53 protein-coding genes (1 of these 53 cut by a window edge) are annotated in these 55,788 nt (G+C 74.8%); 30 read left to right on the top strand and 23 right to left on the bottom strand.

Annotated features, from left to right (window positions below):
- The first annotated feature begins 106 nt into the window (after positions 1-106).
- On the top strand, positions 107-1,126 hold the full coding sequence (gene fbaA, locus AFE02nite_RS10590; protein ID WP_034249092.1) for a class II fructose-bisphosphate aldolase: 1,020 nt from the start codon (positions 107-109) through the stop codon (positions 1,124-1,126).
- Between the two features lie 104 nt (positions 1,127-1,230).
- On the opposite strand, the gene AFE02nite_RS10585 is transcribed toward fbaA, so the two are convergent.
- Entirely contained in the window at positions 1,231-1,779 is a 549-nt protein-coding gene (locus AFE02nite_RS10585; protein WP_307726045.1) for an STAS domain-containing protein, read from the bottom strand.
- A gap of 107 nt (positions 1,780-1,886) precedes the next feature.
- Here AFE02nite_RS10585 and AFE02nite_RS10580 point away from each other — a divergent pair, with 107 nt between their 5' ends.
- Complete coding sequence (locus AFE02nite_RS10580; protein WP_261765576.1) at positions 1,887-4,103, top strand: SpoIIE family protein phosphatase; 2,217 nt, start codon at positions 1,887-1,889, stop codon at positions 4,101-4,103.
- On the opposite strand, the gene AFE02nite_RS10575 is transcribed toward AFE02nite_RS10580, so the two are convergent.
- The gene (locus AFE02nite_RS10575; protein ID WP_034247640.1) at positions 4,100-4,441 is read right to left on the bottom strand and encodes an STAS domain-containing protein; all 342 of its coding nucleotides are present in this window, start codon (positions 4,439-4,441) and stop codon (positions 4,100-4,102) included. The two genes, AFE02nite_RS10580 and AFE02nite_RS10575, sit on opposite strands and share 4 nt — an antisense overlap.
- 173 nt (positions 4,442-4,614) lie before the next feature.
- On the opposite strand from AFE02nite_RS10575, the gene AFE02nite_RS10570 reads away from it, so the two are divergent.
- The 5 genes from AFE02nite_RS10570 (at position 4,615) to AFE02nite_RS10550 (ending at position 10,110) form a co-directional block, all read left to right on the top strand.
- A complete protein-coding gene (locus AFE02nite_RS10570) occupies positions 4,615-5,901 on the top strand; it encodes an adenylosuccinate synthase (RefSeq protein WP_034247638.1) in 1,287 nt (428 codons plus the stop codon).
- A gap of 28 nt (positions 5,902-5,929) precedes the next feature.
- Positions 5,930-7,225, top strand: a complete 1,296-nt coding sequence (gene purD / locus AFE02nite_RS10565) for a phosphoribosylamine--glycine ligase (RefSeq protein WP_034247637.1) — start codon at positions 5,930-5,932, stop codon at positions 7,223-7,225.
- A gap of 71 nt (positions 7,226-7,296) precedes the next feature.
- Positions 7,297-8,091 carry a L,D-transpeptidase gene (locus AFE02nite_RS10560; RefSeq protein ID WP_034247636.1) on the top strand — a complete coding sequence of 265 codons (795 nt, stop codon included), beginning with the start codon at positions 7,297-7,299 and terminating at the stop codon, positions 8,089-8,091.
- On the top strand, positions 8,088-9,032 hold the full coding sequence (locus tag AFE02nite_RS10555) for a phosphoribosylaminoimidazolesuccinocarboxamide synthase (protein ID WP_261765575.1): 945 nt from the start codon (positions 8,088-8,090) through the stop codon (positions 9,030-9,032). The genes AFE02nite_RS10560 and AFE02nite_RS10555 overlap by 4 nt, the downstream gene beginning before the upstream one ends.
- 40 nt (positions 9,033-9,072) lie before the next feature.
- Entirely contained in the window at positions 9,073-10,110 is a 1,038-nt protein-coding gene (locus AFE02nite_RS10550) for a zinc-dependent alcohol dehydrogenase family protein (RefSeq protein WP_034247635.1), read from the top strand.
- Between the two features lie 138 nt (positions 10,111-10,248).
- Here AFE02nite_RS10550 and AFE02nite_RS10545 read toward each other — a convergent pair whose 3' ends face one another.
- Positions 10,249-11,553: an alkaline phosphatase PhoX gene (locus tag AFE02nite_RS10545; protein WP_146819601.1), complete on the bottom strand. Its 1,305-nt coding sequence runs from the start codon at positions 11,551-11,553 to the stop codon at positions 10,249-10,251.
- 162 nt (positions 11,554-11,715) lie between these two features.
- Here AFE02nite_RS10545 and AFE02nite_RS10540 point away from each other — a divergent pair, with 162 nt between their 5' ends.
- The 6 genes from AFE02nite_RS10540 to AFE02nite_RS10515 all read left to right on the top strand — a co-directional run bounded on the left by AFE02nite_RS10540 (position 11,716) and on the right by AFE02nite_RS10515 (position 15,785).
- Entirely contained in the window at positions 11,716-12,036 is a 321-nt protein-coding gene (locus AFE02nite_RS10540) for a hypothetical protein (protein WP_034250280.1), read from the top strand.
- A gap of 79 nt (positions 12,037-12,115) precedes the next feature.
- Positions 12,116-12,439, top strand: coding sequence for a PadR family transcriptional regulator (locus AFE02nite_RS10535; RefSeq protein ID WP_034250283.1), 324 nt, complete (start codon positions 12,116-12,118; stop codon positions 12,437-12,439).
- Positions 12,439-13,680, top strand: a complete 1,242-nt coding sequence (locus AFE02nite_RS10530; RefSeq protein WP_146819600.1) for a hypothetical protein — start codon at positions 12,439-12,441, stop codon at positions 13,678-13,680. The genes AFE02nite_RS10535 and AFE02nite_RS10530 overlap by 1 nt, the downstream gene beginning before the upstream one ends.
- Before the next feature lie 97 nt (positions 13,681-13,777).
- The gene (purS, locus tag AFE02nite_RS10525; protein WP_034248044.1) at positions 13,778-14,044 is read left to right on the top strand and encodes a phosphoribosylformylglycinamidine synthase subunit PurS; all 267 of its coding nucleotides are present in this window, start codon (positions 13,778-13,780) and stop codon (positions 14,042-14,044) included.
- Positions 14,041-14,739, top strand: a complete 699-nt coding sequence (gene purQ, locus AFE02nite_RS10520) for a phosphoribosylformylglycinamidine synthase subunit PurQ (protein WP_034248045.1) — start codon at positions 14,041-14,043, stop codon at positions 14,737-14,739. Before purS ends, purQ begins: the two co-directional genes overlap by 4 nt.
- Positions 14,740-14,792: 53 nt before the next feature.
- Positions 14,793-15,785 carry a GNAT family N-acetyltransferase gene (locus tag AFE02nite_RS10515; RefSeq protein WP_146819599.1) on the top strand — a complete coding sequence of 331 codons (993 nt, stop codon included), beginning with the start codon at positions 14,793-14,795 and terminating at the stop codon, positions 15,783-15,785.
- Here the strand turns inward: AFE02nite_RS10515 and AFE02nite_RS10510 are convergent.
- Complete coding sequence (locus AFE02nite_RS10510; RefSeq protein ID WP_052113952.1) at positions 15,776-16,405, bottom strand: hypothetical protein; 630 nt, start codon at positions 16,403-16,405, stop codon at positions 15,776-15,778. The genes AFE02nite_RS10515 and AFE02nite_RS10510 overlap by 10 nt on opposite strands.
- A 141-nt stretch (positions 16,406-16,546) precedes the next feature.
- On the opposite strand from AFE02nite_RS10510, the gene AFE02nite_RS10505 reads away from it, so the two are divergent.
- Positions 16,547-17,116 (top strand): GNAT family N-acetyltransferase, encoded by a 570-nt coding sequence (locus tag AFE02nite_RS10505; protein ID WP_034248049.1) that lies wholly within the window; start codon positions 16,547-16,549, stop codon positions 17,114-17,116.
- Here the strand turns inward: AFE02nite_RS10505 and AFE02nite_RS10500 are convergent.
- From AFE02nite_RS10500 to AFE02nite_RS10480, 5 genes are all read right to left on the bottom strand, one after another.
- Positions 17,113-17,547, bottom strand: coding sequence for a VOC family protein (locus AFE02nite_RS10500; RefSeq protein WP_034248050.1), 435 nt, complete (start codon positions 17,545-17,547; stop codon positions 17,113-17,115). The genes AFE02nite_RS10505 and AFE02nite_RS10500 overlap by 4 nt on opposite strands.
- A gap of 75 nt (positions 17,548-17,622) precedes the next feature.
- Positions 17,623-18,222, bottom strand: a complete 600-nt coding sequence (locus tag AFE02nite_RS10495; protein ID WP_052113953.1) for a pentapeptide repeat-containing protein — start codon at positions 18,220-18,222, stop codon at positions 17,623-17,625.
- Positions 18,223-18,291: 69 nt separating this feature from the next.
- The gene (locus AFE02nite_RS10490; RefSeq protein WP_146819598.1) at positions 18,292-19,215 is read right to left on the bottom strand and encodes a MaoC family dehydratase; all 924 of its coding nucleotides are present in this window, start codon (positions 19,213-19,215) and stop codon (positions 18,292-18,294) included.
- Positions 19,212-20,570: a 3-oxoacyl-ACP reductase gene (locus AFE02nite_RS10485; protein ID WP_146819597.1), complete on the bottom strand. Its 1,359-nt coding sequence runs from the start codon at positions 20,568-20,570 to the stop codon at positions 19,212-19,214. The genes AFE02nite_RS10490 and AFE02nite_RS10485 overlap by 4 nt, the downstream gene beginning before the upstream one ends.
- Positions 20,567-21,922 carry an acetyl-CoA C-acetyltransferase gene (locus AFE02nite_RS10480; protein WP_034248035.1) on the bottom strand — a complete coding sequence of 452 codons (1,356 nt, stop codon included), beginning with the start codon at positions 21,920-21,922 and terminating at the stop codon, positions 20,567-20,569. The genes AFE02nite_RS10485 and AFE02nite_RS10480 overlap by 4 nt, the downstream gene beginning before the upstream one ends.
- A 168-nt stretch (positions 21,923-22,090) precedes the next feature.
- On the opposite strand from AFE02nite_RS10480, the gene AFE02nite_RS10475 reads away from it, so the two are divergent.
- Entirely contained in the window at positions 22,091-22,885 is a 795-nt protein-coding gene (locus tag AFE02nite_RS10475) for a TetR/AcrR family transcriptional regulator (RefSeq protein ID WP_307726044.1), read from the top strand.
- A gap of 50 nt (positions 22,886-22,935) precedes the next feature.
- The gene (locus AFE02nite_RS10470; protein WP_034248034.1) at positions 22,936-25,017 is read left to right on the top strand and encodes an acyl-CoA dehydrogenase family protein; all 2,082 of its coding nucleotides are present in this window, start codon (positions 22,936-22,938) and stop codon (positions 25,015-25,017) included.
- 67 nt (positions 25,018-25,084) lie between these two features.
- Here AFE02nite_RS10470 and AFE02nite_RS10465 read toward each other — a convergent pair whose 3' ends face one another.
- A complete protein-coding gene (locus AFE02nite_RS10465; protein WP_034248033.1) occupies positions 25,085-25,522 on the bottom strand; it encodes an LCCL domain-containing protein in 438 nt (145 codons plus the stop codon).
- Positions 25,523-25,606: 84 nt separating this feature from the next.
- Positions 25,607-26,461: an NAD-dependent epimerase/dehydratase family protein gene (locus tag AFE02nite_RS10460; protein WP_034248032.1), complete on the bottom strand. Its 855-nt coding sequence runs from the start codon at positions 26,459-26,461 to the stop codon at positions 25,607-25,609.
- 62 nt (positions 26,462-26,523) lie between these two features.
- Between AFE02nite_RS10460 and AFE02nite_RS10455 the strand changes: the two genes are divergently transcribed.
- Complete coding sequence (locus tag AFE02nite_RS10455; protein ID WP_222594387.1) at positions 26,524-26,994, top strand: nitroreductase family deazaflavin-dependent oxidoreductase; 471 nt, start codon at positions 26,524-26,526, stop codon at positions 26,992-26,994.
- Between the two features lies 1 nt (position 26,995).
- On the opposite strand, the gene AFE02nite_RS10450 is transcribed toward AFE02nite_RS10455, so the two are convergent.
- The 5 genes from AFE02nite_RS10450 to AFE02nite_RS10430 form a co-directional block, all read right to left on the bottom strand.
- Positions 26,996-27,967 (bottom strand): GNAT family N-acetyltransferase, encoded by a 972-nt coding sequence (locus AFE02nite_RS10450; RefSeq protein ID WP_034248486.1) that lies wholly within the window; start codon positions 27,965-27,967, stop codon positions 26,996-26,998.
- Positions 27,964-28,806 carry a polyphosphate kinase 2 gene (gene ppk2 / locus AFE02nite_RS10445; RefSeq protein ID WP_034248489.1) on the bottom strand — a complete coding sequence of 281 codons (843 nt, stop codon included), beginning with the start codon at positions 28,804-28,806 and terminating at the stop codon, positions 27,964-27,966. Before ppk2 ends, AFE02nite_RS10450 begins: the two co-directional genes overlap by 4 nt.
- A gap of 100 nt (positions 28,807-28,906) precedes the next feature.
- Positions 28,907-29,974 carry an ATP-dependent DNA ligase gene (locus AFE02nite_RS10440; RefSeq protein ID WP_034248490.1) on the bottom strand — a complete coding sequence of 356 codons (1,068 nt, stop codon included), beginning with the start codon at positions 29,972-29,974 and terminating at the stop codon, positions 28,907-28,909.
- Positions 29,975-30,093: 119 nt separating this feature from the next.
- Entirely contained in the window at positions 30,094-31,158 is a 1,065-nt protein-coding gene (locus AFE02nite_RS10435; RefSeq protein WP_261765574.1) for a DUF2804 domain-containing protein, read from the bottom strand.
- Between the two features lie 42 nt (positions 31,159-31,200).
- Complete coding sequence (locus tag AFE02nite_RS10430) at positions 31,201-32,676, bottom strand: HNH endonuclease (RefSeq protein WP_146819596.1); 1,476 nt, start codon at positions 32,674-32,676, stop codon at positions 31,201-31,203.
- Positions 32,677-32,891: 215 nt separating this feature from the next.
- Between AFE02nite_RS10430 and AFE02nite_RS10425 the strand changes: the two genes are divergently transcribed.
- On the top strand, positions 32,892-33,743 hold the full coding sequence (locus tag AFE02nite_RS10425) for an isocitrate lyase/PEP mutase family protein (RefSeq protein WP_146819595.1): 852 nt from the start codon (positions 32,892-32,894) through the stop codon (positions 33,741-33,743).
- A 58-nt stretch (positions 33,744-33,801) separates the two neighbouring features.
- Here AFE02nite_RS10425 and AFE02nite_RS17415 read toward each other — a convergent pair whose 3' ends face one another.
- Positions 33,802-34,794, bottom strand: coding sequence for a hypothetical protein (locus AFE02nite_RS17415; protein WP_186814534.1), 993 nt, complete (start codon positions 34,792-34,794; stop codon positions 33,802-33,804).
- A gap of 146 nt (positions 34,795-34,940) precedes the next feature.
- Here AFE02nite_RS17415 and purL point away from each other — a divergent pair, with 146 nt between their 5' ends.
- The 4 genes from purL (at position 34,941) to gdhA (ending at position 41,742) form a co-directional block, all read left to right on the top strand.
- On the top strand, positions 34,941-37,343 hold the full coding sequence (purL, locus tag AFE02nite_RS10415; protein WP_146819594.1) for a phosphoribosylformylglycinamidine synthase subunit PurL: 2,403 nt from the start codon (positions 34,941-34,943) through the stop codon (positions 37,341-37,343).
- 224 nt (positions 37,344-37,567) lie between these two features.
- Positions 37,568-38,755 (top strand): hypothetical protein, encoded by a 1,188-nt coding sequence (locus tag AFE02nite_RS10410; RefSeq protein ID WP_146819593.1) that lies wholly within the window; start codon positions 37,568-37,570, stop codon positions 38,753-38,755.
- Positions 38,756-38,927: 172 nt separating this feature from the next.
- On the top strand, positions 38,928-40,058 hold the full coding sequence (locus tag AFE02nite_RS10405) for a hypothetical protein (protein WP_146819592.1): 1,131 nt from the start codon (positions 38,928-38,930) through the stop codon (positions 40,056-40,058).
- A 352-nt stretch (positions 40,059-40,410) separates the two neighbouring features.
- A complete protein-coding gene (gdhA, locus tag AFE02nite_RS10400) occupies positions 40,411-41,742 on the top strand; it encodes an NADP-specific glutamate dehydrogenase (RefSeq protein ID WP_034248749.1) in 1,332 nt (443 codons plus the stop codon).
- Between the two features lie 140 nt (positions 41,743-41,882).
- Here gdhA and AFE02nite_RS10395 read toward each other — a convergent pair whose 3' ends face one another.
- A complete protein-coding gene (locus AFE02nite_RS10395) occupies positions 41,883-42,422 on the bottom strand; it encodes a hypothetical protein (RefSeq protein WP_146819591.1) in 540 nt (179 codons plus the stop codon).
- A gap of 66 nt (positions 42,423-42,488) precedes the next feature.
- On the opposite strand from AFE02nite_RS10395, the gene AFE02nite_RS10390 reads away from it, so the two are divergent.
- Positions 42,489-42,863: a sterol carrier family protein gene (locus AFE02nite_RS10390; RefSeq protein ID WP_034247112.1), complete on the top strand. Its 375-nt coding sequence runs from the start codon at positions 42,489-42,491 to the stop codon at positions 42,861-42,863.
- Here AFE02nite_RS10390 and AFE02nite_RS10385 read toward each other — a convergent pair whose 3' ends face one another.
- The gene (locus AFE02nite_RS10385; protein ID WP_222594386.1) at positions 42,864-43,508 is read right to left on the bottom strand and encodes a ThuA domain-containing protein; all 645 of its coding nucleotides are present in this window, start codon (positions 43,506-43,508) and stop codon (positions 42,864-42,866) included.
- A 273-nt stretch (positions 43,509-43,781) separates the two neighbouring features.
- On the opposite strand from AFE02nite_RS10385, the gene AFE02nite_RS10380 reads away from it, so the two are divergent.
- The 4 genes from AFE02nite_RS10380 (at position 43,782) to purM (ending at position 50,915) form a co-directional block, all read left to right on the top strand.
- Entirely contained in the window at positions 43,782-47,732 is a 3,951-nt protein-coding gene (locus AFE02nite_RS10380; RefSeq protein ID WP_052113777.1) for an ExeM/NucH family extracellular endonuclease, read from the top strand.
- 141 nt (positions 47,733-47,873) lie between these two features.
- Positions 47,874-48,164 (top strand): hypothetical protein, encoded by a 291-nt coding sequence (locus AFE02nite_RS10375; protein WP_146819589.1) that lies wholly within the window; start codon positions 47,874-47,876, stop codon positions 48,162-48,164.
- Between the two features lie 94 nt (positions 48,165-48,258).
- Positions 48,259-49,800, top strand: a complete 1,542-nt coding sequence (purF, locus tag AFE02nite_RS10370; protein WP_034247116.1) for an amidophosphoribosyltransferase — start codon at positions 48,259-48,261, stop codon at positions 49,798-49,800.
- The gene (gene purM, locus AFE02nite_RS10365; RefSeq protein ID WP_034247118.1) at positions 49,797-50,915 is read left to right on the top strand and encodes a phosphoribosylformylglycinamidine cyclo-ligase; all 1,119 of its coding nucleotides are present in this window, start codon (positions 49,797-49,799) and stop codon (positions 50,913-50,915) included. Before purF ends, purM begins: the two co-directional genes overlap by 4 nt.
- Positions 50,916-50,919: 4 nt before the next feature.
- On the opposite strand, the gene AFE02nite_RS10360 is transcribed toward purM, so the two are convergent.
- Positions 50,920-51,135 carry a DUF3073 domain-containing protein gene (locus AFE02nite_RS10360; protein ID WP_034247120.1) on the bottom strand — a complete coding sequence of 72 codons (216 nt, stop codon included), beginning with the start codon at positions 51,133-51,135 and terminating at the stop codon, positions 50,920-50,922.
- A 371-nt stretch (positions 51,136-51,506) separates the two neighbouring features.
- On the opposite strand from AFE02nite_RS10360, the gene AFE02nite_RS10355 reads away from it, so the two are divergent.
- The 3 genes from AFE02nite_RS10355 to AFE02nite_RS10345 all read left to right on the top strand — a co-directional run bounded on the left by AFE02nite_RS10355 (position 51,507) and on the right by AFE02nite_RS10345 (position 53,962).
- Complete coding sequence (locus AFE02nite_RS10355) at positions 51,507-51,716, top strand: BldC family transcriptional regulator (protein WP_034247122.1); 210 nt, start codon at positions 51,507-51,509, stop codon at positions 51,714-51,716.
- Between the two features lie 153 nt (positions 51,717-51,869).
- Positions 51,870-53,369, top strand: coding sequence for a DNA-3-methyladenine glycosylase 2 family protein (locus AFE02nite_RS10350; protein ID WP_146819588.1), 1,500 nt, complete (start codon positions 51,870-51,872; stop codon positions 53,367-53,369).
- Positions 53,370-53,398: 29 nt separating this feature from the next.
- Positions 53,399-53,962 carry a methylated-DNA--[protein]-cysteine S-methyltransferase gene (locus AFE02nite_RS10345; protein WP_146819587.1) on the top strand — a complete coding sequence of 188 codons (564 nt, stop codon included), beginning with the start codon at positions 53,399-53,401 and terminating at the stop codon, positions 53,960-53,962.
- Between the two features lie 156 nt (positions 53,963-54,118).
- On the opposite strand, the gene AFE02nite_RS10340 is transcribed toward AFE02nite_RS10345, so the two are convergent.
- From AFE02nite_RS10340 to AFE02nite_RS10330, 3 genes are all read right to left on the bottom strand, one after another.
- Positions 54,119-54,472 carry a DUF3618 domain-containing protein gene (locus AFE02nite_RS10340; RefSeq protein ID WP_052113973.1) on the bottom strand — a complete coding sequence of 118 codons (354 nt, stop codon included), beginning with the start codon at positions 54,470-54,472 and terminating at the stop codon, positions 54,119-54,121.
- Positions 54,469-54,903 carry a phage holin family protein gene (locus tag AFE02nite_RS10335; RefSeq protein WP_034248288.1) on the bottom strand — a complete coding sequence of 145 codons (435 nt, stop codon included), beginning with the start codon at positions 54,901-54,903 and terminating at the stop codon, positions 54,469-54,471. Before AFE02nite_RS10335 ends, AFE02nite_RS10340 begins: the two co-directional genes overlap by 4 nt.
- Positions 54,904-55,041: 138 nt before the next feature.
- A protein-coding gene (locus AFE02nite_RS10330) for an HNH endonuclease signature motif containing protein (protein WP_034248286.1) crosses the window boundary here: on the bottom strand, positions 55,042-55,788 show its 3' end. 807 nt of this gene lie beyond the right edge of the window; the window shows 747 of its 1,554 coding nt (coding positions 808-1,554); its start codon lies off the right edge, out of view; the stop codon is at positions 55,042-55,044.

Below are 55,788 nucleotides of genomic sequence, written 5' to 3'. Positions count from 1 at the left end.
AGCCCGGGTCGCGCGGGCGCCCGCCCCGGTCCGAGGTCCCGCCGTGGGCGGGCCTGTTCCGTGGGACGATGAGCGCGAACCCACCCACGAACATCAGGGAGTCTTCATGGCCATCGCCACCCCCGAGGTCTACGCCGAGATGCTCGACCGCGCGAAGGCCGGTTCCTTCGCGTACCCCGCCGTCAACATCACCTCGTCGCAGACGGTCACCGCGGCCCTCCAGGGCTTCGCCGAGGCCGAGTCCGACGGCATCATCCAGGTCTCCGTCGGCGGCGCCGAGTACGCCTCCGGCTCGACGGTCAAGGACCGCGTCGCGGGCACCATGGCGCTCGCGGCCTACGCCGCCGAGGTCGCCAAGGGCTACCCGATCACGGTCGCGCTGCACACCGACCACTGCGTGAAGAAGAACCTCGACACCTGGGTGCGCCCGCTGCTCGCCATCGAGGCGCAGCAGGTCAAGGAGGGCAAGCTGCCCACCTTCCAGTCGCACATGTTCGACGGCTCGGACATCCCGCTGGACGAGAACCTGGTCATCGCCGCGGAGCTCCTCGAGCTCTCGCAGGCCGCGCGCACCATCCTCGAGATCGAGGTCGGCGTCGTCGGTGGCGAGGAGGACGGCCACGAGGCTGCCATCAACGAGAAGCTCTACACGACGGTCGAGGACGGCCTGAAGACCGTCGCCGCGCTCGGCTCGGGCGAGAAGGGCCGCTACATGACGGCCCTGACCTTCGGCAACGTGCACGGCGTCTACAAGCCCGGCGCCGTCAAGCTGCGCCCGGCCATCCTCAAGGAGATCCAGGACGCCGTCGGCGCCTCGCTCGGCAAGGACAAGCCGTTCGACCTGGTCTTCCACGGCGGCTCGGGCTCCACGGCCGCGGAGATCGCCGAGGCGGTCGACAACGGCGTCATCAAGATGAACATCGACACCGACACCCAGTACGCGTTCACGCGTCCGGTCGTCGAGCACATGTTCAAGAACTACGACGGCGTGCTGAAGATCGACGGCGAGGTCGGCAACAAGAAGGCCTACGACCCGCGCGCCTGGGGCAAGCTCGCCGAGGCCGGCATGGCCGCGCGCATCGCCGAGGCCTGCCAGCAGCTGCGCTCCGCGGGCCACAAGCTCTGACGAGCCGGCACCGCCGCACGCACGACGGCGCCCGTCACCTCACGGTGGCGGGCGCCGTTCGCGTGCGGGGCGGACGCGCGGGCCGGGCGGGCGGCGCGCCGCCGTCAGGCGACGACGTCCGGGGGCGTCGGGCGCGGGATCGTGGGCAGGCCGTGGTCGGGCGCGTCGGCGTCGGGCTCGCCGGCCTCGGGCTCGTCGACCAGGTCCAGCAGGTCGCCGATCTTCGTCACCTCGAGCAGGAACCGCACCGTCTCCGGCGCGTGCAGCACGCGCACGCGCTCCGCGCTGCGGGACGCGAGTCGCGCGAGGAACGCGATCCCGGACGAGTCCATGAACGTCACGTGCTGCGCGTCGACCTCGATGGGCAGGCCGGTCGCCTCGGCGTCGGAGGTCGCCTCCTGCAGGTCCGCGGACAGGTCGGCGTCGACCTCCCCGGAGACGACGATGCGCGTCCGGTCGCGCATCACGATGACGTGGACCGAGGCGGGCTCCGCCGGCAGGTCGAGGACCACCGGCACGTCGGCCATCTCGACAGGCGTCTCGACGGGCGCGGCGTCGGGGGGTGTGACAGCCTGCGCTGACGGGTGCTCGACCGAGGGTCCCGCCGCGCCTGACGTGCCGTCCTTCGGCGTCGGCTTGTTAGCGTCGTGCACGTCGCTCCCCCTCGGATCGCCGGGCCTCGGCCGCCCGTCGTCCCGCAGGGACGGGCGGCCGAGGCCCGTGAGGCGTCTGGTCGAACGCTAGACGATCGGAGGTGGTGGTGGTCAATCGAGGACCGCGCCCCTTCGCGGGCGACGCCGCCGGGGACCCGCGCGTCGTGCAGGTGCATGGGACCGACGACCCGCTGGTGCCCGTGCGCGACCGCGCGCTGCGCGCCGCGGAGGTGTCCGTGGTGATCACGCGGGCGGAGCCCGGCGCGCCGATCGTCTGGGTCAACGACGCGTTCACCCGCACCACCGGGTACACGCTGGCGGAGGCGGTCGGGCGGAGCCCGTCGTTCCTGCACGGTCCCGGGACCGACCTGTCGGAGGCGCACCGGATCGGCGAGGCCGTGCGCGCGGCCACCTCGACGACCGTGACGGTCCTGAACTACCGCAAGGACGGCTCGCCCTTCTGGAACCAGGTCTCGGTCTCGCCCGTGCCCGACGCCGACGGTGCGGTCACGCACTGGGTCGGCCTGCAGGTGGACGTCACGGACCAGGTGCGCCACTCCGCCGCGCAGCAGGAGTCGATCGAGCAGGAGCGGCGTGCGCGCACCGGCCTCGCGCTGGTCTCGCAGGTGTCGGACCTGCTGTCCGACGTCGACGACCCGTACGTGCTCCGCGAGATCGCGGCGCTGCTGCGGCCCGACGTGGTGGCCTGGTCCGGCTTCTTCCTCGACGACGGCGGGCTGCGCGCGGTCGACGGGATCGACGCCGCGCATCACCACGCGCCGGCCCCACGCCGTCGGCGCGGCGCGGACGAGGAGCGCCCGGGCGGCGCCGACCCGGTCCAGGACCTGCTCGACGGGGTCGTCGAGGGGCCGATCGAGCTCGCCGTGGACGCCGAGCACCCCGGCGGGGCGACCGCTGCCCTCGCGCGCCGCCTGCGCGCCGCGGTGCCGCCTTGCGCGCACGGGCCGCGCAGCGTCGTCGTGCACGCGGTGCAGGGACGACGGCGGGTGCTGGGCGCGCTCGTCACCGTGCCCCGGCAGGGGGACGGGCTGGCCGGGCTGGACCAGCACGCCCGGACGGTCCTCTACCTGGTCGTGCGGCGGGTCGGGATGGCGGTCGAGAACGTGCGCCTCTACGCGCGCGAGCACCGGCTGGCCGAGACGCTCCAGCGGGCGATGCTGCCCGAGCAGGCCGAGATCCGTGACCTCGACGTGTGGACCTACTACGCGCCCGCGTCCGGGCACGCCCAGGTCGGCGGCGACTGGTACGACGTGCTGCAGGTCTCGCCCGACCTCGTCGCGGTGGTCGTCGGGGACGTCGTCGGGCACGACGTCGAGGCGGCGGCCGCCATGGGGCAGCTGCGCTCGGTGGTCCGCTCCTACGTCTTCGACAGCGCCGACCCCGGTGCGGTGCTCGACCGCGTCGACCAGCTCGTCTCGGGCATGCGGATCCCACGCTCGGCCAGCCTGGTGCTGGCGACGCTCGCCCGGCGCGACGACGGCTGGCACGTGCGGTACTCGCGGGCCGGGCACCTGCCGCCCCTGGTCATGGGCGCGGGCGGCGTCGTCCGGCTCGACGAGGCGGGCGGACCGCTCGTCGGCTTCGGCTCCGGCGGCCGGGGGACGGCGACGGCGCACCTCCGCTCGGGCGACGTCCTGGTGCTGTACACGGACGGCCTCATCGAGCGCCGGGACCGCACGCTGCGCGACGGGCTGGACGCGCTCGCGCGCATCGGCGCCGGGACGCGCGGCACCGACGCGGCGGGCGTGGGCGAGGAGCTCCTGTCGCGCCTCGCCGACGCGCCCGAGGACGACGTCGCGGTCGTCGTCGTGCGGATACCGGACCCCGGTGCCGAGCCGACGGGCAACGGCGCGCCCCGCCGTCGGCGCTGGTCGCTGCCGAGCGAGCCGGCCTCCATCGCCCGGGCGCGGCACGCCGTCGTGCGCACGTGCCAGGCGTGGGGGATCGAGGGTGCGGCGAGCGCCGAGCTGGTGGTCTCCGAGCTGGTCGCGAACGCGGTCATGCACGGGTGGGGGCACGTGGTGCTGCGGCTCTACGACACCGGCGACGGCCTGCAGATCGAGGTGGAGGACGCCAACCCCGCGCCGCCGGTGGCCACGGACGGGCACCCCGGTCGCGTCGGAGGGTTCGGCATGCGGATCGTCGAGCGGCTGGGCGAGTGGGGCTGGCGGCCGTCGGGGGAGGGCAAGCTGGTCTGGGCGCGCGTGCGCCCGCAGGACTTCCGCACGGCGCGGTCGGGCCGCCCGGCGCAGGGCGAGGCGCCGCCGGGCGAGACGCCGCAGGGCGAGACGCCGCAGGGCTAGACGAGGCCCGGGGCGACGAGCGGGGGGCAGGCGTGGCCCTCGTCGACGCGGAACAGCTCCAGGGCGCCGCAGACCTCGAGCACGAAGAGGTCGCGGTCGCTGCAGCCCCGCAGGGCCGTCGCGCCACCGCGCTTGCGCCCGGCGTCGGCAAGGGAGATGAGGAACGCCGCCCCGGTGGAGTCCATGAAGCTGACGCGGCACATGTCGATGACGAGCAGCTGACGGCGGAGGCCGGTCACGCGCGCGGCGATCTCGGGGAACTGCTCGCGCTCCATCAGGTCGAGGTCCCCGGTGACGGTGATGGTCGTCGTCGTCGGGGAGGTCGCGATCTCGATCATGGGCCGGGGCTCCTTCGCCCGGCGGGGCCCCGGGCGCGACGAATGTAACCCCGGCTCCCCGGGCCCGCACGTCGGGCGGAGTGCCGGGGCCGGGCGCGGACAGCGCCGCCGCGCCGGGCGGCAGCGAGTAGCCTCGTCGCGGCGATCGTCAGGACGCCTGGAGGGAGACAGTCATGCCAGCCGTCGTCGTGCTCGGCGCCCAGTGGGGTGACGAGGGCAAGGGCAAGGCCACCGACCAGCTCGGCTCCCGCGTCGACTACGTCGTCAAGTTCAACGGCGGCAACAACGCCGGCCACACGGTCGTCATCGACGGCGAGAAGTACGCGCTGCACCTGCTGCCGTCCGGCATCCTCTCGCCCGGGGTGACCCCGGTGATCGGCAACGGCGTCGTCGTCGACCTGGCCGTGCTCTTCGCCGAGCTCGACGCCATCTCGGCGCGCGGCGTGGACACCTCGAGGCTGCTGGTGTCGTCCGCGGCGCACATCATCGCGCCGTACCACCAGACCATCGACAAGGTCACCGAGCGGTTCCTCGGCAAGCGGAAGATCGGCACCACCGGCCGCGGGATCGGCCCCGCCTACGCCGACAAGATCAACCGCCTCGGCATCCGCGTGCAGGACCTCTTCGACGAGCACATCCTCGCGCAGAAGATCGAGGGCTCGCTGGACCAGAAGAACCACCTGCTGGTGAAGGTCTACAACCGGCGCGCGATCACGGTGGAGGAGACGCTCGAGCACCTCCTGTCCTACGCCGAGCGGCTGCGGCCGATGGTCGCGGACACCCCGCTCGTGCTGAACTCCGCCCTCGACCAGGGCCGCACCGTCCTGTTCGAGGCCGGCCAGGCGACGATGCTCGACGTCGACCACGGCACCTACCCGTTCGTCACGTCCTCGAGCGCGACCGCGGGCGGCGCGTGCACCGGGTCCGGCGTCGGGCCCACGCGGATCGACCGCGTGGTCGGTGTGATCAAGGCCTACACGACGCGCGTCGGCGAGGGCCCGTTCCCGACCGAGCTGCACGACGACACCGGCGAGTGGCTGCGCAAGACCGGCGGCGAGTACGGCGTGACGACCGGTCGCCCGCGTCGCTGCGGGTGGTACGACGCGGTGATCGCCCGGTACTCCTCGCGCGTGAACGGCCTCACCGACCTGGTCCTGACCAAACTGGACGTGCTCACCGGGCTCGACAAGGTGCCGGTCTGCGTCGCCTACGACGTCGACGGCGTGCGGCACGACGAGATGCCCGCCGACCAGAGCGCGTTCCACCACGCGACGCCGGTCTACGAGGAGCTCGACGGCTGGTGGGAGGACATCTCGCACTGCCGCACCTTCGAGGAGCTCCCCGTGAACGCGCAGCGCTACGTTCTCGCGCTCGAGGAGATGAGCGGGACGCGGGTGTCCGCGATCGGCGTCGGCCCCGGCCGCGACGCGACGATCGTCCGGCACGACCTGCTGGGCTGACCCGCCGGGCTCGCTAGGCTGACCGCCCGTGAAGATCCTCGTCATCGGGTCCGGTGCGCGTGAGCACGCCGTCGTGACCGCGCTCGCCGGCGGTGCCGGCTCGACCGGCCCCGACGCCATGCCGCCCGAGCTGCACGCGGCGCCGGGCAACCCCGGCATCGCCGCGCTCGCCACCTGCCACGCGGTGGACCCGCTCGACGGCGACGCCGTGGCGGCGCTGGCGACGGAGCTCGCGGCGGACCTCGTCGTCGTCGGGCCGGAGGCGCCGCTGGTCGCGGGTGTCGCCGACGCCGTCCGGGCAGCGGGCATCCCGTGCTTCGGCCCGAGCGCCGAGGCGGCCCAGCTCGAGGGCTCCAAGGCGTTCGCGAAGGACGTCATGGCGCAGGCCGGCGTCCCGACGGCGATGGCGCACGTGTGCGCGACCGCCGACGAGGTGGCCGACGCGCTCGACGCGTTCGGGGCGCCGTACGTCGTCAAGGACGACGGGCTCGCGGCGGGCAAGGGCGTCGTCGTCACCGACGACCGGGCCGAGGCCCTCGCGCACGCGCTCGCCTGCATCGGCCGGCGGCCCGGGGGCACCGTGCTGGTCGAGGAGTACCTCGACGGCCCGGAGGTCTCGCTGTTCTGCCTCAGCGACGGCACGACGGTCGTCCCCCTGGCCCCGGCGCAGGACTTCAAGCGTGCGCTCGACGGCGACGCCGGCCCGAACACCGGCGGCATGGGCGCCTACTCGCCGCTGCCGTGGGCGCCCGACGACCTGACCGACGAGGTCGTCGCGCGGGTCGCGCAGCCGACCGTCGACGAGATGCGGCACCGGGGCATCCCGTTCGTCGGGGTCCTGTACTGCGGGCTCGCGCTGACCCGCCGTGGCGTGCGCGTCATCGAGTTCAACGCGCGGTTCGGCGACCCGGAGACGCAGGTCGTCCTCCCGCGGCTCGAGACGCCCCTCGCGCCCGTCCTTCTCGCCGCCGCGCAGGGGACGCTCGACCAGGCCACGCGCCTGCACTGGCGGCCCGACGCCGCGGTGACCGTCGTCGTCGCCGCGCACGGGTACCCGGGCTCGGTGCGCGCGGGCGACCCCATCGACGGCGCGGCCGACGCCGAGGCGCTGCCCGGCGTCCACGTGCTGCACGCGGGGACCACCCTGACCGACGACGGCACGCTCGTCTCGGCGGGCGGCCGCGTCCTGTCGGTGGTCGGCACGGGGGCCGACATCGAGGCTGCGCGGGCCGCGGCCTACGCGGGTGTCGAGCGGATCGCGCTGCGGGGCTCGCACCACCGCAGCGACATCGCCGCGCGGATGCCGGAGCTCCCGGTCCTCTGACGACGGGCGGGGTCCACCGACCGGACGAGTCCGTTTCGTCCCCTCCCGGGGCCGCAGGTACCTTGTCGCCCATGCACCGCTCCCGCGCCGCCGGCGCGCTCTCCGTCGCCCTCCTCACGGTCGCCCTGGTCGCCGGTTGCTCGGGCTCGTCCGACGACACGGACGCCGCGCCGACGCCGTCCGCCACCCCCACCGCGACCACGTCGCAGAGCCCCGAGCCCTCCGCGTCCCCCACGCCCGAGGGCCCCGCGCCCGCCGTGATCGCGACGGCGACCGAGGACGCCATCGAGATCTTCACCGAGCCGAACCAGTTCCCGGTGGAGCAGACGATCACCGCCGAGCAGGTCGTGTCACTGCCCGGGCAGATCCCCCTGACGTTCCTGGTGATCGAGCAGGAGGACAGCTGGCTGCACGTGTACCTCCCCGTGCGGCCGAACGGCTCCTCTGGTTGGGTGCGTCTGTCGGACGTCAACCTGGCGACGACCGACTACCGGATCGAGGTCCGGCTGACCGAGCATCGACTGCTGCTGCACAAGGGGAACGAGGTGGTCATGGACGTACCTGTCGGCGTCGGCCGCGACGAGGTGCCCACGCCTGGCGGCGTGTACTACATCAAGGAGCTGCTCCAGCCCCCGACGCCGGGCGGCACGTACGGCGCCTACGCGTACGGGCTGTCCGGCTACTCGCCGGTGCTGGAGTCGTTCGCCGGTGGTACCGGCGTCATCGGCATCCACGGCACGAACGAGCCGGAGACCGTCGGCACGGACGCCTCGCACGGGTGCATCCGGATGCTCGACGCGGACATCACGCGCATGGTCACCGAGTTCGGGCTGCCGCTCGGCACGCCCGTGGAGATCGTCGCGTGAGCGCCGGGCTGACGGGCGTCACGCCCATCGAGCTGCCGGGCTGGGTGCACACCTACTCGGGCAAGGTCCGCGACCTGTACCTGCCCGCTGACGGCTCCGCCGTCGCGGCGGAGCACGGCGACGTCGTCCTCGTCGTCGCGAGCGACCGGATCAGCGCCTACGACTTCGTCCTGCCGACGACGATCCCCGACAAGGGGCGCGTGCTGACCCAGCTCACCCTGTGGTGGTTCGAGCAGCTCGAGGGGCTGGTCGGGCACCACCTGGTGACAGCCGAGACGGGCCCGACGGGCGTGCCCGAGGCCGTGGCCGGCCGCGCGATGGTCTGCCGGCGCCTGGACATGTTCCCCGTCGAGTGCGTCGCGCGCGGGTACCTCACCGGCTCCGGCCTGGTCGAGTACCGCACGTCGGGCGAGGTGTGCGGCATCCCGCTGCCGGGCGGCCTGGAGGACGGCTCGCGGCTGCCCGAGGCGATCTTCACGCCGGCCACGAAGGCGGCCATCGGCGAGCACGACGAGAACGTCTCGTTCGAGGCGGTCGCCGCGACGGTCGGCGCGGAGGACGCGGCGGTGCTGCGCGACCTCACGCTCGCCGCGTACGCGCGGGCCGAGGAGCTGACCCGGGCGCGCGGGATCATCCTCGCGGACACGAAGCTCGAGTTCGGCCGGGCGCTGGACGGTCCGAACCGCGGGCAGATCGTGCTGGGCGACGAGATCTTCACGCCCGACTCCTCGCGCTTCTGGCCCGCGGACACGTGGCAGCCCGGCCGCGCGCAGCCGAGCTTCGACAAGCAGTACCTGCGCGACTGGCTCACGTCGCCGGCGTCGGGCTGGGACCGCAAGGCTGAGCTGCCGCCGCCCCCGCTCCCGGCCGACGTCGTGGAGCACACGCGCGAGCGGTACCTCGAGGCGTACCGGCGGCTGACGGGCCGCGAGCTGCCCTGACCGTGTCGGAGCACCGTCGCGCGCACGGCAGGATGGGCCCATGCGCGCGACGGTGATCCACGGTGGCTTCGACGTCCGGCTCCAGGAGGTGCCGGACCCGGTCCTGGTGGAGCCGACGGACGCGATCGTGCGGGTGCTCGTCTCGTGCATCTGCGGCTCGGACCTGTGGGGGTACCGGCGCCCGGGTCCCCGCGAGGGCGGGCCGGGGCGGATCGGCCACGAGTTCGTGGGCGTCGTGGAGGAGGTCGGGGCCGACGTCGTGACGGTGCGGCCCGGCGACGTCGTCGTGGCGCCGTTCGTCTGGAGCGACGGGACGTGCCCGAACTGCCGCGCCGGCGTGCACACGTCGTGCCTGCACGGCGGGGACTGGGGCGGGCCCGGCGTCGACGCAGGGCAGGGCGAGGCGGTGCGCGTCCCGCAGGCGGACGGCACGCTGGTCGCCGCGCCCGTGGCGCCCGACGACGAGCGGCTCGCCGCGCTGCTCACGCTCAGCGACGTCATGGGCACCGGGCACCACGCCGCGCTGGCCGCGGGCGTGCGCCCCGGCTCGGCGGTCGCGGTGGTGGGCGACGGCGCCGTCGGGCTCTGCGGCGTGCTGGCCGCGCGTCGGCTAGGCGCTGAGCGCGTCATCCTCATGAGCCGCCACGAGGACCGGTCGGCGCTCGGCCGGGCATTCGGGGCGACGGACGTCGTCGCGGAGCGCGGCGAGGACGCCGTGGCCGCGGTGCGGGACCTGACCGAGGGGCTCGGCGTGCCGCACGTGCTCGAGTGCGTCGGCACGCAGCTCTCGTGGGAGACGGCCGTCGGGCTCGCGCGGCCGGGCGGGACGGTCGGGTACGTGGGCGTGCCCGTCGAGGTCACGGCCCTGCCGCACTGGCCGATGTTCGGCCGGAACGTCTCGGTGCACGGGGGAGTGGCGCCCGTGCGCGCGTACCTGCCCGAGCTGATGGCGGACGTGCTGGCCGGGCGCCTCGACCCGTCGCCGGTCTTCGACCTGGAGCTCCCGCTGGCCGACGTCGCGGCCGGCTACGCCGCCATGCACGAGCGCCGCGCGATCAAGGTGCTGCTGCGCCCCTGACAGCGGGGACGGCGGTACGGGGACCAGCGGCACGACGCGCGGCGCCGGCCGGGGATCGCCCCGACCGGCGCCGCGCGTCGTGCTCAGCCGCTGGTCAGCCGCTGCTCAGCCGCTGGTCAGCCGCTGCTCAGCCGCTGGTCAGCCGCGCGAGATGCGCCAGGTGCCGTCCGCCTGCGGCTTGTCCGGGTGCTGCACGTTGACGTACAGCGTGCGCGGGTCGGTCCCGACGTAGATGCCGGAGCCCTCGGCGCCCGGGTCGACCAGGGAGGCGAACAGGTCCACACGGTCGGCGACGCCGTCGCGGTTGCGGTCGGCGCCGGCGAACCAGATGTCGCTGGGCACGTTGTCCTCGATCACGATCAGGCGGCCGTCCGCCGTCGCCGCGAGGTTGTCCGGCGAGTTGAAGCCGGTGACGCCGTTGGCGGCGTCCTCGACGGGCACGTTCACGCCGGCCTCGACGAACCCGGTGACGCGCTCGGCGCGCAGGTCGATCGCGATGACGCGGTCCTCGCTCGTGTTCGCCACGTAGAGCGTGTCGCCGATCACCTGGAGGTCCTCCGGCCGGCCGAACTCCGTGGCCCCGACCGCGTTCGCGGCGGCGTCGCCGTCCACGACGACCTGCGCCATGTCCAGCGGCACCCAGTCGAGGTCGCCGACCTTGGTGGGGTAGGTGGCCGGGTTCCAGAGCTGGTCGGCGTCGGACAGTCCGGTGAGCTTCAGGGCGTAGAGCTGGCCCTGCGAGAGGTCCCCGCGCCGGGCCGGGACGAACTTGTAGATCGAGCCGCCGTTCAGCTCGTCGACCACGTAGACGGCGTCGCGCGTGGCGGCGATGCCCTCGTGGCGCAGGATGCCGACCTGCGGGCGCGCCTCGATGCGCGTGACGACCGTCGGGTCGTGCGGGTCGAGGAACGCCTCGAACAGGCGGCCGCCGGTGGTCTCCTCGGCGAAGAGCAGGGTGCCCCAGGGCGTCCACTCGAGGCCGTCGAGGCGGCGCCAGCCGGCGTCCTGCGCGATGACCTCGGCCTCGCCGGTGCGCAGGTCGACGACGCTGACCGCGCCGTTCTCGCCGACCTCGTGCGTCCGGTAGAGGTAGCGGCCCGCCTGGCGGCCGGTCTCGTTGACGGTGGTCATGTCGCTGAGGTCGTCGGCGCCGGCGTACACGTCGAGGACCGTCTCGTCGGCGACGAGGCTCTGCGTGTAGCCCTGGGGGAGCAGGAACGGCTGCGCCCAGTCGGTGGTCGAGGCGCCGTACGCCGAGCCCGCGAGCGGGGCGAAGTCGAACGGCCCGCCGCGGCCGCCGTGCCCGCCGTGACCGCCGGGGCCGTCGTGGTGGCCCGGGCGGTCGTCGCGGTGCGCCGGGGTGCCGGCCGGCAGTGCCGCGGCGGGTACCGCCAGCCCGGCGGCGAGGCCGGCGGCGACGGCGCCGGCGATGAGTCCACGCATGTCCACTCCTGAGGTCGGGTGAGTGAGGCGCGTGCGACGCTAGGTGGCGCGCTGGTCCGGACGGGTGAACGCCCGGCGAAGGCTGGGGTAAACCTCGGGGCCCGTGCGGCCCTTCCGTCGGCGCGGTGCGCGGGTGTTGGCTCGGGGCGGAGGTGGTCGACCATGCGCGGACGCGCACGTAAGACCCTGCTCGGCGTCGCCCTGGCCGTCGGGGCGCTGGTGCTCCTGGCCGGCTGTGCGGCGGGGCCCAACGACCTCACCGGGACGGCGGCCGCCGACGGCGACGTCGCCGGGTTCTGGCTGGGGCTGTGGCACGGCTTCATCGTCGTCATCACGTTCGTGATCTCGCTGTTCACCGACTCGGTGAGCATCTACGAGGTGCACAACAACGGCGGCTGGTACGACTTCGGCTTCGTCCTCGGCCTGATGATCTCCCTCGGTGGGGGTGCCGGCGGCGGGGCGGCCGGGCGTCGGCGCCGCTGACCTCGGCCCGGGGAGCGCCGCCGGGTCCCTTGTGGCATAGGTCGTCCCGCGATATATATCGACCATGGCAGCCAGCCGGATGACCGAACCCACCTACCTCGTGCTGCTCGCGCTCGCCGACGAGCCGCGGCACGGGTACGGCATCGTGCAGGAGGTCCGCGCGCTGTCGGACGGCGACGTGCGACTCGGGGCCGGCACGCTCTACGGGGTGCTCGACCGGCTCGTCGCGGCGGGCCAGATCGCGCCCGACCACGAGGAGGTCGTCGACGGCCGCCTGCGCCGGTACTACCGGATCACGGAGTCCGGTTCCGCGGCCGCGGCCGTCGAGACGGAGCGCCTCGCGGCTCTCGCGCGCCGCGCCCGCCGCGTGCTGGCCCCCCGCCCGGCGCTCGGGAACGCGTGATGCCCGCCCTGCCCGACGGCGTCGGCCGCGTCCCGGCGTCCGAGCGCGTCGCGCCCGTCACCCTGCCCGACGGCGTGAGCCCCGCCTTCGCGCGCTCGGCCCGGTTCTGGGCGCGGGCGTACCCGCGCCGGTGGCGCGCCGCGCGCGGCGCGGAGCTGCTCGGCCTGCTGGCCGACCTCGCCGCGCCCGGCGCCCAGCGGCTCGACGCGCGGTCGGCGCTCGACCTGATCCGCGCCGGCTGGGCGACGCGGCTGCGTCAGCACCCGCCGCTCGGCCCGTGGCTGCAGTACCGGCTGGTCGGGACGCGCTCGCTCGCCGCGTACCGGCCGTGGGTCGCCGACGACATCGCCGGGCTGCTCTTCCCGCTCCGGCAGTCCCTCGGCTGGGTCCTCCTCCTCGTCGTGCTGGAGGGGGGCCGGCGCCTGAACGGCCAGCCGAGCCTCCTGTCGATGTGGTGGATCTGGGGGATGGCGGTCGCGATCCTCGTGAACGACGAGCTGGTGCTCGGCGGGCGGACGCGCGCGGCGGCGCGGGCCACGCACCTGGTGCCGCGCGCGGGGGAGCGGGTCACCCCCGGCTCGTGGGTGCGCGTCCGCTGGCCCCGGCGCCGCGTCGCCGCGACCGTGGCGCTGCCCTGGGCGGCGGGCGTGGCGACCGCCCTCCTCGCGACCTCGGTCGTCGCGACGGCCCTGGCCCCGACCACCGTGAGCTTCGCGTGGCTGCCGTCCGACGAGGGCTTCGGGTTCAGCGCCGACGGGGGCGGGCCCGTGCCGCGCGTCGCGCTCCTCGCGCTCCTTGGGGTCGCGCTCGCCGTCGGGGCCGGGCTGGGCGCGCTCGCGCGGCGGCGCCTGGTGCGCGTCGACACCACCGTCGTCCAGCCCGAGCGGGAGCTGGTCCGCCTGGGCGCCCGCCGTGCGGCCGGCGTCCTGCTGCTCACGGCCGCGGTCGGTGCGCTCCCGGTTGCCGAGGCGCTCGGCGAGGTGTCGCTGCTGGTGAGCGTCGTCGTCGGGCTCGCGGCCGCCGTGCTGGCGCCGTCCGCGGTGGTGGCCTGGCTGGTGGTCCGTCGGCGCCGCGAGCTGCAGGGCCTGGCGTACGTGGACGTCCGCCGGGTCGCCCTGCGCGGGCGCGCCCCGCTCGTCGACGCGCCCGGCTCGTGCCTGTCGCCGGCGCGGGAGACGGAGATCGGCGAGGTCTGGCCGTGGCCGTGGAGCAACGAGGGCCCGACGACGGCCCTCGGCTGACGCGTCCCCCGACCGGCCGCTGGACGGGCCCACCGCCCCGCCCGGCGGCGTCGGTACGCTGACCCCGCCACCAGACCCTCCAGCACAGGAGCCTTCCGTGGGACGCGTCGTCGTCGAAGTCATGCCCAAGCCCGAGATCCTCGACCCGCAGGGCAAGGCGGTCGCCGCAGCGCTGCCGCGGCTCGGCTTCCACGGGTTCACGGGCGTCCGCCAGGGCAAGCGGTTCGAGCTCGAGGTCGACGGCGCGGTGACGCCGGAGGTGCTCGAGCAGGTGCGGCAGGCGGCCGCGACGCTGCTGTCCAACCCCGTGATCGAGGACGTGGTCTCCGTCGTGGAGGCGGGGGCGCAGGAGGCGCAGGCGTGAGCCCGCGCATCGGCGTCGTCACCTTCCCCGGGAGCCTGGACGACCGGGACGCCGCCCGCGCGGTGCGGCTCGCGGGCGCCGAGGCCGTCGCGCTCTGGCACGCCGACGCGGACCTGCACGGCGTCGACGCGGTGGTCCTGCCCGGCGGCTTCTCCTACGGGGACTACCTGCGGGCCGGCGCGATCAGCCGGTTCGCCCCGGTCATGGAGCGCCTGGTCGACGCCGCGCGCGGCGGGCTGCCGGTGCTCGGCATCTGCAACGGGTTCCAGATCCTGTGCGAGGCGCACCTGCTGCCCGGCGCCATGATCAAGAACGATCACCGGTCCTTCGTCTGCCGCGAGCAGGTGCTCTCGGTCGAGAACACGCGGACCGCGTGGACCCGCGACTACGCGCAGGGCGACCGGATCACCATCCCGCTGAAGAACCAGGACGGTCAGTTCGTCGCCGACGAGCGCACGCTCGACGAGCTCGAGGCCGAGGGTCGGGTCGTGTTCCGCTACCAGGGCTGGAACCCCAACGGCTCGCGCCGCGACATCGCCGGCATCACCAACGCGGCGGGCAACGTCGTCGGGCTGATGCCGCACCCGGAGCACGCGGTGGAGCCGGGCTTCGGGCCCGACTCGGCCGACGGCCCGCGCCGCGGCACCGACGGGCTGCGGTTCTTCACCTCCGTCCTGTCGACGCTGGTCGCCTGACCGCCGGCGGGCGCGTGGCGGGGCAGGAGTCGGGGACGGTCCTTCCGCCCGGGGTGAGCGCCGCCGTCGTCGGGTGGGGTGACGCCGGGCTGGTGCTCATGCGCGCGGAGCAGCAGCGCGAGCTCGAGCAGATGTACGGGCGCGGCGACCTCGTCGACGTCGAGGCGAACGGGCACGAGGAGATGCTCGCCACCGTGGCGCTGAGCGTCGACGGCGAGGTCGCCGCGTGCGGGTCGCTGCGCGACGCGGCCGAGCACGGTGCGGGTCATGGCGAGATCAAGCGGATGTACGTCCGCCCGGCGTTCCGTGGCCGGGGCCTGTCCGGGCTCGTCCTCGCGCGGCTCGAGGAGCTCGCCGTCGCGGCCGGGCTGCGCCGGCTCGTCCTCGAGACCGGGCTGCTCCAGGTACCGGCCGTGCGGCTCTACCGGTCGGCCGGCTACCGCCGCATCCCCACCTACGGCCCCTACGTCGTCGACCCGATGTCGGTCTGCTACGCGAAGTGGCTGGTCCCGGGCGAGGTGACGCGCGTCCTGGCCGTCAACGGCTCCGTGGGTGCGGGCAAGACGACGGTCGCCGAGGTCGTCGCCGACCTTCTGCGCGAGCGCGGCGTGCCGTACGCGTGGATCGACGTCGACGCGCTGCGGCGCGCGTACCCGACGGCCGACGACGACCCGTTCGGCCAGGCCGTCGCGCTCGACCACCTCGAGGCCATGGCCGGCGTGCTCCGGCGGCGCGGCTACCGGCACGTGGTCCTGGCGGACGTGATCGAGCGGCCCGCGGACCGCGAGCTCTACGAGCGCGCGTTCGACGGCGCCGAGCTCGCCGTGGTCCGGCTCGACGCCTCGGAGGCGACGCGCCTGGCCCGGCTGGCCGCGCGCGAGCCGGACCCGTGGCGCGCGTGGCACCTCGCCCGGACGGTCGAGCTGGCCGCGATCCTCGAGGGCGCGGGCGTGGACGACGCCGTCGTGGGCAACGAGGGCGACCGTCCCCTGCGCGACGTGGCCGCCGACGTGCTGGCGGCCGCGGGCTGGCTGCCTCAGGCCTGAGGGGCAGCGCTCCGGCGGAGGAGGGTCGCGGCCAGGAGGGCGCAGCCGACGCCGAGCAGCGCGCCGTGCGCGATGCGAGCCGCCGGCGGGGCGAAGAACTGCGGGAGGTAGAGCACCAGGGCGGTGCCGACGAAGGTGCCGCCCCAGCGCGCCGGGGTCCGCCAGGTGGTGGCCGCGAGCGCGACCCCGGCGCCGGCGAGCAGGAGCAGTCCCAGGCCGAACGTGGTCACGGGCAGCGCGCCCGTACGGAACTCCTCCGCGAGCGACAGGAGGCCCGTGTCGCCATCCGCCGCGGCCCGCGCGCCGATCACGTCCAGGCCGAAGGTCTCCGCCCCGTAGTAGGGCAGGACGAGCGCGCCGCCGAGCCACGCGAGGACGACCGCCGCGCGGCCTCGGCCCGGTGCCACGTGCGCCGCGAGCCCGAGGAGGCCCACGGGCAGGACGACGAAGCCGACCATGCCCGCCGTGTGCGCGGCCGCCCAGGCGCCCGAGGCGAAGGCCCGGGCGCCGTCGAGCGTGGTCTCGTCGGTGTACGGGCGCAGCGCCGGGTAGGCGGCGAACACCAGCGCGGCGAGCAGGAGTGCGGTCGCGCCGAGCGACCGGCTGACTGACAGGTTCATGGCGGGCTCCTCGGTCCTGGGTGGCTGCCTTGGCTAATGGCATTAGCCAAGGCAAGGACTATTAGCCGTCATGTACCGGGGATAAGTCAAGGCCCGCGTGAGCGCGAACCAGCTCGCCTCGTCGGCGATACCCTCGCGGCCGTGGAGCACGACCTCGTCCTGGCCGGCCACGGCGTCCGGCTCGTCCCCGTCGCCCGGGAGCACGCGCCCGCGCTCCTCGCGATGATCGACGCCGGCCTCTGGGCGGGCATGGTGACGCCGCCGCCCGCCTCGGTCGACGTGGTCGCCGCGTCGATCGAGGCCGCCCGCGGGGCGCCCGGGCGGTACGCGTTCGCCGTGCTGGACGACGCGACGGGCGAGGTCCGCGGCCAGACGTCGTTCTACGACGTCGTGCCCGCGCAGGAGCGCTGCGAGATCGGGCACACGTTCTACGGGCGCGCGTGGTGGGGCGGCCGGACCAACCCGGCGTGCAAGCTGCTGCTCCTGACGCAGGCGTTCGAGATCTGGGGCATGCACCGCGTCGCGCTGCGGGCCGACGCGCGGAACCTGCGCTCGATCGGCGCCATCACCCGGCTCGGGGCCGTGCCGGAGGGTGTGCTGCGGGGCCACCGGATCGCCGCCGACGGCACGCGCGGCGACACGGCGTACTTCTCGATCCTGCGCGACGAGTGGCCCGCGGTCCGCGCCGGGCTCGAGGCGCGCCTGGCCTAGCCGGCCATGCTGACGGCGCCCTCGTCGTCGACCACCAGGCCCGGGTTGAAGGCGACCTCCCACGGGGTGCCCGCCGGGTCGGCGAAGTAGCCGTGGTAGCCACCCCAGGCGGCGCGCTGGGCGGGCTTGAGGATCGGTGCCCCCGCGCGTGCGGCGTCCGCGAGCACCGCGTCGACCTCCGCCTGGGAGCCCACGTTGTGCGCGAGCGTCACGTTGCCCACCGTGGGCGCGGCCGGGCGGCCGTCGCCGATGTCCGCGGCCAGCTCGGCGGCGTCGAACAGCGAGAGCAGCACGCCCGGCGCGACCTGGATGAACGCGACCTGCCCGGCGATGTCGAGGACGGGCGTCCAGCCCAGCCCGTCGAGGTAGAAGCGGCGCGCCGCGTCGATGTCCGGCACGCCGAGGGTGATCAGGCTGAGTCGCTGCTCCATGGTCGGCAACGCTAGGCCCGGCCGCCGACAGGCGGCACGATCGCGCCGCCAGGCGTCCCGGTCACCCCGCAGCGGTCAGTCGACGACGATCCCGAGCTGGCTCGCCAGCGCTGGCGCGAGCGCCATGAGCTGCTCCTCGCTGATGGTCGCCCCGGCGAGACCGGGCAGGCCGTCGATCTCCGACAGGTCCGCGCCGCGCAGGTCGACGTCGGTCAGGTGGGCGCCGGTGACGTCGAGCCGCCGCACCCGGCTCTCGGTCACGACCAGGTCGCGCACCGTCGCGCCGGCGAGGTCGAGGTCGTCGACGGTCGCCCCGACGAGCCGCAGCGTGCGGATCTTCGCGCCGCGCAGGTTGAGGTAGTCGATCTTGCCGCCGGTGATCGTCACGCGGAGCAGCACGCCGCCGTAGGCGCGCACGCCGCCCAGGCGGCAGTCGGCGAGCCTCACGTCGCGCCACTCGACGTCGGGCGCCTCGAGGACGTCGGCCCGCACCTCCACGAAGGACGTGTCGACGACGTGCGCGTGGTCCAGCCGGACGCCGTCGAGCACGCAGTGGTGCAGGGCGCAGTCGAGGAAGCGGGCGTCCCGCGCGTCCTGCCCGGTGAGGTCGAGCCCGTCGAGCTCGAGCCCGTCGTAGTCGCCCTCGCGCTCGAGCGCCCCGGTGTAGGGATCCACGCCCTCACCTTGGCAGATGCCCCCGACGCCCGGGTCAGTCCTGGGCCGAGCGTGGACGGTGGGCGGGCGTCAGCGCAGCGGGCGGACCGAGCCCGTCAGGTGCGGCTTGCGCGACCAGGCCGCGAACGTGAAGGCCCCGGCCGCGTCGCCGGCACCCGGCCCGTCGTCCGGCGTGACGCACACCGACACCGTCGCCGGCAGCAGGACGGGCGTCGCGAACTCGACCTCCCAGGCGTAGGCGTCGCCTCGGCCGGCCGGGCCGACGTCGGCCAGGGCCTTCGCCGCCGTGAACATGCCGTGCGCGATCGGCCGGGCGAAGCCGAACGCCCGCGCCGCGACCCGCGACGTGTGGATCGGGTTGTGGTCCCCGGACACCTCCGCGTACCGGCGCCCGACGTCGGCCCCGAGCCGCCAGAGGCCCGTCGGCTCGGGCGCGTGCCACTCGGGCCGACGGGCGTCGTCGGGCCGGTCGGCGCCCGGGACGCGCACCCCGCGCGCGAGGTAGGTCGAGACGCCCCGCCACACGACCTCGCCGTCCGTGGCGAGCTCCGCGACCACGTCCACCGCGGTGCCCCGGCGGTGCGGGACGAGGTTCTCGGCGTGCACGCGCGCGTCGAGCACCTCGTCCACGCCGACCGGGCGGCGCACCTCGGCCCGGTTCGCCAGGTGCACCATCCCCAGCGCGGGCAGCGGGAAGTCCGGCCGCGCGAGCATCGCCGTGGACACCGGGAACGCGAGGGTGTGCAGGTAGCCCGCGGGCAGGACGTCGCGCACCTCCTCCCCGACGAGCTGGAGGTAGGCCGCCAGCACGGCCGGGTCCGCCTGCACGCCCCGGCGCACCAGGACGACGTCGGGCAGGGCGCCGGCCAGCTTCGCGCCGCCGGTGGCCGCGCGGGCCAGGCCGCGCGCCAGGAGGGTGGCGTTCGACGTCGGGCGCGTGACCTCGACGGTCTCCCGGGGTGCGCGCGCCGGCCGGGCCTGCGCCCCGCTCATGCCCCGACCATGTTCTGACCGCAGACCCGCAGCACCTCGCCGTTCACGCCGCCCGCCTGCGGGGAGGCGAGGAAGGCGATCGCCTCGGCGACGTCGACGGGCAGGCCGCCCTGCTGCAGCGACGACAGCCGACGCGCGACCTGCCTGGTCAGCGGCGGGATCTTCGCGGTCATGTCGGTCTCGATGAAGCCCGGCGCGACGGCGTTGATCGTGCCGCCCGCCTCGGCGAGCCGCGCCGACCACGCCTGCACCATGCCGATGACACCCGCCTTGGACGCGCCGTAGTTCGTCTGCCCGCGGTTGCCGGCGATGCCGCTCGTGGACGCGACGCCGACGACGCGCGGCGCCGCGCCGAGCCCGCCCACCTCGAGCAGCGCGTCGGTGATCCGCAGCGGCGCGAGCACGTTGACGCCGAGCACCGGGTCCCACCGGTCCGGGCCCATGTTCGCGAGCAGCTTGTCCTTGGTGATGCCCGCGTTGTGCACGACGACGTCGAGCCGGCCGTGCCGGGACCGCGCGTGCGCGAGGAGCCGGGCGGCGGCGTCGTCGGCCGTGACGTCGAGCTGGAGCGCCGAGCCGCGGATCTCGTTGGCGACCTTCGCCAGGGCGTCGCCGGCGGCGGGGACGTCGACGGCGACCACCGTCGCGCCGTCGCGCGCGAGCGTGCGGGCGATCGCCGCACCGATGCCGCGGGCGGCGCCGGTCACGGCCGCGACCTGACCGGCGAGCGGGCGCTCCCAGTCGGCGGGCAGGGCGCCGCCGTCGGTGCTCACCGTGAGGAGCTGGCCGTCCACGTACGCCGACCGGCCCGAGAGCAGGAACCGCAGCCCGCCCACCACGGACGGCGCGGTGACGCCGACGCCGTCGGCCACCACGAGGGCGTTGCCGGTCGCGCCGCCGCGCAGCTCCTTGGCGAGCGAGCGCACGATGCCCTCGACGCCGCGCCGGGCCGCGCCGCGCATCGCGTCGGTGCCCACGCCCGGGCCCGACGACGGCCGCGTCACCGCGACCACGCGCCCGCCGCGGGCCAGGCCGCGCAGCGTGCCGCCGACGGCGAGCGCGGGCGCGCCGAGCTCCGCCGGGGAGGTGACCTCGGTCAGCACGAGCACGACGGCGCCGAACCGATCGCCCTCGTTCGCGGCGCGGTGCACGTCGAGGCCCCAGCCGAGCAGCACGCCGGCGAGCGCGTCGGCGTCGGCCTTGCTCGCGTCGTCGTGCACGACGAGGACCGGGCCCGGGACCAGGGGCGCGCCGGGCGTGTGGCGCCGGAGCACCGCGGGCCGGGGGAGGCCGAGCTTCTTGGCGAGGGCCGCCGTCGGGCCCGCGTTGACGAGCTCCAGGTACTTGTCGCTCACGCCGCGGCCTCCAGGATCATCGCGTAGCCGAGGCCGCCGGCCGCGCAGACGGACACCAGTGCGCGGCCCGACCCGCGCTGGGCGAGGAGCTTGCTCGCGGTGGCGACGATGCGGCCGCCCGTCGCGGCGAACGGGTGGCCCGCCGCGAGCGAGGAGCCGTGCACGTTGAGCCGGTCGCGGTCCACCTTGCCGAACGGGCCGGGCAGGCCGAGGCGGTCGCGGCAGAAGTCGTCGTCCTCCCAGGCCGCGAGCGTGGTGAGCACCGTCGAGGCGAACGCCTCGTGGATCTCGATGACGTCGAAGTCCTCGAGCGTCAGGCCGTTGCGGGCGAGCAGCCGGGGGACCGCGTAGGCCGGGGCCATGAGCAGACCGTCGCGGCCGTGCACGAAGTCGACGGCCGCCATCTCGGCGTCGACGACCGTCGCGAGCGGCGTCAGGCCGTGCTCGGCCGCCCAGGCATCGCTCGCCAGGAGGACGGTCGAGGCGCCGTCGGACAGCGGGGTGGAGTTGCCGGCCGTCATCGTGGCCGGGGCGTCCAGGCGCTTGCCGAACACCGGGGAGAGCGAGGCGAGCTTCTCCATGCTCGTGTCCGCGCGCAGGTTCGCGTCCCGGGTGAGCCGGCGGAACGGGGTCATCAGGTCGTCGAAGAAGCCGGCGTCGTAGGCCGCGGCCAGGCGCTGGTGGGAGGCGAGCGCGATCTCGTCCTGCGCCTCGCGGGTGATGCCCCAGGCGGCGGTCGTGATCGCCTGGTGCTCGCCCATCGACAGGCCGGTGCGCGGCTCGCCGGTGGTGGGGGCGTTCGGGGCGAGGTGGCCCGGGCGGATGCGGGCCAGGGCCTTGAGCTTCTGCTGCGGCGTCTTGGCCCGGTTGAGGTCGAGCAGCGCGCGGCGCAGCGGCTCGCTCACGACGATCGGCGCGTCCGAGGCGGAGTCCACGCCGCCGGCGATCGCCGAGTCGAGCTGGCCGAGGCGGATCTTGTTCGCCAGGCCGACGATCGTCTCCATGCCCGTCGCGCAGGCCATCTGGACGTCGTAGGCGGGGGTGTCGTGCGCGAGCGCCGAGCCCAGCACGGCCTCGCGGGTCAGGTTGAAGTCCTTGGAGTGCTTGAGCACCGCGCCCGCGGCGACGGCGCCCACGCGCTCGCCGGCCAGGCCGTAGCGGGCGACGAGCCCGTCGAGGGCGGCGACCAGGAGGTCGCGGTTGTTCACGTGGTTGTAGTGGCCGCCGGCCCGTGCGAAGGGGATCCGGTTGCCGCCCACGACGACGGCGCGGCGCGGGGCGCCCCCGCCGGCGTCGTTCGCCTCGGCGCGCGGGGCGCGGGTGCGGGTGGGCCGGTCGGTGGTGTCCGCCATGGCGGTGTCCTCTCGTCGTCGAGGGTGGAACCTGTCGCTGGCTGTCCGTGGGTCGTCCGTCGGGCGTCGTCCGTCGTCCGTGCACGCGGAGCGGGGCTTTGGTCCCTCGCTCAGTGTGTGCCGATCTGATAGTGCCCGAAACCCACAGTACCTGATACCGTCGGTTTCGTGAGTCGGATCACATCGGCATCGGTGCCGGGTACCAGCGGGCAGGCCCAGGGCGGCCGGCCCGAGGGTGCGCGCGCCGCGGGGGACGGCGCCGTCGAGGACGCGCTGACACCCGACGGGCGGTCCACGCGCTGGGCCGACCACCGCGTCGCACGGCGCACCGAGCTCGTCCATGCCGCGCGTCGGGCCGTGCACCGGCACGGCCCCGACGTCTCCATGGACGAGATCGCGACGACGGCCGGCACCTCGAAGTCGATCGTCTACCGGTACTTCGTCGACAAGCCCGGGCTGCAGCGGGCGGTCGGCGAGGCGGTCGTCGCCCAGATGCACACCGCCATGGACGAGGCGGCCCGACTCGCGGAGACGCCGCGCGAGGCGCTGCGGGGCGTCGTCGACGTGTACCTCGAGATGGCCGAGGCGTCCCCGAACGTCTACTGGTTCGTGACGCGGCCGGTCACGGAGGATGCCTCTGTGCCGCTCGGGCACTTCCTCGACCAGGTCGCCGGGCTCATCGCGCGGCCGTTCGCCCGGGTGGCTGCGGTCGAGGCGCCGGCCGGGTTCGCGGACGTGTGGGCGACCGGCGCCGTGGGCTTCGTGCGCGGCGTCGGCGAGTGGTGGCTGCAGCACCGCACCGATCCCGACGCGCCGTCACGTGAGGTGCTCACCGAGCGCGTGACGTCCTGGCTGTGGACGGGACCCGTGAGCGGGCTCGCCCGGACGCGGCCCGAGTCACCCATGACCGGCCAGATCACCAGCGAGACCAGCAGCGAGACCACCAGCGAGACCAGCAGCTAGACCAGCGGCTGGACCATCAGCGAGACCGACCTCGACGAGGAGGAGCGGAGATGACCGTGCTGAGCGAACGACGTCCGACGGGGGGCGCCCGTCAGGTGGCCAGCGAGCCGACGGTGGACGTCGCCCACCTGGAGCACGTGCTCCTCGGGCGGTGGCGCGACGTCCGGCGCGAGGCACGGGCGTTCCTGGCGGACCCGCGGCTGCACCGCGTCGAGGGCATGTCCTCGGCCGAGCACCGCGCGACGGTGCTCGAGCAGCTGCGGATCCTCGCCGTGGAGGGCGACGTGCTCCGCGCGTTCCCCACTGAGCTCGGGGGCGCCGACGACCACGGCGCCGCGCTCGCGCGGTTCGAGGAGGTGCTGGTCGCCGACCCGTCGCTGCAGATCAAGGCGGGCGTGCAGTGGGGCCTGTTCGCGTCGGCGATCCTGCACCTGGGCACCGAGGACCACCACCGGCGCCTGCTGCCCGCCGCGATGTCCCTCGAGGTGCCCGGCGCCTTCGCGATGACCGAGGCCGGCCACGGCTCCGACGTCGCGAGCCTGGCCACGACGGCGACCTACGACCCGGCGACGGAGGAGTTCGTCATCCACACGCCGTACCGCCAGGCGTGGAAGGACTACCTGGGCAACGCGGCGCTGCACGGGACGGCCGCCGTGGTGTTCGCGCAGCTCGTCTCGGGCGGCGTCGGGTACGGCGTGCACGCGTTCTACGTGCCGATCCGCAACCCCGAGACCGGGGAGTTCCTGCCCGGCGTCGGCGGCGAGGACGACGGCCTCAAGGGCGGGCTGAACGGCATCGACAACGGCCGCCTGTGGTTCGACCACGTGCGCGTACCGCGGCGCGACCTGCTGAACCGGTACGGTGATGTCGCGCCCGACGGCACGTACTCCTCGCCCATCGCGAGCCCGGGCCGGCGCTTCTTCACGATGCTCGGCACGCTCGTCCAGGGCCGCGTCTCCCTCGACGGCGCCGTCGTCAACGCCGCGAAGCTGGGCCTGATCACGGCCGTGACCTACGGCAACCAGCGGCGCCAGTTCACGGCCGCGTCGCCGCACGACGAGGTCGTCCTGCTCGACTACGCCGAGCACCAGCGCCGCCTCCTGCCGCGCCTGGCCCAGACGTACGCGCACGTGTTCGCGCACGAGCGCATGCTCGAGGCGTTCGACGGCGTCTTCTCCGGCGCGCACGACTCCGACGAGGACCGCCAGGACCTCGAGACCATCGCCGCCGCGCTCAAGCCGACCTCCACGTGGCACGCGCTCGACACCCTCCAGGCGGCGCGCGAGGCGTGCGGCGGCGCGGGCTTCCTCACCGAGAACCGGCTCGTCTCACTGCGCGCGGACCTCGACGTCTACGCGACCTTCGAGGGCGACAACACCGTCCTCCTGCAGCTCGTCGCGAAGCGGCTGCTCGCCGACTGGTCGAAGGACTTCGCCGGCATCGACGCGACCGGCCTGGCCAAGTACGTCGCGGGCCGGGCCGCCGATGCCGCGATGCACCGCACGCCCCTGGCCCGGGTGGTCCAGGTGCTGTCCGACGGCGGCGACGTGCGCCGGTCCGTCGGCCACCTGCGCGACACCGAGACCCAGCGCGAGCTGCTCACGGACCGCGTGGAGACGATGATCGCCGAGATCGGCACCGCGTTGCGCCCCGCGATGAAGGCGCCGAAGGACGAGGCCGCCCGCCGCTTCAACGCCCAGCAGCACGTGCTCGTCGAGGCCGCCCGGGCGCACGCCGACCTGCTGCTCTGGGAGGCGTTCACCGCGGGGCTCGCCCAGGTGACCGATCCGGGGACGCGGCGCGTCCTCACGTGGCTCCGGGACCTCTTCGGGCTGTCGGTCGTGGAGCGGAACCTGGCCTGGTACCTCATCCACGGCCGGCTCTCCGCGGCGCGGGCCCGGACGGTCACGTCGTACATCGACCGGCTCCTGACCCGGCTCCGGCCGCACGCGCAGGACCTCGTCGACGCCTTCGGGTACGGCCCCGAGCACGTGCGCGCGGTCATCGCCTCGGGTGTCGAGGAGCAGCGGCAGGAGGAGGCGCGCGCCTACCAGCGCCGGGCGCGCGCGGACGGCACGGCTCCGCGCTCGGAGAAGGCGGAGCGGCCCGCCCACGGGCGCTCGCGCGGCTGACCCCCTCGTCCGGGGCCCACGACGCCGGGGGGCTCGCGACCTGGTCGCGGGCCCCCGACGTCGCCGCTCAGCCGGCGCTGACCTCGAAGGACAGCTCCCAGGGGTCGGTCCAGGCCACGCTCGTCACACCGTTGGCCTCGAAGCCGTCGCCGTAGGTGTCCAGCCCCGGCGTCATCGTGACGTGCACCGTCCCGCCGTCGGCGGCGGTGATGACGCCCGCGTGCACGGCCGCGACGCAGATGGACGAGTCGGACGTGTACTGCCCGTCCTCGCCGCCCCAGACCTGGAACTCGACGGAGCCGCCGGCGGGGCAGTCGAAGTCGAACTCGCCCTCGTCGGCCTGGCTGCCGGCGGAGGTGTTCCACGCCTCCGCGACCGCGTCGTCGGCGGGCCCGTCGCCGGCGGCGTCGTCCGCCGCGTCGTCGCTCCCGCCGCAGGCGGCGAGGGCGAGGGCGAGGACGCCCAGGGTGAGGGTGGCGGCGGCGGTCCGGCGGTGCGCGTGCATGGGTCTCCTCCCAGGATCAAGATCATCTCGAAGGCTAGCGGCCGCCCCGCCCGCGCGGCTGCGGCGACCGGGTGATTCGTGGGCCTACCCCACGTGGTCGCGCCACGAGTGCTGCGGTTCGTAACCGAGCAGCTCGCGCGCGCCGTCGATCGCCAGCAGGGTCTCGAACTCGCCGATGTCGCGCGTGAGCCCGACCCCCGGGAACACCGTGGCGAGCAGCTCGCGCGACGGCGTCCGCATGATGGTGTCCGCGGCGGCCACGATGACGTTGCGCGAGCCGGTCGTCTCGCGTTCGAGGCCCAGCCGGCACGCCTGCGCGACGTCGCGGACGTCCACGTAGCCCCACAGGTTCCACTTCCGCGCGTGCGGGTCGGCCCAGTAGCCCGGGACCGCCGCGTAGTCCTCGGGCCGGTGGATGTTCGAGATCCGCAGGCCGACGAACGGGATCCCCGACCACCCCGACACGTGCTCCGCGGCGACCTCGCCGAGCACCTTCGAGAGCGCGTACTCGGTGGTCGGCAGGGGGAAGTGGGCCTCGTCGACGGGCGCGTAGCGCGGGGGGACGTCGAACGGGAGCCCGAGCGTCGTCTCGCTGGACGCCCACACCACCTTGCGCAGCCCCAGCCGGGCGGCGGCGAGGAACACGTTCTGGTTCGCCGCGGTGTTCGCGTTCAGCGTCTGCGGCCCGGGCGCGCGGCCAGGCGCCGGGATGTTCCCCAGGTGCACGACGGCGTCGGCCCCGGCCAGGGCCTCCACGGCCTGCCCGTAGTCGGCCAGGTCCGCGCGCAGCAGCCCGACGCCGAGCCCGGCGTCCTCCCCGGGCGGCCCCGCGAGGTCGGTCGCTCGCACGTCGTACCCGTGGGCGAGGAGGTCCGCGACGACGGCGCGCCCCGCCTTCCCGTAGGCACCGGTGACGACGACGGTCCTGGGCTGAGTCATGCCGCCATCCTCCGCCCTCGAACCCGCTGCGGGCACCTCGCCTGCCTGGCACCCTGGCTGACGTGCCGAAGACCTATCGCCTCGGGCCCGCGCGTCGGGCCGTGAACCGCGTCATGTCCGCGCTGGTCCGGGCGGGCCTGGGGCCGCGGCGGACCTACCTCCTCACGGTCGTCGGCCGCACGACCGGCCGCCCGTTCACGACGCCGGTCTCCCTCGTCGAGCGCGACGGCGAGCGCTGGCTGGTCGCGCCCTACGGCGCGGTGTCGTGGGTGCGCAACGCGCGCGCGGCGGGCGTCGTCACGGTGCGGCGCGGGCGGCGGGTCGAGCGGCTGGCCGTCGCCGAGGTGCCCGCGGGCGTCGCCGGCCCGGTCCTGCGCGAGTACGTCCGGCGTGAGGCCGTGGTCCGGCCGTTCGTCGGCGCCGGGCCGGACGAGCCGGCCGAGGCCTTCGTCGCGATCGCGCCGGCGCACCCGGTCTTCGCGCTCAGCCCGGTGCCGCAGCCCGCCGCGGAGGGTGGCCCCGCGAGGGCGTGACTCACACCCGCCGCTCGAAGCCCCAGGTCACGGGCGTGAAGTAGCGCGTCCAGAGGCCGTAGGCCTCGAGGTTGTGGGTCTCGCAGTCCACCGACATGAGCGTCTTCCCGTCGGCGGCGGCGTGCTCCGCGAGCGCCCCGACGAGCGCCGTCCCGACGCCGCGCCCGCGCATCGACGGGTCGGCGTACATGCCGTTGATCGCCAGGCAGGACGGGTCGTGGACGACGTCGCTGACGTCGTCCTGGGGGTCCTCCGCCTTGACGTAGCCGACCGGCCTTGCGGCGTTCTCGGCCACGACGGCGACGCTGGTCGGCTGGGTGAGCCACCCGCGCCACCAGTCGGCGTCGGCGCCGCGGGGGTTCGGGAAGAAGATCGGCGAGGCGCCGATGTGCTCGGCGAGGCGCGCCTCCATCGCGGCGATCGCCTCGGCGTCGTCGGTGGTGGCGCGTCGCGTGACGACGCCGTCGGTCCCCCTGCCCGCGCGGGTCCGCGCCGCCACGTCGGCGGTCGGGGCGGCCGCGTCGAGGACGATCCGGCCGAAGCCCGTGAGCGACAGCGCCTCGATCGCCTCCGCCGCGCTCGCGAGCACGGCCACGGCGTGGATGCGCGCCCCGGCGTCGACCCACCGCGGCGCGATCGCGCGGTAGAGCACGCGGTAGTCGTCGAAGGCTCGGACCGGGTCGGCGGCCGCGTTGGCCCAGTCCGGCGAGAACCAGGCCGGGCCGGCGTGGCGGAAGTCCTCGAACCGGAAGCCGCCGAGGACGGCCGTGAGCCGCCCGTCGTGCCAGCGTCCCAGGACGATCCCGTGTGTGATGAGCCACCCGAGCTTCCCGAGGTAGTCCTCGGCCGCGCGTCGGGGCAGGTGGGGCGCCTGTTCGACGAGGCGCGCGTGGCAGGCGGCCACGACGTCGGCCGCCGCGGCGACGTCGTCCCCGGTGAGGGCGCGGACCGCCGACGTCGTGCCCGGCGTCACTCCGCGTCCTCGCGAGCCTCGCCGGCGTCCCGGGTGAGCAGCGTCGACGCGTAGTCGGGCACGTAGCGCTGGGAGTCGCGCGGGGGCCGGACATAGCCGGTCGACGCCGGCCGCGGCGGCAGGACGATCTCCTCGCGCTCGACCTCGCGGTAGTCGAGGCTGGTGACGAGGTGGTGGATCATGTCGAGCCGCGACCGGCGCTTGTTGTCGGACTCGACCACCCACCACGGAGCCTCGGGGATGTCCGTGTGGACGAGCATCTGGTCCTTCGCGCGCGAGTACTCCTCCCACCGGGAGATCGACTCGAGGTCCGTCGTCGACAGCTTCCAGCGACGCATCGGGTCCGTCAGGCGTGAGCGGAAGCGGGTCTCCTGCTCGGCGTCGGACACCGAGAACCAGTACTTGCGCAGCAGGATCCCGTCCTCGACGAGCATCCGCTCGAAGATCGGGCACTGGTGCAGGAACCGGTGGTACTCGTCGTTGGAGCAGTAGCCCATCACGCGCTCGACGCCCGCGCGGTTGTACCAGGACCGGTCGAACAGCACGATCTCGCCGGCCGCCGGCAGGTGGGCGATGTACCGCTGGAAGTACCACTGGGTGCGCTCGCGCTCGGTCGGCGTCGGCAGCGCGACGATGCGCGCGACGCGCGGGTTCAGGTACTGCGTGACCCGCTTGATGGTCGAACCCTTCCCGGCCGCGTCACGTCCCTCGAAGACCACGACCAGGCGCTTGCCCTCGGCGCGCACCCACTCCTGGATCTCCACGAGCTGCGCCTGGAGGCGGAACAGCTCGTCCTCGTAGACCTTCTTCGGGAAGCGCGTCGTCGCGGTCTCGACCATGCGGCGAGGGTATTCCCCGACGACGGGCGACCGGGGTTCTCGACGCGGGCGGCTCAGGGCGTCGTGGCCGTCCGTGTCGTCCTCGCCGCGCCGGGTCCTTTCACCCGAGGACGTCGCCGAGGTCGAAGCGCACGGGCACCTCGAGCTGGGCGTACGTGCACGACGACGGCTCGCGGTCGGGCCGCCAGCGCACGAACTGCGCGACGTGCCGGAACCGCGGGCCCTCCATGTGGTCGTACTTCACCTCGACGACGCGCTCGGGGCGCAGGGGGGTGAACGAGAGGTCCTTGCCGGCGGCCCACCGGCTGGTCTCGGCCTCGCGCGGGGTGCGGGTCCCGGCCGCCTGCGCCTCGACGGTCCACGGGTGACCGGGGTCGTCGGGTGCGAGGGCGAGGGGCTGGAGCTCATCGAACAGCTCGCGCCGCCGCGCCATCGGGAACGACGAGGCGACGCCGACGCTCGCGAGACGGCCGCCGTCGTCGTACAGGCCGAGCAGGAGGGAGCCCACCGCCCGGTCGTCGTTCTTGTGGGTGCGGTAGCCCGCGAGGACGCAGTCGGCGGTGCGCTCGTGCTTGATCTTGGTCATGACGCGCTTGTCGGGGAGGTAGCTCATCTCCGGATCCTTCGCGACGACGCCGTCCAGGCCCGCGCCCTCGAACACCTCGAACCAGCGGCGGGCCTCGTCCAGGTCGGTGGTCGCGCGCGTGACGTAGACGCCCGGCCCGCCGCCCGGGACCGCCGCCTCGAGCCGCGCCCGGCGCTCGCGGAACGGGAGGCTCGTGAGGTCCTCGTCGCCGAGCGCGAGCAGGTCGAAGGCGACGAAGACGGCGGGCGTCTGCGCGGCGAGCAGGCGCACCCGCGACTCGGCCGGGTGGATGCGCTGGAGCAGGGCCTCGAAGTCGAGGCCGGTCGCGTCGCTCGAGGCGATGACGATCTCCCCGTCGACGACGCACCGGTCGGGGAGCTCGCCCAGCACCGAGGCCACGACCTCGGGGAAGTACCGCGTCATCGGCTTGGTGTTGCGCGAGCCGAGCTCGACCTCGTCGCCGTCGCGGAACACGATGGTGCGGAACCCGTCCCACTTGGGCTCGTAGACCTGCCCCGGGGGGATGTCGGGGGCCGCCTTGGCCAGCATCGGGAGCACGGGCGGCATCACGGGCAGGCGCATCGCCTCAGTCTGCGGGCGCGCACCGACGCCGTCGACCCCTCGTCCACAGGCAAGGTCGTTCTCCGCGGTCACCGGCCAGGGCTCACCCGGTCTGTGGCGCAGCGCCCGGCCGGCCTGACTCACCAGCGGTTGCGCGCCTCCTCCGCCCAGCCCTCGACGCCGTCGACGGTGATGCGCTCGCCCGCGTCGGTGGTCATCCAGCCCGTCCAGGTGCCGAAGCACTGGTGGGTCTCGCCGGCCACGACGAGGAGGTTCGTCCGTGCGACGCGCTCGTGGAACGGGTGGAACGTGAGGTCGACGCGCGCCCGGTCGCGGTCGTGGACGCGCCAGGGGGCGAGCCAGTCGGCGTGGTCGTACTCCCAGACGAGCTCGTCGCCGTTCTTGTGCAGGCGCCCGTCGAGCAGGAGGGCGTTCTCGGTCGAGCCGGTCCCGTCGGTCCATCGGCCGCCCACCTGGACCCCGACGACGTGCCCGTCCACCCGCCCGGAGCCGGCGCCCCAGTTCCAGGTCATCGAGTACGGCCAGCGCCCGCGGCCGTGGTCGAGGACGCCCCACGCGTCGGTGCCGAGGTGCGTGAGCTCCCCGTCGACCGTGATCGTCCCGGTCAGGGGCCGGGCGACGTCCTTCACCGTGTACTGGAACCGGCGGTCGCTCCACGGCACCACGACGCCCAGCGCCTCGTGCCCCGGCGTGGCACCGGCGACGACGTCGACCTCGACCCGCCCCGTCCGCACGCGGATGCGGGTGCCGGCGACACCGGATCGCGGGCTGCCCGTGTCGGCGCCGCTCGAGCCGTCCCCGTCGGTCCAGGCCTCCTCGACGTCGATCGACAGCCCGCGGGCCCGCGCCCGCGCGGCGCCCCTGCCGAGGCTCTCCGGCAGGAGGGTGCCCCGACCCAGCGGCACCACGGCGCCGTCGTCGATCTCCGTGCCGCGCCGCCGGTCGAGCACCCACACCTGGTGCACCGCGGCGTAGTCGAGGCTGGAGACGGTGATGCCGATCACGTGGGTCGGCGTCATCAGGCCCCAGTACTCCCAGCGCTTGTTCCGCCCCCAGCCGCGCAGGTCCGTGCGGTGCAGCGGGTGCCGGGTCCACCCGACGGCGCCCCGGTTGAGCCTCCCGTCCGGCAGGCACAGGGCGGTCGGGGTGGTGATCTCGCGCTCGCGGACGACGTCGTCAGGCACGTCGGTGATCATGCCAGCGAAAACCCGGTCAGCACCGTGCGCTCACACGGCGAGGGGAAGCTCATCCACCCCGGGTGGCTCACCCCTCCGGGGCGGCTCACCCCTCCCGGGTGGCTCACCCCTCCCGGGTGGCTCACCCGCGGCGACCGTGCCTGCGGCGACGGTGCCCGCGACGACCGTGCCGTCGCGCGCGGTGAGCGCGTACCGCACCCGACGTGACGTCGCGCCGACCTCCCCGCGGTCCAGTGGCACGCGGTGCACCGTGAGGTCGCGGCGGTGGATCTCGCCGTGGTGAAAGCTGCAGACGGCCACGCCGTTCTCGACGGACGTCGGGCCGTCGTCCCGGTCCCACCAGTCGGCGTGGTGGACCTCGAGCCAGCGCGGCGCGAGGCCGCAGCCCTCCCAGGCGCAGGCGCCGTCCCGCGCGAGCACGGCCCGGCGCTGCGGACCGGTGTACGTCCGCGCGGTGCGCCCGAGGTCGACGGGCGTCGAGGCCGAGTCGAGGACGATCCGGGTCAGCTCGCAGTCGCACAGGGCGCGCGCGATCTCGCTCGGCGGCACGGGCGTCCCGTCCTCGAGCGTCACAGGCGGGACCGGAGTCGCGGCGCTCGCACCCGCACCCGCGCCCGCAACCTCGTCCGCGCGCCCGTCCGCGCGCTCGCCCTCGCTCGCGCCTGCGTCACCCGCACCCGCGCCCTCGCTGTCCCGACGTGCCCTCCGCAGCTCGGCCCAGGTCTCCTCCGTCATGAGGAACGAGATGTGCGGCCGCACGGCCGCGCCCGGGACGACGTCGGGCAGCCCCAGCAGCCGGTCCGCCATCGCCTCGAGGGCGTCCGCCCGCCGCTGCTCGGGCTCGCGCTCGTCGTCGGCGCCCGGCCGAGGACTGAGCGCCTCCAGCGCGAGCCGCAGCCGGTGACCTGCCATGTGGTCCAGCTGGCCGCTGATCCGGGTGCCGTCCACGCCGTCGGCGAGGTGGAGATAGCGAGCCGCGCGCTGGGCCTGGTGACCCCGCTCGAGCTGGCCGGCGTCGACGGCCGCGGCGAACTTCGCCATGGCCGTCGCGAACCGGCCCGCGTCCAGGCGGGACGCCATCTGGAGCACGCGCTCCTGACCGTCGGGCGCTGCCAGGGCGGCGCGCACGGCGGGGGAGGCCTGGCCCACCGTCCGGCCGACCACGTCGACGTGCGCCACGCTGACGGTCCCGGCCGTCGCGGCCTCGGCCATGCCCGGCACGGCGGCCAGCGCCTCCGCCCGCCGCTCGTCGGTCGCCCCGCCCCGCAGGCCGGCCCGGGTGGTGCGGCCACGCCAGGCGGCGAAGGACGCGTCTCCGGACGCGCGCCACGCCCCCGCTGTGCGCTCGGCGAGAAGCAGTGCCGACCGCGCGGTGGTGAGCGCGGCCTCGGCCCGGTCGATCTCCGCGAGCAGGTCGCGCCGTCGGCGGGGGTCCAGCTGCTCGGCCGGCCGCGCGGCGGCGTCCACGGCGGCGACGGCGTCGCGCAGCAGTGTGATCGCGTCCATGCCGCCTCCCTCCGAAACGGACTATTTAGCACTGGTGTACTAATGCTACCTAACGCGCCGAATCCCGACAATCCGCCCACAGCGAAACCCTGCCCGCCGCCTGCCCGCACCCGCGGCCCGCACCCGCGACCCCACCCTCGCCCCACCGTCCCCCCTCCACACCCCGCTCACCCGAACCCCCGCCACGCGCCCGTCCGCGGTCCTACCGTGGCGACATGAGCGCACCCCATGACCACGCCGAGCACCCCGCCGCGCCCCTGGACCAGGTCGCCCAGGCCGAGCGGCTCCGCTCCCTGCACACCCCTGGCAACCCGCTGGTCCTCGTGAACGTCTGGGACGTCCTGGGCGCGCGCGTGGTCGAGGCGGCCGGCGCGCGCGCGATCGCCAGCGCCAGCTGGGCCGTCTCCGCCTCGCTCGGCCTGCCCGACGGCGAGGGCATGACCCTGGCGGACAACCTCGCCGTCGTCGGCCGCATCGCGCGCGCCGTGGACGTGCCGGTCACCGCCGACTTCGAGCGCGGCTACGGCGCCACGCCCGACGACGTCGCGTCCGCCGTCGCGCGCCTGCTCGCCACCGGCGCGGTGGGCGCGAACATCGAGGACTCCCTCCTCGAGCTCGGCCGCACCGCGCGCGACGGCGTCGACCCGCTGCGCCCGGTCGACGAGCAGTGCGCGCGCCTGGCCGCTGCCCGCGCGGCCGGCGAGCGGATGGGCGTCCCGCTCGTCCTCAACGCGCGCACGGACGCGCACGCGCGCGGCGCCGCGCTGCCCGACGTCGTCGCCCGCGGCCGCGCCTACCTCGACGCCGGCGCGGACTGCGTGTTCGTCGTCGGGCGCACCGGCTTGCGTGACGTCGTCGCCCTCGTCGAGGCGTTCGACGGTCGCCTCAACGTCCTGGGCCGACCGGGGCAGCCGAGCATCGCGGAGCTGACCTCCGCCGGCGTCGCGCGCATCAGCATCGGCTCCAGCGGCCCGGGCGTCGCGTACGCCGCCCTGGCGCGCGCGGCCGGCCAGCTCCTCACCCGCGGCGACTACCTCGAGGACCAGGCCTTCGCCTTCCCGGAGTGAGGCGCGACGTCGTCAGTCCGCGCGCCGGACTGGGCCCGGCCCCGGCCGGGCCCACCTCTCAGGGGCGGTCGCGCCCGTTGCCCGGCTTCCACCAGTCGCGCCACCACGGCTCCTCCTCCTGAGCCTGGCGCGCCGCCTCCTCGTCGGCAGCGGCCGCGGCGGCCTCGGCGGCGGCCTGCTCGGCGGCCAGGCGCGCGGCGACGGCCTGCTCGTGCGAGAGGCGGAACCCGTCGGCGGCGGAGAAGTACGCGGTGAACGCCGTGCGCGTGGCGGCGTCGGGAGCGGGCGCGTCGCCCAGGGCCGCGAGCGCCGCGACCGCCTGCTCGAGCCGGGTCCGCGCGTCGGGCGTGGCCTCCGGGCCGGCGGCGAGGATGCGCGGGGTCGCGGCCTGCGCCGCCTGCACCGCACCGGCCGCGGCCGTCGCGACATCCGCCCTCGCCGCGTCGAGCCCGGCGACCCGTGCGTCGGCGTCGGCGCCCAGGTCGGGCAGGCGCTCGAGCTGGAACGCCACCTGGTCGCGCAGCCGCCGCAGCTCGTCGCCGTCGGCGGACACGTAGCGCTCGGCCAGGCCGGACGGGCTCCCCAGCCACGCGGGCAGCGTCGGCTCGACGGCGGGCGCGGCCACCGCGGCGCCCAGCGCGTCCGCCGCGGCGGTGACGCCCTCGACCGCCTCGGCGGACAGGTCGCCGGCGCGGGGGGTGAGCAGGTCGCTCAGGGCCCGCGCGTCGGACACGGCCGGCCCCGCGGCCTCGATCGCGTCGGCGAGGGCGGCGACGTCGGCGCGTGCCGCTTCGAGCGCGGTCGTCAGCGCCGCGCCGTCCGCCCGCCCGTCGGCGCGCAGGTCCTGCGCCGAGACCACCTGCACCACGAGGACCGTGCCCAGGACGGCGGTGAGCAGGCCGAGGCCGGCGAGGGCGAGCTGCGTGCGCGGGGACCAGCCGGACCAGCCGGGCGGCGCCGGTCGCAGGGTGCGCCGGGTCAGCCGGATCTCCTCGGTCGGCTGGTCGGAGCCGTGGAACCGGGACTGGCCGAGCGTCGTGGCGAGGCTCACCCGCCCGACGGTAGCCGATCCCGGCGAACCGGGAGAAGACGGGCGGTGCGCGGTCGGGCGAGGTGGCTGAGACGCGTCCTCACCCTCCCGCGACCGCCGGTAGCCTGTGCCGCGTCACACACCCAGGCGCGGCCGGTAGGGACGACATGACCGAGACCATGAACCCCGACGAGACCCGCACCCCCGCGGCGGACAGCGGACCGGTCGCCGGCGGCGGCCACGCGCCCGACACGGTGGAGCACGCGGCGGCGACCCCCGACCAGGCGCTCCCGTACCGCGAGCTCGGCCTCAAGGACGACGAGTACCAGCGCATCGTCGACCTCCTCGGCCGCCGCCCGACGGCCGCCGAGCTCGCCATGTACTCGGTCATGTGGTCCGAGCACTGCTCGTACAAGTCCTCGAAGATCCACCTGCGCCAGTTCGGCGACAAGACGACCGAGCAGATGCGCGAGCACCTGATGGTCGGCATGGGCGAGAACGCGGGCGTCGTCGACATCGGCGACGGCTGGGCGGTGACCTTCAAGATCGAGTCGCACAACCACCCGAGCTTCGTCGAGCCCTACCAGGGCGCCGCGACCGGCGTCGGCGGCATCGTGCGCGACATCATGTCGATGGGCGCCCGCCCCGTGGCCGTCATGGACGCGCTGCGGTTCGGCGCGATCGACCACCCGGACACCGCGCGCGTCGTGCACGGCGTGGTGGCCGGCGTCGGCGGGTACGGCAACTGCCTGGGCCTGCCGAACATCGGCGGCGAGGTCGTCTTCGACCCGTCCTACCAGGGCAACCCGCTGGTCAACGCGCTGTGCCTGGGCGTCCTGCGGCACGACGACGTCCACCTCGCCAACGCCTCCGGCGTCGGGAACCTGGTGGTCCTGTTCGGCGCGCGGACCGGCGGCGACGGCATCGGCGGCGCGTCGATCCTGGCCAGCGAGACGTTCGTCGACGGCGTGCCCTCCAAGCGCCCGTCGGTCCAGGTGGGCGACCCGTTCATGGAGAAGGTGCTCATCGAGTGCTGCCTGGAGCTCTTCGGCGCCGGCGTCGTCGAAGGCATCCAGGACCTGGGCGCGGCCGGCATCTCGTGCGCGACCTCCGAGCTCGCCAGCAACGGCGAGGGCGGCATGCACGTCGACCTCGAGAAGGTGCTGCTGCGCGACCCCACGCTCACCGCCGGCGAGATCCTCATGTCGGAGTCGCAGGAGCGGATGATGGCGGTCGTCACGCCCGCGAACCTCGACCGGTTCCTCGCGATCACCGGCAAGTGGGACGTCGAGACGGCCGTCATCGGCGAGGTCACGGACACCGGTCGCCTGACGATCGACCACTTCGGCCACCGCATCGTCGACGTCGAGCCGCGCACCGTGGCGCACGACGGCCCGGTCTACGACCGCCCGTACGCGCGCCCGGCCTGGCAGGACGCGCTCCAGGCGGACACGATCTCCGGCCCCGCCGGTGCCGCGCGGTTCGCCCGTCCCCAGACCGGCGACGAGCTGCGCGACACCCTGCTCCGCCTGCTCGCCTCGCCGAACCTCGCGAGCAAGGCGTGGGTCACCGACCAGTACGACCGGTTCGTGCAGGGCAACACGGCGCTGGCCCAGCCCGACGACGCCGGCGTGATCCGCGTGGACGAGAGCACGGGCCTCGGCGTCGCGCTCGCCACCGACGGCAACGGCCGGTACGCCAAGCTCGACCCGTACGCGGGCGCGCAGCTGGCCCTCTCGGAGGCCTACCGCAACGTCGCCACCGTGGGCGCCCGGCCGCGTGCCGTGACCGACTGCCTCAACTTCGGCTCGCCCGAGGACCCCGACGCGATGTGGCAGCTCGTCCAGTCCATCACCGGCCTGGCCGACGCCTGCCTCGAGCTCGGCGTGCCCGTGACCGGCGGCAACGTCTCGCTCTACAACGGCACGGGCGAGCCCGGTCAGATCGACTCGTCGATCCACCCGACCCCGGTCGCCGGCGTCCTGGGCGTGCTGGACGACGTCGCCCGCGTGGTCCCCTCGGGCTGGCGGGCGCCGGGCCAGGCGATCTACCTGCTGGGCACGACGCGCGGTGAGCTGGACGGCTCGGCGTGGGCCGACGTCGTGCACGGTCACCTGGGCGGGCTGCCGCCGGCGGTCGACCTGGCCGCCGAGCGCGCGCTCGCGGCCGTGCTCGTGGGCGCCGCGCGCGACGGGCTCGTCGACGCCGGGCACGACCTCGCCGAGGGCGGCCTGGCCGTCGCGCTCGCGGAGGCGTGCCTGCGGTACGGGACGGGCGCGGTCGTCGACCTCGCGGGCCTGTGCGAGCGGGACGACGTCAGCGCGTTCGAGGCGCTCTTCAGCGAGTCGGTCGCCCGCGCGCTCGTCGCGGTGCCCCGCAGCGAGGAGGTCCGGTTCGTCGACCTCTGCACGGGCCGCGGCGTCCCGGCGCTGCGCATCGGCAGCACGGACGACGCCGGCGCGGCGGGCGAGGCGGACGGCCCGGCGCTCGTGGTGTCCGGCGCGTTCGCGGTCCCGCTGGCGGCCCTCGGCGAGGCGACGCGCGGGACGCTGGCGGCGCACTTCGCCTGACGTCGCAGGGCCCGCACGGGCCCGCTCGGTCCCGCTCGGGCCCGCTCGGTCCCGCTCGGGGGTGACCGATCGCACCGACCCATCGCACCGACTGACCGCGACCGGCCGCAGGCGACCGGCCGCGGGCGACCGATCGTGCGGCAACGGATCGTCCGAGCCGACCGTCTTCCTGGGTGAGCGCGGCGCCGGATGGTGGCGCGGCGGCACCGAGGGGGCGAGCGCGCGTGACACGGACGGCTGGGGCGCGGGGCGAGGCACGAGCCGGGACCGGCACGAGGGAAGGCGCGGTCGGCCGGGGGGCGACCTGGCGCAGGCGCGCGCTGCTCGGCGCCCTGGCCCTAGTGCCGCTGGCGGTCGGCGTCCTGGCCGCCTGTTCCGCCGCTGGGGAGCCCGAGCCGCCGTCGCCCACCCCGAGCACCGACCGTGCACCGGACGCGGCCGACGCCACCGCCGAGGCGACGGCCGGCGGCGTCCGCCGGGGCCCGCTCGACGGGCTCCTCGACACGGTCGACCAGCGGAGCGCGACGAGCGCCGAGGCGGTCCTGGCGCGCGCGGTGCGCTACGAGGAGGTCGTGGCCGCCTGCATGGCGGAGGAGGGCTTCGAGTACACGCCGACCGACTGGCGCGCGAACCCCGGAGCGCTCGAGGTGGCGCCGCTGGGGGCGGTCGCGGTCGACCTCGTCGCCTCCGCCGCCCTCTACGGCTACGGGATCTCCACGACGGCGCTCATCGACGCGGCGACCGAGCCCACCACGGTCGAGGACCCGAACGCGGACCGCGTCGCGGCGATGTCCGACGCCGAGCGTCGGGCCTGGGAGCTCGCGCTGACCGGTCCCGGCCAGGGCGAGGCGTACCACGAGGGCAGCGAGGCCTACGACTGGAGCCGCTACGGCTGCGTCGGGCGGGCCGCGCACGAGACGGAGGTCGCCGAGCCCCGGCAGGGCTTCGACGACTCCGCCTGGTCCGGCCTGCGCGAGGACATCAGTGCGCTCGAGGCAGGCGTGTGGGACGACCCCCGGCTCACCGAGACCCACGCCCGCTGGGCGGCCTGCATGACGGCGGCCGGCTACGGCGGGTACACCGACGCGCGGGAGCCGGTGGCGAGCGTCATCGAGCGGTCGATGGCCATCTGGGACGAGGCGGGCGGGGGTCCCGCCGACCCGGAGGCCATGGCGGACCCGACCGACCCGGCCGCCGTCGAGCGGGCCGCGGAGGTGGCGCGGCTGCAGGCGGAGCTGGCGCAGGAGGAGATCGCGCTCGCGGTCGCGGACACCACCTGCCAGGTCGAGGTCGACCTCGACCGCGCCTACACGGACACCTGGATCGCGGCGCAGGAGGAGTTCTACGCGGCGCACCGCGTCGACTTGGACGCGTGGCTGGCCGCCTTCGAGGAGTTCCAGGCCGGGGACTGAGGCGCCGTCCTGCCGGGCCGGGCCCCGCGTGCCCACAACGGTTCCGCCGCGCCCTGCGTCTGTCGCAGTAGGTCGATCGTCGGCCGCTTCGGGGGAGGTCAGGGTGCAGGCAGCAGGGGGACGCGCGGGACGTCGGGGCACGGTCGACGCAGGGGTGGCGACGGCAGGGGTGGTGACGGCGCGCACGGTCGCTCGGCGGACCGTCGCCGGCCTCCTCGCCGTCGTGATGGCGCCGCTGCTCGCCGCGTGCACGGACGACGGCGCCCCTGCCCCCGGCGCGTCCACGGCGGCGGCGGCGCCGGCGTCGCCCTCCGCCACGCCGGTGGAGGAACCCCGCCTCGGTCCCCTGGACGCCCTGCTCGTCGCCGTCTCCCAGGTGGGAACGGAGACCCACGAGGCGCAGCTCGCCCGGCTCCTGGAGAACGAGGAGATCGTCGCCGCCTGCATGGCCGAGCAGGGCTTCGAGTACGAGCCGATGGACTGGGCGGCGATCCTCGAGCTCCAGTGGGCCCGCGAGGCCGAGTGGGACGAGCCGGTCCCCGCCCTCGACCCCGCCGACGCCGTGGAGGCCGCGCGGACGTACGGGTACGGCCTGTTCACCACCCCCGAGGAACCCGAGGACCCCGCGGGCGACGGCGCCGTCGTGCAGGACCCGAACGACGAGCGGGTGGCGCAGATGTCGCAGGCGGAGGAGCGGGCCTGGTACCTGGCGCTCTGGGGGCCGGGGCAGGGCGAGGCGTACATCGCCGAGGAGGAGCCGTACGACTGGACGAAGTACGGCTGCTCGGGCGTGGCCGCCCACGAGCTCGGCACCGACGTGCGCGAGAGCTTCGACGACTCGCCCTGGGCGGACCTGCGGGAGCAGATCTACGCGCTGCGCGACGGTCTCGACGCGGACCCCGCGCTCGAGGACGTGCGCCAGGGGTGGATGGCCTGCATGGAGGACCAGGGTCACCCCGGCTACACCGGCGTCCGTGAGCCGCTCGAGGAGATGCAGCGGCGGTCGGCGGAGATCTGGGAGCAGGCGAGCGTGGGGGTCGAGCTCGACCTGAGCACCGACGACTACCTCACGGACCCGGCGTACCTGCAGCAGCAGGCCGACATCGCGGCCCTCCAGGCCGAGATGGCACCGGTCGAGATCGAGCTCGCGGTCGCGGACATGACGTGCCGGGCGGAGGTCGGCTACGACGAGCGTCTGGCGCAGCTGTGGCTGGACCGTCAGGAGGAGTTCTACGAGGCGCACCGCGCCGACCTGGAGGCGTGGCTGGCGGCGGCGCAGGAGTTCGACGCGCGGCAGCCGTGAGCGGCGGTGCGGGGCCGCGGGCCGAGCCGCGGGCCGTTCGCCGAGCCGGACCGCGGACACTTTCGCACGCCTGCGGCCGTGTCGGTTAGCGTCTCCGGGAGAGGCGTGGAACGGGCCTCCCGGCGGTGTGACGTACGCCACAACCGGGAGGGACTCCGGTCCTAATCTCGACATCAAGATATTTACGACCATTGACCCTTGGACCGCGGTCGCAAGCCGCGATCCCCGCACGTCGAACGGCCGTCACACCCGACGGCGACTCGGGGCGCGGGTGTCGGAGCCGGGCCACCCCCGGCGTGCTCGCACCACCACCCCCGGGCACCTGACAGCCCGGTCTGAAGGAGCAACTCCCATGCACAGTGCCCTCGAGCCCGTCTTCGCGCAGGTCCTGCGCCGCAACCCCGGCGAGGTGGAGTTCCACCAGGCCGTCCGCGAGGTGTTCGACACGCTCGGCCCGGCGGTCGAGAAGAACCCCGACTACCTCGCGGTCCTCGAGCGGCTGTGCGAGCCGGAGCGGCAGATCATCTTCCGGGTGCCGTGGGTCGACGACAAGGGCAAGGTCAACATCAACCGCGGCTTCCGCGTCGAGTACAACTCCGCGCTCGGCCCGTACAAGGGCGGCCTGCGGTTCCACCCCTCGGTGTACCTGGGCATCATCAAGTTCCTCGGCTTCGAGCAGATCTTCAAGAACGCCCTGACCGGCCTGCCCATCGGTGGCGGCAAGGGCGGCTCCGACTTCGACCCGCACGGCAAGTCCGACGCCGAGGTCATGCGCTTCTGCCAGTCGTTCATGACCGAGCTGTGGCGCCACCTCGGCGAGTACACCGACGTGCCCGCGGGCGACATCGGCGTCGGCGGCCGGGAGATCGGCTACCTGTTCGGCCAGTACAAGCGGATCACCAACCGCTACGAGTCCGGCGTCCTCACCGGCAAGGGCCTGACCTGGGGCGGCTCGCTCGTGCGCACCGAGGCCACCGGCTACGGCACCGTGATCTTCGCCTCCGAGATGCTCAAGACGCGCGGCCAGTCGCTCGAGGGCAAGCGCGTCGCCGTCTCCGGCGGCGGCAACGTGGCGATCTACGCCGTCGAGAAGGCCCAGGCCCTCGGCGCGACCGTCGTGACGTTCTCCGACTCCTCCGGCTACGTGCTGGACGAGGCCGGCGTCGACCTCGCCCTCATGAAGGAGATCAAGGAGGTCCGGCGCGGCCGGGTCGCCGACTACGTCGCCGAGCGCGGCTCCGCGAAGCTCGTCACCGAGGGCACGGTCTGGGACGTCCCCGTCGACGTCGCCCTCCCGTGCGCGACGCAGAACGAGCTCACCGGCGACGACGCCCGCACGCTCGTCAAGAACGGCGTCCTCGCGGTCGCCGAGGGCGCGAACATGCCGACGACGCCCGACGCCGCCGACCTGTTCCAGGAGGCGGGCGTGCTGTTCGGCCCGGGTAAGGCCGCGAACGCCGGTGGCGTCGCCACCTCCGCGCTCGAGATGCAGCAGAACGCCGGCCGCGACTCGTGGACGTTCGAGCACACCGAGGCCCGGCTCACCGAGATCATGAAGAACATCCACGCGAACTGCGCGGAGACCGCCGCGGCCCACGGCCACGCCGGGAACTACATCATGGGCGCGAACATCGCGGGCTTCCAGAAGGTCGCCGACGCGATGCTGGCGTTCGGCATCATCTGACGGTCACCGCGCGAGCTCACCGCTCGGGTGGAACGACAGTGCCACGAATCGCCCTCGAGTGGAACGTTGTGCTCCCACAACGTTCCACTCGAGGGCGTTCTGGCTGGTAGGGGGCACCGTCGGCGGGCTCGACGACCGGGTCAGGGCTCCAGGAGGTAGCCGCCGATGACCGGCTCCTCCTCGGCCGGGAGGCCCGTCGGGCGCTGGTAGTAGCCCCACGGGAACCAGCCGCTGCTGAACCGCTGCCAGCCGTCCGTCTCGAGCGCCCGCCCGGTCGCCCGCGACGCGAACACCCGCCGGTACTCCCACTGCTCGGTGGTCCGGGTGACCACGTGCAGGGCCGTGCCCGACCCCACCACGCGCCAGCCGTGCCGCCCGGCCGCCTCGAGCTTCCCCATCTCGTTGAACAGCGTGACCGGCCCGACCTTCGCGGTCTGCTGCGGCCCCGCCCCACCCGTCGGTCGCGCCGGCTCCGCGGCCCCGACGGCCGCACCGCCCGTGCCCCCGACGGCGCCGTCGGCCGGCTCCGCGGTCCCCTCCGCCGCGGCGTGGCGCCGCGCGTCGTCGGCCGCCGTGCCCAGCGCCGCGGCGACGTCGTCCCAGCCCAGGCCGGCTGCCCGCGCGTCGTCGACCAGCGCGGCCAGCCGCCCCCGCAGGTCCTCGCCCGACATCTTGCCCATGCGTCCTCCTCGCCGGTGACCAGTGTCCCGCAGCGACGTGCGCGGCGGGGTGGTTGGCTTGGACCCGTGCCTCCCCGCCGCCGCACCGACCCCTACGTCGGCCGGGCCGCCCTGGCGCGGTGGCTCGCCGACCCCGACGCCGCCGACCGCGCCGACGTGCGCACCGCCGTCCGCTTCACGCTCGAGGAGCTCGCGGCGCGGGCGCCGGGGGGAGCGGTCGAGATCCGCGTCCCGCCCGACGGTGCCGTGCAGGCCGTCCCGGGACCCGGCCACACGCGCGGCACGCCGCCGAACGTCGTCGAGACCGACCCGCGGACCTGGCTCGAGCTCATCACGGGCCGGACCGCCTGGGTGGACGCCGTGCGCGACGGCCGCGTCTCGGCGTCGGGCCTACGCGCGGACCTGGGTCCGGCGCTGCCGCTGGAGGGTCTGCGCGGCTAGCTAGCGCGGCCCGAGGAGGCTCAGGAGCCCGCCGCGCAGGTGGGCGCGGAAGGTCGGGTCGTCGTAGGCCTCGGTCGCGTGGCCGAGCGAGGTGTACCAGGTGCGCCCGGCACCGTACGGGCCGTACCAGGCGACCGGGTGCGGGTCGCCCATCGTGCCGCCGGCGTAGCTCGACTCGTCGACCGTGAGGAGCACGGTCCGGTCGGCCGGGAAGCGGTCGAAGTTGTACCACTCGTCGGCGTGCCCCCACGTGGCGGGCAGGTCGCGCGTCGAGGGGTGGTCGGCGTCGGCCACGCGCACCGTGCCGCTGGTGAAGTCCGGGTGGTCGGTGAAGCGGGCGCCGGCGATGCGGGGCAGCTCGTCCCAGCCGGGCTCGGTGAAGGTCGCGGAGTGGATGCCGGCCCAGGCGCCGCCGGCCGCGATCCACGTGGCGAGCTCGCGCCGCTCGCGCCGGCCGAGCACCGCGCCCGACGTCGACAGCCACACCACCAGCGAGCGGCCCGCGAGGTCGCGGTGCGTCGCGGCGTCCTCGGAGTGCTCCACCTCGTGCCCCTCGGCGGCGAGCAGCTCGCGCACGACGTCGACCGCGTGGGGGATCGAGTCGTGGCGGTAGTCCGTGGTGCGCGTGAAGACGAGGACGCTCATGGCGGCCATCCTGCCCGGCGTCGCCGAGCGACCGCACGGTGGCCACATGGTGAACCATCTGGCCGCCATCTGAACACTTGTGAAGGCGGCCGTGACTGATGTCATGGCATGTCTGGCTTTTTCCGTCATGACCGGTCTAGCGTCCCCACGACAGGGCGCTACCAGCGCCGCTCGCCCTCGCGGAGGTCGCACATGCAGCACTCCCGGCGTCGCACCACCAGACGCCTCGTTCCCGCCACGGCAGTCACAGCGCTCGCTCTGACTGCCGTTCTCATGCCGGCTGCCGCCGAGGCCGCCGACGTCGTCCCGATCGCGCAGGTGCAGGGCACCGGCGCGGCCACGACGCTGCCCAGCACGCCCGCGGTCACCGTCGAGGGCATCGTCACCGCTGACCACCGGACCGGTGGGTACCGCGGCATCTACGTGCAGACCGAGGGGTCGGGCGGCGCGGCCGACGCGACGCCGGGCGCCTCCGACGGCATCTTCATCTTCTTCGGCAACCGGAACCCCGTGCCGAGCGTCGCCATCGGCGACAAGGTCCAGGTCACCGGCCGCCCCGGCGAGTTCAACGGGCTGACGCAGCTCAGTGCCAACCAGACGGGCGACACCGTCACCGTCCTCTCCTCCGGCAACGCCCTCCCCGAGCCTGTCGCGCTCGCCGACACCGTCGTCGGTGATGCCCGCGAGCAGTTCGAGGGCATGCTCGTCCGTCCGACCGGTGACTACTACGTCGCGTCGTTCCACGAGGCCGACCGGTACGGCTCGCTGTGGCTCGCCGCGGGCGACATGCCCGTCAAGAGCACCGAGGCCGCGCGCCCGGGCCCCGACGCCGACGCCATCGCCGCCGCCAACGCCGCCGCGCGGATCGTGCTCGACGACGGCAAGAACAACCAGACGACGTCGACGCTCAAGCAGCCCTACCTGCCCGCCGGTGACCCGGTGCGCACGGGCGACAAGGTCGAGTTCGGTGACCTCGCCTACGTGCTGCACTACGGCTTCGACCTGTGGCGCCTGCAGCCGCAGACGCCGCTCGACTCGACCACGCCGGACGCGCTCGAGCCGACGTTCGCCGACACCAACCCGCGCCCGGCCGCGCCCGACGCCGTCGGTGGCGACCTGCAGGTGGCCTCCTTCAACGTCCTGAACTACTTCACGACGCTCACCACGCAGGACTCGCGGGCCCGCGGCGCCCGGAGCCCGGAGCAGTTCGCGGCCCAGAAGGGCAAGATCGTCGCGGCCATCACCGCCATGGGCGCCGAGGTCGTCGCCCTGCAGGAGATGGAGAACTCCACGCACTTCGGCCCGGGCACGCCCGACGTGGCGGTCGCGGACCTCGTGGCGGGCCTCAACGCCGCTGCCGGGACCGACGTGTGGGCCTACGTGCCGACGCCCGCCGCGCTCCTGGACCCCGCGGTCCAGCCCGGCACCGACGTCATCATGAACGCGATCATCTACCGGACCGACGCCGTCACTCCCGTGGGCGCCAGCCAGGCGCTGGTGGACCCCGCGTTCGACGACGCGCGCGAGCCGATCGCCCAGGCCTTCGCGCCGGTCGGCGACGGTGCACCGTTCGCCGTCGTCGCGAACCACTTCAAGTCCAAGACCCCGCCCGACGGTGAGGACGGCGAGCCGGCCGACGGCCAGGGCTGGTTCAACGAGGTGCGCGTCGCCCAGGCGCAGGCCCTCGCGGCCTTCGTCGGGGACCTCGGCGAGGCGGGCACCACCGACGTCGTCGTGCTCGGTGACCTGAACTCCTACAGCCAGGAGGACCCGGTCGTCACCCTCACGGGCGCGGGCCTGGTCGACCTGGTCGCCGCCAAGGCGCCGGGCCAGTACAGCTACACGTTCGACGGCGAGCTCGGCTCGCTCGACCACGCGCTCGGCACCGGCACCTTCGCCGCGCGCGTGACCGGCGCGGACGTGTGGGACATCAACGCCGACGAGTGGTCCGGCCTGCAGTACTACGGCGCCGCGCCCGAGCTCGGCACGGTCTACCGCGCGTCCGACCACGACCCGACGATCGTCGGCATCACGGCCACCCTCCCGCCGGTGACGATCGACCTGCTGGGGATCAACGACTTCCACGGTCGCCTCGAGGCGAGCGGGGCCGTCGCGGGCGCCGCCGTCCTGGCCGGCGCCGTCGACTCCTACCGCGCGGCGAACCCGAACACGCTGTTCGTGTCCGCCGGCGACAACATCGGCGCGACCACGTTCACGTCGTTCATCCAGGACGACGAACCGACGATCGCGGCGCTCAACGCCGCGGGCCTGGACACGTCGGCGCTCGGCAACCACGAGTTCGACCGCGGCCGGGCCGACCTGGACGAGCGCGTGCTCGGCCTGGCCGACTTCCCGTACCTCGCGGCCAACGTGTACGACCGCGCCACGGGTGAGCCGGCCTACGACCCGTACTGGGTCACCGACGTCGACGGCATCCAGGTCGGCTTCATCGGCGCCGTCACCGAGGCCCTGCCCACCCTGGTGACGCCGGCGGGTATCGCGACGCTCGAGACCCGGTCGATCGTGACCGAGGTCAACCGCTTCGCGGGCCGGCTCTCCGACGGTGACGCGACCAACGGTGAGGCCGACGTCATCGTCGTCCTGGTGCACGAGGGTGCGGCGCACAACGAGTCCCTCGAGGCCGACCCGGCGTTCAACGCCATGCTGGGCACGATCTCGGGCGACGTCGACGCGATCTTCACGGGTCACACGCACCTGAAGTACGCGTTCCTCCAGCCCGTCGAGGGATGGGCGGACGGGCTCGCACGGCCGGTCGTCCAGTCCGGTCAGTACGGCGAGAACCTGGCCCACGTGCAGCTGCAGGTGGACCGGGAGTCCGGCGACGTCGTCGCGAACTCCGCCGAGATCGTGCCGCTGGCGAACAACGGGTTCACGCCCGACCCGGAGGTGGCCGCGATCGTGGCCGACGCCGTGGCGGTCGCGAAGCAGCTCGGCAGCGTCAAGCTCGGCGACATCACCGACGACCTGATGCGGGCACGGGCCTCGAACGGCACCGCGGAGAACCGCGGTGGCGAGTCGACGCTCGGCAACCTCATCGCGGACGTCCAGCTGTGGGCGACGTCGGAGCTCGGCACGCAGATCGCCTTCATGAACCCGGGCGGCATGCGCACCGACATCACCTACGCGTCCACGGGCGCGGGCGACCCTGACGGGAACGTCACCTACCAGGAGGCGGCCAACGTCCAGCCGTTCGCCAACACGCTGGTCACGATGACCCTGACGGGTGAGCAGATCGTCCAGGTGCTCGAGGAGCAGTGGCAGCCTGCGGGAGCGCAGCGTCCGTTCCTCAAGCTGGGCACGGCCGGCCTGACCTACACCTACGACCCGGCCGCCGCTGCGGGCAGCCGGATCACCCAGGTGTGGGTGGGCGAGACCCCGCTCGACCCGACCGCGACCTACCAGGTCGTCGTGAACTCGTTCCTCGCCTCCGGCGGGGACAACTTCGCGACGCTCGCGCTCGGCGCCGACAAGGCGGACTCCGGGCGGGTCGACCTCCAGGCGTTCGTCGACTACCTGGGCCAGTTCTCGCCCATCAGCCCGGACCTGGCCCAGCGCGCCGTCGGCGTGCACGTGGCCACGGCCGCGCCCGAGGGCGGGTTCCTCCCCGGCGACTCCGTCACCGTGGACCTCTCGTCGCTGCTGTTCAGCGCCGGCGAGCCGCAGGGTGACGCGCCGACGGCCGTCCTGACCATCGGCGGGACGCAGGTGGCCACGGCCGCCATCGACCCGGCGGTCGTCGACACCACCGACGAGGTCGGCCGCGCGACGGCGACGATCGTCATCCCCGAGGGCGCCGAGGCCGGCGACCTCGAGGTGGTCGTCACGGTGCCCAGCACGGGGACGACGACGTCGTTCACGGTGCCGGTCGCCGAGGTGGCCGGGCCGGCGTGCGTCGTGTCCTACGACGCCGTCCGGGTGTGGCCGAACCTGCTCCTCGGTGGCGTGCGGGTGACCAACACCGGCACCGACGCGGTGGGCCCCTGGTCCCTCACGTGGAGCTACACGAAGGGCGAGAAGGCCGGCGTCGGGATCGGTGCGTCGATCTCGCAGCGGGGCGCGGACGTGACCGCCAAGGGCACGTGGCTGAACCGCACGCTCGACCCCGGTGAGTCGACGACCTTCGCGTTCATCGGCAAGGCGCCGCGCGGGACCGTCGCGCCGACCGCGTTCCAGCTGAACGGGGTCGACTGCACGGTGGAGTGACCGACCGGACGACCAGGTGGTGACGCCACCCGGGTCGCCGAGGCGGTGACGGTGTGGGGGTCGGCCTGCGGGCCGGCCCCCACACCCGTCCCGGCGAACACCCGCGACGTCGCCCGCGGCGGCGTCTCGTAGCATCGAGCCGTGGTCGAGAACCCTGACGCGCCTGCCGTCCCCGACGCGCCCGACGCCGCCCCCCAGGTCGCGGTCGGCGCCGTCGCCCAGGTGCGCCGGGCCCCGCGCTACCGGGCGTTCGGGCTCGCGGGGGCGCTCGCCGGCGTCGTCGTGGCCCTCGTCGCGACGCTCGTCGTGGCGGGCGTGACGGGCCGCGACGCCGTCCTGGGCTACGCCGCGCTGTTCACCGGCCTGGCTGCGGCGGCGCTGGGCGCGCTCGTCGGCATGGTCGTCGCGGTGCTCCTCGACCGCCGCTCCTGAGGCACGGGTGAGCCGGGCGCCGTCGTCGTGCGCCCCGGTCCCAGGTCGCGGGCGGCCTGGACGACGCCGCCGCGGCGTATGACACCATGACGCCGTGGCCCGTGGCGACGGACGACTGAACCACGACCTGCTCCCCGGAGAGAAAGGTCCCCAAGACGCATGCGGCGTCTTCGGGGTCTGGGCTCCCGGCGAGGAGGTGGCGAAGCTCACCTACTTCGGCCTGTACGCGCTGCAGCACCGCGGCCAGGAGTCGGCGGGCATCGCGACGTCCAACGGCGAGCAGCTGCTCGTCTACAAGGACATGGGCCTCGTCTCCCAGGTCTTCGACGAGACCGCGCTGAACTCGCTGACCGGGCACATCGCCATCGGGCACACGCGGTACTCCACGACCGGGGCGACCACCTGGGAGAACGCGCAGCCGACGCTCGGCCCGACGGCGGGCGGCACGATCGCTCTCGGCCACAACGGCAACCTCACCAACACGCACGAGCTGCTCGAGCTCGTCGCCGAGCGGTACGGCGCGGCGCGGCGCGGGGCGCTCGGCCGGTCGACGACGGACACGGCTGTCGTCACCGCCCTGCTGGCCGGCGACCCGGACCGGACCCTCGAGGCCACGGCCCTCGAGGTGCTGCCGCGGCTGCGGGGCGCCTTCTCGCTGGTCTTCATGGACGAGCACACGCTGTACGCCGCGCGCGACCCGCACGGGGTGCGGCCGCTCGTCCTCGGCCGGCTCGAGCGCGGCTGGGTGGTCGCGTCCGAGACGGCGGCCCTCGACATCGTGGGTGCCGCCCTGGTCCGCGAGGTCGAGCCGGGCGAGCTCATCGTCATCGACGCCGACGGGCTGCGCACGCAGCACTTCGCCGAGCCGACGCCGAGCGGCTGCGTCTTCGAGTACGTGTACCTGGCCCGGCCGGACACCACGATCAGCGGCCGGTCGGTGCACGCGGCGCGCGTCGAGATGGGCCGCACCCTCGCCCGGGAGCACCCGGTCGAGGCGGACCTCGTCATCCCCGTCCCGGAGTCCGGGACGCCGGCCGCGATCGGCTACGCCGCCGAGTCGGGCATCCGGTACGCGCAGGGTCTGACCAAGAACGCGTACGTGGGCCGCACCTTCATCCAGCCGTCGCAGACGCTGCGCCAGCTCGGCATCCGGCTCAAGCTCAACCCGCTGCGGGAGGTCATCCGCGGCCAGCGGCTCGTCGTCGTCGACGACTCGATCGTGCGCGGCAACACGCAGCGCGCGCTCGTGCGCATGCTGCGCGAGGCCGGCGCCGCCGAGGTGCACGTGCGGATCTCCTCGCCGCCCGTCCAGTGGCCCTGCTTCTACGGCATCGACTTCGCGTCGCGGGCCGAGCTCATCGCGCCGGGACTCACCGCCGAGGAGATCGGCCGCTCGATCGGCGCGGACTCCCTCGGCTACGTCTCGCTCGCCGGCATGATCGCGGCGACCGAGCAGCCGGCGTCGCGCCTGTGCACGGCCTGCTTCACGGGCCGCTACCCGATCGACCTGCCCGCGGCCCACCACCTCGGGAAGAACCTCCTCGAGCAGGCCGAGCTGCCGCTCGGCGCCCCCGAGGACGGACTGTCCGCGCTGCTGCCCTCCGCGGGTGGCGCGACTGCCCTGGAGCGGCCATGACCAGCGAACCCACCGAGATCACCTACGCGGCCGCGGGCGTCGACACCGCCGCGGGCGACCGCGCCGTCGAGCTCATGCGCGACGCGGTGAAGGCGACCCACGGGGACCGCGTCCTGGGCGGCGTCGGCGGCTTCGCCGGGCTGGTCGACGCGCGGGCCCTCACCCGCTTCCGGCACCCGCTGCTCGCCACCTCGACCGACGGCGTCGGTACCAAGGTCGCGATCGCCCGCGCCATGGACGTGCACCACACCATCGGCTACGACCTCGTCGGCATGGTCGTCGACGACGTCGTCGTGGTCGGCGCCGAGCCGCTCTTCATGACCGACTACATCGCGGCCGGGCGGGTCGTGCCCGAGCGGATCGCCGCCATCGTGCGGGGGATCGCCGAGGCGTGCCGCGAGACCGGGACCGCGCTCGTCGGCGGGGAGACCGCCGAGCACCCGGGCCTCATGGGCGCAGACGAGTACGACCTGGCGGGCGCCGTGACCGGCGTCGTCGAGAAGGACGCGCTGCTCGGGCCGGACCGGGTGCACGCGGGCGACGTGCTGGTGGCCATGGCGTCCTCGGGACTGCACGCCAACGGGTACTCGCTGGTGCGGGCCGTCGTGGCCGCGTCGGGCTGGTCGCTCGAGCGCCACGTCGACGAGCTCGGGCGGACGCTGGGGGAGGAGCTCCTCGAGCCGACCCGCCTGTACGCCCGCCCCTGCCTCGACCTTGCTGCGGACCCCGCCGCCCAGGTGCACGCGTTCTGCCACGTCACCGGTGGTGGGCTCGCCGCGAACCTCGCGCGCGTCGTCCCGGCGGGACTGCTCGCCGAGGTCGACCGGTCGACCTGGGCCATCCCGCCGGTGTTCTCGCTGGTCCAGGGCCTCGGCCAGGTCCCGTGGGCGGACCTGGAGTCCACGCTCAACCTCGGCGTGGGGATGGTCGCCGTCGTCGGTCCCGATGGCGTCGCCGCCACCCTGGCAGGGCTGGCGGCCTCAGGTGTGCCGGCGTGGGTGCTGGGGCGCGTCACCCACGACGACGACGCGCACGAGGCTCATCGCCTCGTGCGCGGTACGAAGGGAGTGCACGGCGGGGCCGTGCTGCTGGAGGGCGATCACCCGACGGCGTGAGCCGTCAGCGCTCGTCCTCCTCGTCGTCCTCGTCCTCGTCGGACCACTCGTCGAGGTCGTCGTCCTCGTCGTCGACAGCGAGGTCCGGGGTCGCGTGGGTGACGATGCCACCACCGGTCTTGAGCTCCTTCTCGAGGGCTCGGTAGTCCGTGGCTGGCGTGAAGTACTTCAGCTCACGGGCAACCTTGGTCTGCTTTGCCTTCTGACGGCCGCGCCCCATGGCATCGACCCCCTCTAACGTGGAAGCGGGGCGGCACCGTGCTGTCACGTGCGGCCCCGGGGTGCTTGGAATCGTCGTCGCAACGGTACATCGTGTGCGGGGCGCAGGGCGAGCCGCCCACCTGCTGGCCACAGTGAGGCGATTCACACGAATCGGCGCGATCCGCCGTTCGGGGGAGCGTGGGCCGCGTAATCCGCGTGCGAACTCTGTCCCAGTTGCCCCATCCGTGCCGTATCCGCACCCGGTGGGGTGGGGCGCCCGCCCTCGGCGTTCTGTCCGATGTGCGCAACTTAGGCTTACCTGAGACGATGGGTGGCATGTGGTGATGCGCTACCTGGGAAGGCGTTCACCGCACTCCTGAAGGAGGAGCCATGAACACCCGCCAGAGTGAGCAGGAGACGCTGCTGACCCCCTCCGAGGTGGCCGCTCTCTTCCGCGTCGACCCGAAGACCGTGACCCGTTGGGCGAAGTCGGGGAAGATCTCGTCGATCCGGACGCTCGGTGGTCACCGCCGCTACCGCGAGTCGGAGGTCCGTCTGCTCTTGCGGGGGATCCCCGAGCAGCGCGACACGGAGGCCTGACCTCCCGGCCCCAGTGAGGGCAGAGCTCGCGGCCGCGAGCGCGGCGGTGCCCATCGTCGTGCCCATGGCTCTGCTCATGGCCGTGCTCACGGTGAGCACCGCCATGTCCGATCACCGCCAGCACCCGTCGGAGCGGGCACGCAGAATGTCCGCATGACCGCAGCGCGGACCGACCGAACGGCCGGCACCTTCCCGGATGCCGAGCTGGCCTACCGCGCCGTCAGCTCACGGGACCCGCGGTTCGACGGTCGCGTGTACGTGGGCGTGCTCAGCACCGGGATCTACTGCCGCCCGTCGTGCCCGTCCCGCACGCCGCTGCCCGAGAACTGCGTCTTCCACGCGAGTGCAGCGGCGTGCGTGTCGGCCGGCTTCCGGGCGTGCCGCCGGTGCCGACCGGACGCCCAGCCCGGCAGCCGCGACTGGGATCTCGACGCCGACCTCGCGGGGCGGGCGCTGCGCCTCCTCGAGCAGGGTGTGGCCGACGACGAGGGGGTCGCCGGCCTGGCGGCCCGCCTGGCCGTGAGCCCGCGCCACTTGCACCGCGTGCTCATCGCCCAGCTCGGCGCGTCCCCCGCCGACCTCGCCCGCACCCGGCGGGCCCAGGTCGCTCGCATGCTCGTCGAGGAGACCGACCTGCCGCTCTCGCACGTGGCCTTCGCGGCGGGGTTCCGCAGCGTGCGGCAGTTCAACGACGTCATGCGAGCGCACGTGGGCGCGCCGCCGTCGTCCCTGCGCGCGCCGCGTCTGCCCTCGGTGCCGGCCGGGCCGCCCGCGGGCGCTCGCCTCGACGGGAGCTCGCTCGAGCTGCGACTGCGTCATCGTGCGCCGTTCGACGCCGGTGCGTGGCTCGCGCACGTCTCCGCCCGGGCGGTGCCCGGCCTCGAGGAGGTCCACGGGACGGTCGTGCGCCGCGTGCTGCCCGGCCGCCTGGGGCCGGTGCTGGCCGAGCTCGACCTGACCGACGGCGTCGTCGCCCGGCTGGTCCTGCCGAGCCTCGACGGCCTGACGAGCGCGGTCGGGCGGCTGCGGCACTGGGCGGACCTCGACGCCGACCCCGCGCGGGTCGACGAGGTGCTCGGCGACGATCCGTTCCTCGCACCGCTGGTGGCGGCCCGGCCCGGCCTGCGCGTGGTCGGCACGGTCGACGCGGCGGAGCTCGCGCTGCGCACGGTCCTCGGGCAGCAGGTCAGCGTCGCGGGCGCGCGGACGCTGACCGCCCGCCTGGTCGACGCGCTCGGCGAGATCTCCCCCTGGGGGCTGCGGGCGTTCCCGACGCCGGCCGCCGTCGCCGCGGCGGGGGAGGACGGGCTGTTCGCGCTCGGCCTGACGCGGGCACGCGCGGCGGCGCTCGCCGGTCTCGCCGCGGCGCTCGACGGTGGGCTCGACCTCGCCCCGGGGGCCGACCGCGAGCGGTCCCGGGCCGCCCTGGCCGCGCTGCCGGGCATCGGGCCGTGGACCGTCGACTACATCGCCCTGCGGGCCCTGGGCGACCCCGACGCTTTTCCCGCGCACGACCTCGTGCTGCGGAAGGTGCTCGGTGGGGTGTCGCCCGCGGAGGCGCGTGGACGCGCGGAGCGGTGGCGGCCGTGGCGCGGATACGCGGCCCAGCACCTGTGGACCAGCCTGATCGACCGACGAGGGGACTCCCGATGAACGCGACCGACGCACGTCCACTTCCCGCGATGACTCGCGGCCGGACGCAGCACCAGGGTGGCGGCCAGAGCGAGGGGCGCGACGTCGAGTTCGTGGTCTCCTCGCTCGAGACGCCGATGGGTCCGCTCACCGTTGCCGTGGACGAGGCCGGCGTCGTGCACCGCGCCTTGTTCGGACCGGTCGGGACGCTCGCGCCCCTCGGCGCGCGGGTGGTCGCCCCGGAGGACCTCCCGGGTCCGGTCGCCGACGCCGTCGCCCGCTACCTGGGTGGCGAGCTGACGGCGCTCGACGAGGTCGAGGTGCGCCAGCCGGGTGGCCCGTTCCGGCAGGCGGCGTGGAGCGCCATGCGGACCATCCCGCCGGGGGAAACCGTGTCCTACACCGAGCTCGCGGAGCTGAGCGGGCGTCCGGCCGCGGTGCGCGCGGCCGGCTCGGCCTGTGCGACGAACCTCGTCGCCCCGTTCGTGCCGTGCCACCGCGTGGTGCGCTCCGACGGGAGCCTCGGCGGCTACGCATACGGGCTCGAGGTCAAGAAGGCGTTGCTCGAGCACGAGCGCCGGCACGCCGGGCAGGGTCGTCCGGGCGCTGCCTGACCCGGGCGAGCGAGCGGGCGGGCGGGCGATCGAACGAGCGAGCGTCCTGGCGGTCCCGCGGGCGTCCTGGCGGTCCCGCGGGCGTCCTGGCGGTCCCGCGGGCGTCCTGGCGGTTCCGCGGGCGTCCCGGCGGTTCCGGGGTGCTTCGGCGGACCGTCAGAGCTTGCGGGCGATCGTTCCCACGACGGCGGCGGCCACCGCCGCCGCCGCGCCCAGGACGATCCAGCCCCGACGGGTCGGCTCGGGCTCGTCGGCCGGTCGGACCTCGCCGGTCAGCTTGCGCTTGAGCTCCTCGAACGCGACCTTCGCCTCATCCACGGCCTCCTGCGCCTGGTTGCGGGGGTTCAGTCGCTCGGACAGCTCGTCCACGGTGGCGCGGAGCTCGGCGCGCGTGCGCGCGATGTCGGCCTCGATCTGCGCCTGGGTCCGCGTGTCGACGGGCTGGGCGGCCTTCGGTGCGCCGGTGCCCGCCGCGGCGTCGTCCGGCGTGGTCGGCAGCGGGGTGCTCACAGGGTCTCCTTGGGAGTGTCGTCCTTCGCGAGGCCCTCACGGACGGCCTCGACGTCGGCCTTGATGCTGGCCGCGGCGCGCTCGGGCACGGGTGGCGTGCCCTTCTTGACCGACTTGATGCCCAGGGCCACCAGCAGTGCGGCGACGGCCAGGATGAGCACGAAGACGATCAGCGAGGCCAGCCAGGCGGGCAGGCCCTCGGCGATGCCGAGGATGATCGTGGCGATCAGGACGCCGGTCGCCCAGAACGCCAGCACGCCGACGCCCGCGAAGAGCCCGATCCCGACGCCGGCGTTCTTCGCCTTCTCCGCCATCTCGGCCTTGGCGAGGTTGATCTCGTCCCGGATCAGTGCGGAGAGCTTCTCGGACAGCGCCGAGACGAGCTCGCCGATGGTCGGACGGCCGTCGGGGCGGTGGCTGCTGGTGGTCACCTCATCACGTCCTTCGTCGGCCCCATGGGGCGGCGGCGCGTGCCGGGCAGGTGCGGGGCACGTGAGCATTCTCCGGCACAGCCAACTCGCCTGCCGCGCGTTCGGCAATCCGGCGACGGGGCGACGCGTCCGTCTCCCTCAGATCGCGAGCGCCAGTTGCTCCGTGGCACGCGCGAGCGGCACCTCGCCCCGCTCGCGCAGGTCACGCGGTCTGCCCACGTCGTGCGGCGCGCTTACGTCGCCCAGCCCGCCCAGATCGCGCGGGTCGCCGACCCGCTCGCCCGGTGTCGCTGCACGCCGCGGGGGTGGCGCGCCCGGCGGGCCTCCCGAGAGGACCCGGCCGCCGGGCAGGACGAACTCGTACGCCACCCGGCGCCCGGAGGCGTCCGCCTCGTCGTCGTGCAGCGCCCATCGTCGGATGCTGAGGTCCAGTCGGTGGACCTCGTGGTGGTGGAAGCTGCACAGGAGGACGCCGTCCTCGACGGACGTCTCGCCGCCGTCGCGGTCCCACCACTGCCGGTGGTGCACCTCGCACCACCGCGCTGCCATGCCGCAGCCCTGCCAGGCGCAGCCACCGTCGCGCGCGATCACCCCGCGGCGCTGCGCGCCGGTGTACGTCCGGGCGGTGCGCCCGAGGTTCACGGGCTCGTTCTGAGCGTCCATCACGATGCGGGTCAGCTCGCAGTCGCACAGGACGCGAGCCAACTCGCTCATCGGGACGGGCGTGCCGTCCTCGAGGGTTGCCGGCGGCAGCACCCGCCGGTGCTCGTCCGCCGCACCCACCCGGACTGACCCGACCGGGCCCGACTCGTCCACGGCGCCCGTCGGGCCGGTCGCGCCTGGGGCGCCGCGCTCGCGAAGGGCGCGGAGCGCGCCCCAGGTCTC

It is taken from the genome of Actinotalea fermentans (assembly GCF_007991475.1).
Lineage (GTDB): Bacteria > Actinomycetota > Actinomycetes > Actinomycetales > Cellulomonadaceae > Actinotalea > Actinotalea fermentans.
This window is presented reverse-complemented; position numbering and strand designations above follow the sequence as displayed.

Bases quoted from the DNA above. Each gene is read 5' to 3' on its own strand.
- AFE02nite_RS10350 (WP_146819588.1), top strand. From the start codon at position 51,870: ATGACCGCAGCGCGGACCGACCGAACGGCCGGCACCTTCCCGGATGCC.
- ppk2 (WP_034248489.1), bottom strand. From the start codon at position 28,806: ATGGTCGAGACCGCGACGACGCGCTTCCCGAAGAAGGTCTACGAGGAC.
- AFE02nite_RS10465 (WP_034248033.1), bottom strand. From the start codon at position 25,522: ATGCACGCGCACCGCCGGACCGCCGCCGCCACCCTCACCCTGGGCGTC.
- AFE02nite_RS10425 (WP_146819595.1), top strand. From the start codon at position 32,892: ATGAGCGCACCCCATGACCACGCCGAGCACCCCGCCGCGCCCCTGGAC.
- AFE02nite_RS10575 (WP_034247640.1), bottom strand. From the start codon at position 4,441: ATGATCGAGATCGCGACCTCCCCGACGACGACGACCATCACCGTCACC.
- AFE02nite_RS10385 (WP_222594386.1), bottom strand. From the start codon at position 43,508: ATGAGCGTCCTCGTCTTCACGCGCACCACGGACTACCGCCACGACTCG.
- AFE02nite_RS10490 (WP_146819598.1), bottom strand. From the start codon at position 19,215: ATGAGCGGGGCGCAGGCCCGGCCGGCGCGCGCACCCCGGGAGACCGTC.
- fbaA (WP_034249092.1), top strand. From the start codon at position 107: ATGGCCATCGCCACCCCCGAGGTCTACGCCGAGATGCTCGACCGCGCG.
- AFE02nite_RS10470 (WP_034248034.1), top strand. From the start codon at position 22,936: ATGACCGTGCTGAGCGAACGACGTCCGACGGGGGGCGCCCGTCAGGTG.
- purL (WP_146819594.1), top strand. From the start codon at position 34,941: ATGACCGAGACCATGAACCCCGACGAGACCCGCACCCCCGCGGCGGAC.
- AFE02nite_RS10560 (WP_034247636.1), top strand. From the start codon at position 7,297: ATGCACCGCTCCCGCGCCGCCGGCGCGCTCTCCGTCGCCCTCCTCACG.
- AFE02nite_RS10545 (WP_146819601.1), bottom strand. From the start codon at position 11,553: ATGCGTGGACTCATCGCCGGCGCCGTCGCCGCCGGCCTCGCCGCCGGG.
- AFE02nite_RS10550 (WP_034247635.1), top strand. From the start codon at position 9,073: ATGCGCGCGACGGTGATCCACGGTGGCTTCGACGTCCGGCTCCAGGAG.
- AFE02nite_RS10570 (WP_034247638.1), top strand. From the start codon at position 4,615: ATGCCAGCCGTCGTCGTGCTCGGCGCCCAGTGGGGTGACGAGGGCAAG.
- AFE02nite_RS10380 (WP_052113777.1), top strand. From the start codon at position 43,782: ATGCCGGCTGCCGCCGAGGCCGCCGACGTCGTCCCGATCGCGCAGGTG.
- AFE02nite_RS10540 (WP_034250280.1), top strand. From the start codon at position 11,716: ATGCGCGGACGCGCACGTAAGACCCTGCTCGGCGTCGCCCTGGCCGTC.
- AFE02nite_RS10510 (WP_052113952.1), bottom strand. From the start codon at position 16,405: ATGAACCTGTCAGTCAGCCGGTCGCTCGGCGCGACCGCACTCCTGCTC.
- AFE02nite_RS10430 (WP_146819596.1), bottom strand. From the start codon at position 32,676: ATGGACGCGATCACACTGCTGCGCGACGCCGTCGCCGCCGTGGACGCC.
- AFE02nite_RS10440 (WP_034248490.1), bottom strand. From the start codon at position 29,974: ATGCGCCTGCCCGTGATGCCGCCCGTGCTCCCGATGCTGGCCAAGGCG.
- AFE02nite_RS10480 (WP_034248035.1), bottom strand. From the start codon at position 21,922: ATGGCGGACACCACCGACCGGCCCACCCGCACCCGCGCCCCGCGCGCC.
- AFE02nite_RS10530 (WP_146819600.1), top strand. From the start codon at position 12,439: ATGCCCGCCCTGCCCGACGGCGTCGGCCGCGTCCCGGCGTCCGAGCGC.
- AFE02nite_RS10395 (WP_146819591.1), bottom strand. From the start codon at position 42,422: ATGGGCAAGATGTCGGGCGAGGACCTGCGGGGGCGGCTGGCCGCGCTG.
- AFE02nite_RS10460 (WP_034248032.1), bottom strand. From the start codon at position 26,461: ATGACTCAGCCCAGGACCGTCGTCGTCACCGGTGCCTACGGGAAGGCG.
- AFE02nite_RS10345 (WP_146819587.1), top strand. From the start codon at position 53,399: ATGACTCGCGGCCGGACGCAGCACCAGGGTGGCGGCCAGAGCGAGGGG.
- AFE02nite_RS10500 (WP_034248050.1), bottom strand. From the start codon at position 17,547: ATGGAGCAGCGACTCAGCCTGATCACCCTCGGCGTGCCGGACATCGAC.
- purM (WP_034247118.1), top strand. From the start codon at position 49,797: ATGACCAGCGAACCCACCGAGATCACCTACGCGGCCGCGGGCGTCGAC.
- AFE02nite_RS10360 (WP_034247120.1), bottom strand. From the start codon at position 51,135: ATGGGGCGCGGCCGTCAGAAGGCAAAGCAGACCAAGGTTGCCCGTGAG.
- gdhA (WP_034248749.1), top strand. From the start codon at position 40,411: ATGCACAGTGCCCTCGAGCCCGTCTTCGCGCAGGTCCTGCGCCGCAAC.
- AFE02nite_RS10355 (WP_034247122.1), top strand. From the start codon at position 51,507: ATGAACACCCGCCAGAGTGAGCAGGAGACGCTGCTGACCCCCTCCGAG.
- AFE02nite_RS10535 (WP_034250283.1), top strand. From the start codon at position 12,116: ATGACCGAACCCACCTACCTCGTGCTGCTCGCGCTCGCCGACGAGCCG.